Genomic DNA, 55,975 nt, shown 5'->3' on the forward strand with positions numbered 1-55,975 from the left:
CTTGCGGCTACGACACGGGCGGACAGGGCCAGTGCCGGAGCGGTGCAGCGGGGCACCAGCAGCAGACAGTAGATTTCTCAGTCGGCGCGCAGGATTTCGTGCGAGCCGATGGTGCGGTGTGGCGCCTCCTTCGAAATGACATCCGGGCGCGAGCGCAGGGATTCTTCAACACGCTCTGAGCTGAGGGAGCGCACCACGCGTAACAAGAAGCCACACAACCGCCTGCGCGCAACCGAAGGATCTCGTCCGACTTCGCGAAGGACTGTCCTCCGGGCGCGGCAGCCAGCCCCCGGTTCTGCCGGCGAGATCCTTCGGTCAGCGCCAAAGTCCATCGTACCTGCAGGTTGCGGAGCGGCGCCTCCCTCAAACCGATTCCACACAACCGCCTGCGCGCGACCGAAGGATCTGCTCTCCGGCGAGGTGGGGCCGGCTCCATGCCGTGGAACCAGCCCCTCGGTTTGTGCCAGCGAGGTCCTTCGGTCGGCGCCAAGGTACAAGTGTACAAGCGAGTTACAGGGCAGCGCCTCCCTCAGGAAGTCATCGCAGGGCGAGGTTTAGCAACACCCTCTCAGGAAGTCAATCGCAGGGCGAGGCTTGGCAACACCCTCTCAGGCGCGCACGTGACCAGGCCGGACACACCACCTGATGCGCGATCCCGAGAACCCTCCGCCCACGTCCATCGTCAGGGGGCGGCATGGGGCCAGACGCTGTCCTTTTCCGGAATGGGCATGAGGATGAGGCCAGTCTTTTCGCGGGATTCGGGATCGGCCGGGCGCGGTGATCGGAGCACCTGGACCCGCGCCGCCCTGCCTGCTACGCTCCCGCGGCGCAGGGGGGGAAGAAAATGGTTGCTTCAAAGGAGCGCGGGCATTATCCTCTGCTCGGCACCAAATCCAGGGTGCTGACCCCCGCCTGCCGCACCTCTCCCGTACGGCTCATCCGGCACACTCGTGCCCCACCTCGGCGCCCGCCCGGGCCCCGGTCCCCATCCGTGCCGACGACCGTACCTCCCCGGCAGGCGAACCCGCCTCCATTCAGCCGGGAGTACCCATCATGCGTCAGCCACAAAGAACCTTTCCGCGGATCTCCCTTGTTCTGCTGGCCGCCGCGCTGGCGGCGTGCGACCAGCAACGGCCCGGGCTTCCCACCGAGGCCCGCGCCGAGGTGGGCCAGGCGGCGCTGGCACCCCTGGTCGCGGCGGGGGCCGACTCGCTGCCCGGCCGCTACGTGGTCGTGCTGCACGGCGCCCAGGTGAGCACCGCCAGCGCGGTGGCGCGCGAGGTGGTGGCGGCGCACGGCGGCAAGGTGCATCAGACCTACGGCACCGCGCTGCACGGCTTTGCGGCCACGCTCACCCCCGCGGGCGTGGACGCCCTGCGGCGCGACCCGCGCGTGGCGTACGTGGCGCAGGACGGGCGGGTCCACACCACCGCCACGCAGACCGGCGCCACCTGGGGGCTGGACCGCGTCGACCAGCGCGGGCTTCCCCTCAACACCACGTACGTCTACAACCGCACGGGGAGCGGCGTGCGCGTGTACGTGCTGGACACCGGCATCCGCACCGCGCACGCCGAGTTCGGAGGCCGCGCCAGCGTGGGCACCGACTTCATCAACGACGGGCTGAACGGACAGGACTGCCGCGGGCACGGCACCCACGTGGCCGGCACCATCGCGGGAGCCACGTACGGCGTGGCCAAGGGCGCGCAGGTGATCTCGGTGCGGGTGCTGGACTGCACGGGCAGCGGCACGTGGTCCGGCGTCATCGCCGGCGTGGACTGGGTCACGGCCAACGCGCAGAAGCCGGCGGTGGCCAACATGTCGCTGGCGGGCGGCTACTACGCGCCCATGAACCAGGCGGTGCAGGCGTCCATCAGCTCGGGCGTGGTGTACGCCCTGGCGGCCAGCAACGACAGCGGCAACGCCTGCAACTACTCGCCGGCCAGCACGCCCAACGCCATCACGGTGGGCTCCACCACCAGCGGCGACGCGCGCTCCTACTTCTCCAACTGGGGAACCTGCGTGGACCTGTTCGCGCCGGGATCGGACATCACCAGCGCCTGGCACACCAGCAACACGGCCACCAACATCATCAGCGGCACCTCGATGGCCTCGCCGCACGTGGCGGGCGTGGCCGCGCTGTACCTGGAGGGCAGCCCCACGGCCACCCCCGCGACGGTGGCGGCGCAGATCGTCGCCACCAGCACGTTCGGGAAGGTGACCGACCCGGGCACCGGCTCACCCAACCGGCTGCTGTTCTCGCCGCTCACCCTTCCGGCGCCGGGCGCCACCATCGGGCTGAACCCCACGGCGCTCTCGTTCACCTTCGTGCGCCCCATCGCCGGCACGGCGGCGACGGAGGCGGCGAACGCGCCCGCGCAGTCGTTCCTGTCCGCGGGCGAGGGGCCGCCCAAGCCGGCGGCACAGCTGGCGGAGGGTGAGGAAGTGGGCGGCAGCAGCGTGCTTTCCAGCCGCGTGACCCTGTCGAACACGGGCACCACGCCGCTCAACTGGACGGCCGCGGGGAGCCTTCCCTGGCTGACGATGGACCCCGCCAACGGCCGGCTCACCGAGGGCTACACGGCCCTGCTGGGCGCCACGGTGAACTCCGCGTCGCTGGCGGCGGGCACCCACACGGGCACGCTGACGGTCTCGGACCCGCAGGCCACCAACGGCTCGGCGCAGGTGGCCGTGACCGTGAACGTGGTCACGCCCACCCTCCTGGCCGTGGGCACGCCGCGCACCGGGCTGTCGGGCATCAGCGCCAGCCAGCGGTTCTACGCGGTGCAGGTGCCCGCGGGGGCCACCAGCCTGACCGTGGCCACCAGCGCCGGCACGGGCGACGTGGACCTGTACGTGCGCTACGGCAGCGTCCCCACCTTTTCGCAGTACGACTGCCGCCCCTACATGGGCGGCAACGTGGAGAGCTGCCAGGTGGCCAACCCGCTGCCCGGCACCTACTACGTGATGCTGCACGGGTGGAGCGCCTACGCGGGCGTCACGCTGTCGGCCACCAGCGGCGGGCCGCCGGCCGCGCCGCTGAACCTGACGGCGGTGCCCGCCTCGGCCACGTCCATCCGGCTGGCATGGACGGACGCCAGCGTGAACGAGACCGGCTTCACCGTGTCGCGGCGCGCGCTCTCCTCCACCGGCGTGTGGAGCGCGTGGGTGGACGTCGGCGCACCGCCCGCCAACAGCGTGGTGTACAACAACATCTCGGGGCTCACGGCGGGGACGGTCTACCAGTACCGGCTGCGGGGATGCAACGCCGCCGGCTGCTCCGCCTGGGTGCAGACGGGCGACGTGAGCATTCCCACCGCGCCCCCTTCGGCGCCGTTCAACCTGGTCGCCGCCGTGGCCTCGGGGACGAGCGCCGCCGTCTCCTGGACGGACGGGAGCAGCGACGAGACGCTCTTCAGCCTGGCGCGCGCACAGCGCAACGCGGACGGCACCTGGCCCGCCTACACCCCCCTGACGTCGCTGGCGGCGAACGCCACCAGCTTCAACAACGCGGGGCTGGTGGCCGGCGGGGCCTACCGCTACCAGCTGCGGGCCTGCAGCCCGGCGGGGTGCTCCGCGTGGGCCACCAGCAACATCGTCACCCTGCCCACGGTCCCGGCGGCTCCGCCGGCGGTCACGGGGACGGTGCTGTCGGGAAGCAGCATCCGGGTGCAGTGGACCGACGGGAGCGCCAACGAGGCCTCGTTCGTCGTCTCGCGCGCGCCGGTGAGCAGCGCGGGCGTGGTGGGGGCGTTCGCCGACATCGCCACGCTGGCGCCCAACCAGGTGCTGTTCAACAACACCGGGCTGGCCGTGGGCGCGTACCGCTACCGCATCCGCGCCTGCAACGCGGCGGGCTGCTCGGTGGGCACCGTCAGCGCCACGCTGACCATTCCGCCGGTGCCGGCGGCGCCCGGAAGCCTGGCGGCCACCCCGCTCAGCGCCAGCCAGATCCGGCTGACGTGGACGGACCCGGGCGCGGTGGAGACGTCGTTCCAGGTGTACCGCGCGCTGCGCAACCCGGACGGCACCTGGCCCGCGTACGCCAGCATCGCCACGGCGGCGGCGAACACGGTGCTGTACACGAACACGGGGCTGCTGGCGGGCCGGGCGTACCGCTACCAGGTGCGCGCGTGCAACGTCTCCGGCTGCTCGGCGTTCGCCACCAGCGCCATCGTCAGCACGCCGGCCAGCTGACGCGGAAGGTCTCCGGCCCGGGAGCGCATCCCCGGGCCGGGCACCGTCCCCTCCACCTTCATGGCCGTTCGCATCATACCGCCGGACTCGATGCGCGGAGGCGCGGAGAAGCGTTCTCCGCGCCTTTGCGTTCCTTCGCAACGCCAGCTCCAGCAAAAGAATGTCTCACCCGGAGGGAGCAGAGGCCGCAGAGGGATGCGTTTCTCCGCGGCCTCTGCCTCCTCTGCGTGAGACAAGTCTCTCCGTGGACTCGGGATGGGCCCGCGGAGCGGGGCGCGCGCGAGGGGTGGATGGGCGCTCCTTGCGTGCGCGGCGGAACAAACCGTAGCTTCGGGCGGCTATAAGCGCCGGTCCTGGACGAGCAGCCCGCGTCCGGGACCGAAGCGTTCTTCCCGGCGGGGCCCGTGCGCCCCGCCGTGCCCGTTTTCAATCGGCAGGCACTGCCTCACTACCTGGCCCTCATGATGCGATTTTCGCGGACCGTCCTGCTGCTTGCGGTTGCCCTGGCGGCCGGCGCCCGCGCCACGGCGGCGCAGACCATTCCCTCGCCCTACGACTACGTGGAGCAGAGCCAGTCGGCGGGGCTCTTCGCGGGATACCTGATCACCGACCCCGACGTGGGGATCACCGACAGCACCTCGGCGGCCATGGCCCCGCGCTCCGCCCCCGTGTTCGGGGTGCGCTACCAGATCCGCGCGGCGGGCCCCCTTTCCGTCGTGGGAAGCGTGGGGATAAGCCCCACCACGCGCCGCCTGTACGACGCCGGCTTCAACGCCGACAGCACGCAGGTGCTGGCCGTGGACCTGGAAACCGAGGTTCCCGCGACGGTGGTGATGGCCGACCTGGCCCTGCTCTTTCACGTGACGGGGCCGCGCACCTGGAACGGCCTGGCGCCGTTCGTCTCGGCGTCGGGCGGGCTGGCGGGCGACCTGCGCGGCACGTTCGCGGAGGAGGAGGGGATCGACGACGCCGCGCTGTTCCGGTACGGCCCCGCCCTTGCGGTGGGGGCGTCGCTCGGGACCGACTGGTTTCCCAGGAGCAACGCCTCGCTCCGCGTAGAGGTGCAGGGCCGGCTGTCGCGGGTGGAGACGCCCGGCGGCTTTCTGACCGGCGCCAACGCCGAACGCAGCGAGTGGAACCCGGGGCTGGGGATCAGCGTGGGCGGGGCGATCCACTTCTAAAGCACACCGTCAGGGGGAGGGCCGCATGGCCGGCAGGTACACGGGGGACATCTTCGACTTTTCGGGGATGACGGACGACGAGCTGTACGACCTTGTGGTGCAGCAGCTGGGCGAGCACCCGGAGGTGGACGCGGGGTGGATCGACGTGCGCGTGCAGGACGGGCACGTGACGCTTTCGGGCCGCGTGGGCAGCGACAGCGAGGTCTCCGTCGCCGAGCAGGTGATCACCGAGATCCTGGGGCTGGAGGCGTTCACCAACGAGCTGGTGGTGGACGAGTTGCACCGCGGCGAGATGCCCGAGGCGGCGGACGACGCGGTGATGCAGGACATGGAGGTCGACGCGCAGTACGGTGAGAGCAACGAGAACCAGTCCGACACCGCCGCGCACCTGGTGGAGGACCTGGGCGCCCAGACCTACGGCACGCACAGCGTCACCGAGTCGGTGAACGACGGGGCCAGCTACAACCCGCCCGACAGGCCGATGGGCGAGGGGTACGGGTCGCGGGAGAGCCACTGATCAGGGAATAGGGAACAGGGAATAGCCTGCACGAGGAGCGGGTCCCGGCATCGCGCCGGGACCCGCTCTTATGTTCGGGCCCCTCCCCGGCCCCGCTCCCGGCCCCTCCCCCGTCGTTCCTCGCGGAGAGGAAAGAATTCGATCCCGCTCCGGCAGACGCCCGGTTGCACCCGCCGGCGCCCCCCTCCGGGTCGCATTACGATCATATCCGAGAGACCGCTCGATGCTCTGCAGCGCATCCTCGAGCGGAATCGCGTTGTCAGGGTTTCTTCGATGCTCCTCTGACCGGCGCGACAGTTCCCCGCGCTCCACTTCAGTCGGATGATTCGCGTCAGCTGCCGATTTTCTCGACCGCGATCTGCCTTTGTCTTCTTTGTCCATGATCAATTGTACAAACACAGAGGGGAAATGATCAAGCTCTCCCCTTCCTGTTCTTATCCACTGCGGCAAAAAGACTGATTCTCATGCAGAGAAAGCAGCGGAAGCGAGTCGTTTCTCTGCTTTGTGGATGCGGGATCAGCCTGCTTGTTCACGCACGCAGCAGAGCCAGCGGAAAGGTTTCCGCCGGCTCTGCTTTCGATCTCGAACGAGCTTCACGCCGCGACGGCGAGGCCCTGTTCAACGAGGGGGGCGGCGGACTCCGGCGGGAGCGGCTGGCCGGCGCGCAGGGCGCGGAAGGCGGCGGCGACGGCGGCGTCCAGCGGCGCCAGGCCGCGCTGCGCGCCGCGAAAGTCCACCAGGACGTGGTACTCGCCGGGCGCGGCGTGGTCGTACGGCAGCGGGCGCTTTTCGGCCAGCGCGCGCACCACGGCGAACGGCTCGCGCGTAAAGCGGGCGACGCCCACCAGCGGGTGCGGGCGCAGCGGCGCGTCGGGCCGCGCGCGCGCCGCGGCGTCGGCCACGGACTCGCGGGTGCGCTCGGGAGGCAGCAGCGCCAGCTCGTACGTTTCCATCTCCCAGTCCAGCACCTCGGCCAGCAGCGGCTCGTCCAGCGCGCCTTCACTGATGCGGCGGCGCAGGAACGCGGCAAAGCGGCGCATTTCGCCGGGCACGCCGCGCGGCACCCTGGGATTCTCGGCCCAGAACGCCTCGGCCACCTCGCGCAGGCGGTAGCCCAGCACGTGAAAGGTGCCGGGCAGCTGCGAGACCAGCGGCGACAGGCGGCCGTTGCGGTACAGCATGCAGTTCATCCGCATCCCCCGCTGGTCGGCCGCGCTGGCCAGCCGCCGCAGCTCCAGCGGCGTAAGGTCGTACGCCGCCAGCGCGGCGTGGCCTTCGTCCAGCACGCGCCGGCACAGCGCGGGCCGGGCGGCCATGTCGGCCATGGCGCGCTGGAACTGCGCGAGCGACATCAGCCCTCCGCGGCGGGGCGCCGGGCCCACGCCTGGCGGGCGCGCTCCAGCTCGCGCAGCACGCCGTCGTGGCCGCCCAGCGCCGGCAGGTAGTGGTCCTCGAACTCGAAGGTGATGCCGCACAGGTTGGGCGCGCGCTCCACCACCTCGTCCAGCAGGTCCCACACGGGCCCGGCCACCGGCCCGGCGTGCGAGTCGGTGTACATCCCCGCCATCTCGCTGCCGCCGGCGATGTGCACCTCGACCACGTTGCGCAGGTCCACCGCGGCCAGGAACGCGCGCGCGTCGAAGCCGTGGTTCACCGAGTTCACGTACACGTTGTGGATGTCCAGCAGCAGCCCGCACCCGCCGCGGTCGCACAGCCCGTCCAGGAACTCGGGCTCCGTCATCTCCTGCCCGGGCAGGTCCACGTAGTACACGTTGTTCTCCAGCAGAAACGGCACGGGGACGATCTCGCGCACCCGCCGCACCCGCTCGGCGACCATGTCCAGCACCTCGCGGTCGTAGGGCACGGGGATGGCGAGCCCCGCCTCTTCGCTGTGCGCGTCCATCCCGGGCAGGCGGTTGAACGACAGGTGGTCGCTGTGCCAGGGAAAGCCGTAGCGCGCCTGCCAGCGGGCCACCTGCTCCACGTGCTCCACGTCGAACAGGTCGGCGCTGCCGATGGAAAGCCCCACGGAGTGCCCCACGACGGGCTTGCGGGCGGCCACCCAGTCCAGCACCTCCACCTGCCGGTCGAAATCGCGAAAGCGCGGGCCCACACCCGGTCCGTCGTCCACCCAGAAGCGGTCGGGGACGATGGCCATGTAGTCCAGCGCGTCCACGTGCTCGCGGATGAAGCGCGGCAGCGAGGGCACGTACAGCAGCCCCACACCCAGCCGGGGCAGCGCTTCCAGGTGCGCGCGGGCGGGGGTCGGGGCGGCGAAGGTGGCGGCGTCCATGGCGGGCTCCATCCGAGTGCGGCGGCAGGATCGGAATGCGCGCCGCCGCCCGGCCCAAGGGGGACCGGGCGGCGGCGTTGCGGCTCAGTAGTTCGCGTCGATTGCGTCTTCGAAGCCCGGGTCGACCGGCTGAAAGCCCGACATGCAGGTGGGGCAGTTGGTCGGATCGACGGGCTCCTTGGGCTCGACGGGCTCGAACGGGACGAAGCTGGTGGCCATGGGGTTATCCTCGAAAAGGGGTTGGGGGGGTTGGATTGCACGACGAGGATAGCGGAATCCGCGAAATCAAGCAATACAGGCGCAAAAAGAAATACGTTCAGTACGGATGATCCGCACCCTCCGAACTCGGCAGGTCGGAGAATCTGCTCCTCGATTCCGGATCACCCCGCAAAAGCTGCTTTATAAACGCAATAAATATGGCGCAATGGAATCTATGCGATGCAGCAATGCCGGATGTCCGAGCGTATGCCGGGGGCTCCACCCGGGGAGCGGTGCGCGGCAGTGGAGGCAGGCCGGGACTACGGAGACAAAGCCGCCGCCCCGAATCAGCTTCGACTCGGGGCGGCGGCTTTGCACTCAGTACTTGGGATCGATCGCGTCCTCGTACGGCGGATCTACGGGCTGGAAGCCCGAGCGGCACGTGGGGCAGCTGGTCGGATCGATCGGATCGATCGGATCGTACGGGTCGGTGCTGGCGGCCATGGGATCCTCCGGGGTACGGGTGACGGACCGGCAGGTTGCACGTAGAGGATAGCGGCTCATTCCATTTATCGCAATACGTCGTAAAATGTTCACACCGGGTGCCGTCCGCGCGGCAGTACGAGCGCGGCTCGACTACGATCTGCTCGGGAGGAGGCAAAGCGGGCCTGCGGCAGATCGATACTTCTCCCAGTGTCCCCATAAGATCGAATCTGGCGATGAGGATCGTTCCTGGTGATGGGCATCCGACAACGTGGTGATCGAGCCTCACATCCGCGCCGATTCTCCTCTTGCCGCGCCTCCTCTCCGGGCGTAGATCCCCGCGATTCTCAGAAACCCGATCCGCAGTCCCTCTCAGCGCGCACCATGAGCACACCGCACCTGATCCTGTGGCGATGGGTGGACCGGCCGGGCCACGAGGCCGCCCGCCTGGAATTCGTGGAGGGCGAGTGGCACCTTCGCGGCGCGTCCGTGCTGCTGCACGAAACGCAGCCGGTGCGCCTGGACTACCACATCGTCTGCGACGCGGCGTGGCGCACGCGTAGCGCGCGAGTGAGCGGCTGGATCGGCGAGCGCGAGGTGAAGGCGCAGATTGAGGCGCGCGACGGGCGCTGGCGGCTGAATGGGGCGGAGGTGCCGGGGGTGGAGGGGTGCGTGGACGTGGACCTCAACTTCAGCCCGTCCACGAACCTGCTCCCCATCCGCCGGCTGGACCTGCGGATTGGGGAGGAAGGCGCGGTGGGCGCGGCGTGGCTGCGCTTTCCCGGCTTTCACCTGGAACGGCTGGAGCAGACCTATCGCCGCACGGGCGAGACGTCGTACCGCTACGAGAGCGCGGGCGGCGCTTTCGTCCGCGACATCGAGGTGAATCAGGCCGGGCTCGTCACGCGGTATCCCGACTTCTGGGAAGCGATCGGATGAGCCCGGCGCGCGAGAATCAGCTGCGCTTCATCCTGGTCTTCGTCGCGCTGTACGGCTGCATCCTGTTCCTCATCCGCCCCGATCCCACCCGTGCCCAGACGATCTTCCGCTTCGCTCTCATCGGCACCGGGACCGCGGGCGTGGTGTGGCTGCACGTGCGGAGAAGCGACACTTGAGGGGAAAGCCAGCACGATATACTTTGTAAGACAACGTCATACAAACACAGGAGGGAGTATGGCAACGGTCCTAACGGTGCGGCTGGACGACGAGCTTGAGGAAGAACTGGATCGCGCATGCGAGCGTTCAGGAAAATCGCGCAGCGAGATGGTACGAGACGCACTTCGCCGACAGATCCGCCTCAGTGAGTTTCTCGCCATGCGGCAGGAGATCATGCCGTTTGCCGAGGCTGCGGGATGGTTGACGGACGAGGACGTCTTCCGCGACGTGTCTTGAGGATTCTGACCGATACCAACGTCCTCGTGAGCGCTCTGGCAACACGAGGACTGTCTGCCGATCTCCTGCAGATCATTATCGCAGAGCACGAACTGCTCTGCGCGGAAGTCGTGCTGGTGGAACTGGAGCGGATTCTGACCCGAAAGCTCAAAGTCCCGCAGCCCGCTGTCGACCAGCAGATCTCCGCCCTTCGTCGTTACACCACGATCCCCGCCCCGCACGATCCCCGCCCGTATCTCGTGCGGGAGCCGGACGACAGCTTCGTGCTTGCTTCAGCGCTGCTTGGACAAGCGGACGTCCTTGTGACGGGTGACAAGGACCTGCTATCGATCAAGGATGAAGTGCGAGAGCTGGCCATCATGGATCCGCGCGCGCTGTGGCAGCTGCTGCGAGGGTCTCCGTGATCCAGCGTGACGTCGCGCTCGACGCGAGAAACCTGGGATGCTGGAGCGACGGCCGCGGCGGAGGGATGCGCCGCGGCCGTGTGCGTCAGTGCGCGTCCGGATCCTCGACCAGGTAGATGGGGGTAAGGTCCTGCCTGGTCGTGCCCACGGTGAGCTCGAACACGTAGGTGCCGGCGCGGGGAAAGATCAGCTGGTCGATGGGGATGGCCATCTGCGTGCGTGCCGGGCGGTGGATGGCGTACTGGTCTTCCACCTGCGTCTGCGCATTGATGGTGAGCACCGGCGCGCGGTCCGGGTCCAGCAGGTTCACGCTGAAGTCGATGGCGCCGCGCTCGGTGGCGTCCCACTCGATGGTGGTCACCAGCGTGAGCCGGTCCTGCTGCGCGGGAAAGCCGCGCGCGTACAGCTCGTGAAACACGCCGTGCACGTCCATGCGCCCATCGTTGCGCAGCTGGGCGTCTTCGGCGATGACGGAGTAGAGAACCTTCACGGTATCTTCCGGATCTTGTCGTTGAAAAGTGCGTTAGTGCGGGAGTGCGTTAGTGCGGGAGTGCGGGAGTGCGTTAGTGCGGGAGTGAACTGCGGATCAAGCCACTTCCGCACTCACGCACTACCGCACTAACGCACTTCAGAGCCGTACCCGCACCGCCTCCGCGTGCCCGAACAGGCCTTCGGACTCCGCGAGCCGGATCACGTCCTCCGCGTCGCGGCGCAGGCGGGCGGGCGACAGGCCGATCAGGCTGGTGCGCTTGACGAAGTCGTACACGCCCAGCGGGCTGGCGAACCGCGCCGTGCCGCCCGTGGGGAGCACGTGGTTGGGTCCCGCGAAGTAGTCGCCCATCGGCTCCGGGCTGCTGGCGCCCAGAAAGATGGCGCCGGCGTTGCGGATGCGCCCCGCCAGAAGCAGCGGCTGCTCCACCAGCAGCTCAAGGTGCTCAGGCGCGCGCAGGTCCGCCACCGCCGCCGCGTCCTCCAGCGAATCGACGATCACGATGGCGCCGTTGGCCTCCAGCGCCGCCCGGGCCACGTCGCGCCGCGGGTTGCGCTCCAGCAGGCGGTCGGTCTCGCCCGGGACCCGCGCGGCGAGCTCCGCGGACGTCGTCACCAGCCAGGCGATGGCGTCGGGGTCGTGCTCCGCCTGGCCGATCAGGTCCGCGGCGACGTGCACGGGATCGGCCGATTCGTCCGCGATCACCAGGATCTCGGAAGGGCCGGCCACCATGTCGATGTCCACCGCGCCGAACACCTGGCGCTTGGCCTCGGCCACCCACTTATTGCCGGGGCCCACGATCTTGTCCACGCGGCCGATGCTTTCCGTGCCGTACGCCAGCGCCCCCACCGCCTGCGCCCCGCCGATCCGCAGCACCTCGGTGACCCCCGCCACGTGCGCCGCGGCCAGCACCACCGGCAGCACCTCGCCGCCAGGCGTGGGCGTCACCATGGCGATCTCGTCCACCCCGGCCACGGAGGCGGGGATGGCGTTCATCAGCACGGAGGACGGATACGCCGCCCGCCCGCCGGGAACGTAGATCCCCACGCGCCGCAGCGGCGCCACGCGCTGCCCCAGCACCGTCCCGTCCGGGTCGATGTCCAGAAAGCCGTGCTCCCGCTGCCGCTCGTGAAAGCGGCGGATGTTCTCGGCCGCGCGCCGCAGCGAGTCCAGCAGCGCGGGATCGACGGACGCCGCCGCCTGTGCCAGCGCGTCGGCGCCGATGCGCAGCCCCGCCGCGCTCCCGGCGTCGAAGCGGTCGAAGCGCGCCGTGTACTCCAGCAGCGCCGCGTCGCCGCGCGCCGCCACGCCGCGCAGAATGCCGGCGACCGCGTCGCGCAGCGCCGGGTCGTCGGTGGATGCGGCCGCCGCCATCTCCCGCAGCTCGCGGAACGGCGGCGCCACGCGCAGGGTTCGGATATCGGGCAAAATCCGGAAAGTGCGTGAGTGCGTGAGTGCGTGAGTGCGTGAGTGAACGGCGGATCGAGCCACTTCCGCACTCACGCACTTCCGCACTCACGCACTGCGTTCAAGGGCGCCGGCCAGGTCCGCGATCAGCCGCTGGTGGTCTTCCAGCCGCAGCTTGTGGCTGGCGCGGTTCACGATCAGCCGCGCGCTCGACCTCGAGATCTCGTCCACCACCACCAGCCCGTTCTCCGCCAGCGTGCGGCCGGTCTGCACCAGGTCCACGATCCAGTGCGCCAGCCCCAGCAGCGGCGCCAGCTCCACCGAGCCCGAGATGTGGATGACCTCCACCTGCATTCCCCGGGCGGCGAAGTGCCGGCGCGCGCTCTCGTCGTACTTGGTGGCCACGCGGGGCATGCCGCCGCCGGGCAGGTGCGGATACGACGCGTCCCGCGGCGCCGCCACCGCCAGCGCGCACCCGCCAAAGCCCAGGTCCAGCGGCCGCAGCACGTCCGGCTCGCGCTCGTCCAGCACGTCGCTTCCCGCGACGCCCGCGTCCGCCACGCCGGCCTCCACGTACACCGGCACGTCGCCGCTCTTCACCGGCAGGAACTCGAAGCGGCCGTCCGCCGAGGGCAGGATCAGCCGGCGCGAGTCGCGGGCGGCCGGGTCGATGATGGAGCCGATGCGCTCGAACAGGAGCAGCGCCTCGTCCATCATCCGCCCCTTCGGAAGCGCGATGCGCAGCGGGCGGCTCACGAGGCCTCCCCCACCAGCTCGGCCAGCGCGTCCGTCTCCAGCGCAAAACCGACGGCGGGCCGGTCCAGCCCGTACAGCGCCATCAGCTCGTCGTAGCGCCCGCCGAACGCCACCGCGCGCCCCGCGCCCGCCACGAACACCTCGAACTGGATCCCCGTGTAGTAGCCCAGCCCGCGGATCTCGCCCAGGTCGTACACCACGTGCGCCCGCTCGTCCTCGGCCAGCAGCCCGTCGATGGCGCGCAGCCGCTCGATGGCCGCCTCGGCCTCGGGCCCCGAGGCCAGCGACCGCGCCCGCTTCAGCACCTCGCCCCGGCCGATGAGCTCCGGAAGCTCCACCAGCGCCCGCGCCACCGCGGCCGCCGCGCCATAGCGGCGGGCGGCCTCGGCCAGCGCCGCGCGGTCCTTGCGGTCGATGGCCGTCTGCAGCGCCTCGGCCTCGTCGGGCTGCAGGTTGGCCAGCAGCGGCCGCACGAAGCGGATGTCGCCCAGGTTGATCTGAAAGTCGCCGATCTCCAGCGCGCGCAGCAGGGCGATCACCATCCGCAGCACCTCCACGTCGGCCTCGGCCCCCGCGCTGCCGATGAGCTCGGCGCCCAGCTGAAAGGTCTCGCGCGCGTGCCCGCCGCCCTCGGGCCGCTGGCGGTACACCTTGCCGGCGTACGACAGCCGCAGCGGCGTCTCGGCGTCGCGCAGGCGCGTGCCGGCCATGCGCGCGATGGCGCTGGTGAAGTCGGCCCGCAGCGCCACCAGCCGCCCGTCGCGGTCCACGAAGCGGATGAGCTCGCTGGCCAGCTTGGTCCCCGCGCGGGTGAACACCTCCTCGTACTCGAAGGTGGGCGGAATGACCTCGCTGTATCCGCTCTGCTCCGCAAGGTCGAACCACACGCGCTGCACGCGCCGCCGGCGCCGTACGTCGGCAGCCAGCAGGTCCTGCGATCCGGGCGGCACCTGCGCCAGTCTGTTCGTGGGCATAGCCGGCAAAGATACCAGCCCCCCGCCGGAGCCGGCAATCCCGGTTGGGCAAAGCCTGTACGTGGTGCGAAGGATGGAACACCTGCCCCATTTGGCACGGTAGGTGCTACTGCCGTGGCACAGTTAGGTGAAGTACCGCAGGACTCACCTGGAAAATCGGAGAACGACCGTGGACATTCTGCTCATCATCGGCGTCGTGCTGCTGCTCGTGGCGCTATTGGGTGTGGGCGGTGTGATCGAGGCGCTGGGCAGCATTGCCTGGATCCTGCTCATCATCGCCGTGATCATCATCGCCTGGCGCGTCATCACCGGCCGTCGCCCGGTCTGACCCCTGCGCGAAGCGGGTACGTGAACGGCGGGCCTCTCTCGAGAGGCCCGCCGTTTCGTTACAGGGAATAGGGAATAGGTTACAGGTTACAGGTTACAGGGGACAGGTTACAGCGGGCGGGGTTCGGCGAGCGCTTCGAACAGCGCGCCGACTTCGGCGGGGTCGCGGAGATACGACGCCGCGGCGGATTCGGCGGAGGGCTGCTCGGCGATCAGGATGCCTTCCGCCCTCGGGCTCCAGTCACGCAGGGCGCGGAACGCGTCCTCGTCCGTGCGGTCGTCGCCAAGGTACAGGATGGGCGCGTCTCGCGGCGGCTGCATCTGCTCCAGCAGGAAGGTCACGGCCCTGCCCTTGTCCCATTCCACCCGCGGCCGCACCTCCAGCACCATCTTCCCCTCCGTCACCGCCAGTTCCGTCCTGCCGCCCGCCGCTTCCAGGACGATCTCGCGCACCTCCTCCGCGTGGTCGGGCGCCAGGCGGTAGTGGATGCTGAGCGTGAGCCCCTTGTCCTCCAGGAACGCCCCGTCCACACCCTCCAGCGCCGCCTCGACCGTCGCCGCCACGTCCTGCAGCGCGGGCCGGGCCGCCGCAGCTTCGGGATGAATGCGGTGCAGCCCCGCGCCCTCGATCTCCATCCCGTGGTTGCCGGCGTAGGCGATGCCGGGGATGGCCGCGCGCTCGCGCACGTCCGCCAGCCCGCGCCCGCTCACCACCGCCACCGTGACGCCGTCCATCGCCATCAGCCGCTCCAGCGCGCGGCGGGTGCGGTCCGGCATGGCCGCCATCTCCGGCCGGTCCACGATGGGCGCCAGCGTCCCGTCGAAATCCAGCATCAGGACCAGGCGCCCCGATGCGCGCCATGCATCCGTCCAGACCGGTACCCGTTCGAGTGCGTGCATAACGAAAAGTGCCAAGTGCCTAGTGCCAGTGCCGTGATCAGGGTTCGCTGCGACGGCCGGGGCCTCTCCCCGATCGGCCTTTCGCTCGTTCCTCGCGACGGCGGTCGACCCCTCCCCCAACCCCGGGCCCCAACCCCGGGGAAGGGGTTGTCCGTTATCTCCAGGCCCGTGCACACCCCAGCCCGGATTGGGTTATCCGCCGCCTCCAGGCCGGTGCACACCCCTCCCCCGCAGTTTGGGGGAGGGGTCGCCGCGAGCCGCGAGGAACGAGCGGCGAAGTCGGCGGGGGAGAGAGCCCCCCGCGGGCGCAGCTCTAAGCAATTCCGCGCGTCTCGCTCTCCTCGCGGTCAATCCCGCTATTCCCTGTTCCCTGTTCCCTGTTCCCTATTCCCTATTCCCTGCCCTTCCTGTAACCTGTCCCCTTCCTTCCCTTCACCAAACGCAACCACCCGGCCGCACAGCATGCCCTGGACCGACACCATCACCTTCGACGAGCGCGGCCTGGTGCCGGTCGTGGCGCAGGACGCACGCACGGGCGAGGTGCTCATGCTGGCGTGGGCCAACCGCGAGGCGCTGCAGCGCACGCGGGAAACCGGCCGCGCCCACTACTGGAGCCGGTCGCGGGCGGCGCTGTGGATGAAGGGCGAAACCAGCGGCAACGCGCAGGAGGTGGTGGACGTGCGCGTGGACTGCGACGCCGATGCCGTGCTGTACCGTGTGCGCCAGACCGGCCCCGCGTGCCACACCGGCGAGCGCAGCTGCTTCTACCGCGTCGCCGGGGACGAGCTGGCCGAAGCGCCCGATCCGCGCCACATGGTCACCCGGCTGGGCGAGATCATCGCGCGGCGCGAGCAGGAGCGGCCGGAGGGATCGTACACCACCTACCTGTTCGCCAAGGGCGCGGACAAGATCCTCAAGAAGCTGGGTGAGGAAACCGCGGAAACCATCATCGCCGCCAAGAACGGCGACAACGCCGAACTGCGCTCCGAGTCCGCCGACCTGCTGTTTCACCTGATGGTGCTCTGGCGCGCCCAGGGGCTGGACGCGGACCAGGTGTGGGGCGAGCTGGAACGCCGCTTCGGCGCGGTGCCGCGGCCGGAGCCCGGCCCCACGCGCGCCTCCGACGGCAGCTGACCGGCGGAAAACAAACGTGCCCAGCACCGGTCCTCGGCACTGGGCACTCGATACCTCGATACTGGGACCAGGCACCAGGTACTCCACCTTCGGTCCTGCCTCAGTCCCGCCCCGCCACCGCCAGCGGCACCTCGCGGTCCTGCTGCGGCGTCTGCCGCCGCGCGTCGCGCCGGGCCTCGTCGGCCGTCGTCCGCGGCGCGTCGTCGTCGCGCAGGGCCCGCGCCTCGGCCCGGCTGAACGCGGCGTCCAGGATCATCTCCGCCTCGCCGGGGTCGCACCATCCGCCGGTAAGGGGCTCGTCCCAGTCCACGTGCGACCCCGCCGGGCTGTACGGCTGCATCCAGTACATCCGCGTTCCCGTGCGGTCCCGCGCCTCCGCGATCAGCACCTGGCGGCTTCCCTGGCCGTCCGCGTCCATCTCGGCCTCCATCGCCAGCAGCAGGCAGTCCGGCTTCTTGGTGTGCGCGTAGCGGGCGATGGTCCCCGACAGGATCTCCGGCGGCACACCGCCCATCCCGTCCGGAACCGGGATGGCGACGGTGCGGAACTCGGGCGTCGCGTGCCCCGGCTTTTCGTGGACGCTTCGCAGGCGCGGCGGAATGTCCGCCCCCTCCAGCGCCGCGCGTCCCAGGTCTGTCCTCACCTCGTCAAGGAACCGTGTGGCCATGCCGAGCGTCCGCTCGATCTGCTGAATCCTGCTGCGCGCCACGGTACAACTCCCTGCAGTTGTGCGAACCACTTTGCGGCCGATCGGTAGCGCCTGCCGCGCCCCCGCCGCCGCCGTACCCCCGCCTGGCCCGCTATGCAAAGTGGGCGCCACTCGACAAAGCTTGTGCATCCCCGGGCGAGGGCCTGTTCCCGATTTGTCAGGATTTCTGCCGATTTCAGCAAAGATGAAGATATTTCAGCAGATGCGCGGATGATCTCCATCCACGCGGCGCGAGTGCGCGGGCAGACCGGGAGGACACGAAGCGGCGCCCCGGGAGCGATGAAAGCGGGTCCTTCGCCCGCCACGAGGAGGGAGGAAGCGAGCGTACGGGCGAGATGAAGGAAAAGTCCCGCGCGCCTGATCGAAATCACAGAAAGTGGCGGAACGTCAGTCTTGCGCCGCCTCGCGGATGGCGCGCAGGTGGCGGGGCCACACGGCCGTGGCGTAGTGCAGGAAGTTGGCGCGCTCCTCCGGCAGCTCCGCCAGAAAGGCCCACGCCGGCTGCGAGCCCTTGCGCGTGTTGCAGGCGCGGCAGGCGGTGACCAGGTTGCCCTCGGAGTTGTCGCCGCCCCGCATCCGCGGCTGCACGTGGTCCAGCGAAAGCTGCTCCGCGGGAAACGGAACGCCGCAGTACACGCAGCGGTACCCGTCCCGCTTGAAGATCCGGTCGCGCAGGGGAACGTCGATCGGCTCCGGGCTCATCCCTCCACCACCTCGTACCCCGCGGCGGTCAGGCGGGCCACGATCTCGCCCACGTGCGGACGGCCGCGCGTCTCCAGCGTCAGGTCGATCTCCGCCTCGGTGACCCACAGGTCGGCCATGGCGCGGTTGTGGTCCAGCTTCTGGATGTTGGCGCCCGTCTCCGCCAGCAGCGCCGTAAGGGTCGCCAGCGTTCCCGGCCGGTCGTTGACCCGCACCCGCAGGTGCGCGCGCCGGCCGTCCTGCACCAGCCCGCGCTCGATGATGCGCGACATCAGCGTCACGTCGATGTTGCCGCCGCTCAGCACCATCACCACGTTCTTTCCCGCCAGCCCCGCGATGTGCCCGTTCACCACGGCCGCCACCGTCGTGGCGCACGCCGCCTCCACCACCGTCTTTTCGCGCTCCAGCAGCAGCAGCACCCCGGCGGCGATCTCTTCCTCGCTCACCGTCACCAGCTCGTCCACGTAGCGCTCGATGTGCGGAAAGGTCACTTCGCCGATCTTCCGCACCGCGATCCCCTCGGCGATGGTCTCCGCGGGGGGGATGACGATGGGCCGGCCGGCCTCGCGCGCCCGCAGCGCCGCCGGCAGCACGGCCGATTCCACGCCCACGATGCGCACCTCGGGGCGGATCTCCTTGATGGCCAGCGCGATCCCCGAGATGATGCCGCCGCCGCCCACGCCGCACACCACCACGTCCAGGCCGGGCACCTGCTCCAGCAGCTCCAGCCCGATGGTGCCCTGCCCCGCGATGATCGCCGGGTCGTCGAAGGGGTGGATGAGCGTCTGCCCCTCTTCGGCCTGGATGCGCAGCGCCTCGGCCATGGCCTCGTCGTAGACGGAGCCGTGCAGAACCACGCGCGCGCCGTACCCCCGCGTGGCCATCACCTTGACCAGCGGCGTGCGCTCGGGCATCACGATGGTCGCGGGAATGCCCAGCCGCGCCGCGTGGTAGGCCACCCCCTGCGCGTGGTTCCCCGCGCTGGCCGCGATCACGCCGCGGGGCCGGTCCTGGTCCGAGAGCAGCAGCATGCGGTTCAGCGCGCCGCGCTCCTTGAAGCTGCCGGTGCGCTGCAGGTTCTCGAACTTGAACCAGGCGTGCCCCCCGAACATCTCGCCGAACGTCTCGGACGGCGTGCAGGGGGTGAGCACCACCCGGCCCGCAATGCGGTCGCGTGCGTCGCGGACGTCCTGAAGGGTGACCATGCGGTGGCGATATAGAGCCGGAGTGGACAGAATGGTTGCCATCGTGAACGCAATGTGATAACCTCCCGTCGCGGCGGGGGCAAGCTGGCCTGCCGGACCGCTCCCCAGGGGACGAAGCGAGAGATGCGGCTGCCGTGACGCCGGAGGACTCCACGATCGCCGCGCTGGCCGGTGCACTCGCCGCGCGCACGTTCACGGAGCCGCCGCACGATCCCGGCCTGCCGCGCGCCGCCGTCGCCGTGCTGCTGCGCCCCGGGCCCGAGGGTCTGGAGCTGCTGCTCATCCGCCGCGCCGAGCGCGAGGGCGACCCCTGGTCCGGGCACGTGGCGCTCCCCGGCGGGCGCGAGCAGGCCGAGGACGCCGGCCCCGCCGCCACCGCCGCGCGCGAGACGCACGAAGAGGTGGGGATCGACGTGGCCGCGGGCGGGCGGCTGCTGGGGGCGGTGGAGCCGGTGTGGCCGCAGTCCTCGCGGGCGCCGCGCATCGCCGTTCGCCCGTTCGTCTTTGCCGTGCCGGCGGACGCGGAAGCCGTGCCCAACGAAGAGGTGGACGCGGCTGTCTGGGTACCCGTGCACGAGCTGCTGCACCCGGGCGCCGTCACCGAGTTCCTGTTCGAGATGGAAGGCGTCGAGCCCATGCGCTTTCCGGCCTTCGATGCGCGCGGGTACGTGGTGTGGGGCCTTACGCACCGCATCCTGACCACGTTCCTGGGCATCTACGCGCAGGTCGTGGACGCGGCGGGGGAGTAGACCCGGCGGGGGATCACGGATCCGGCGCTTCGGCGGGCCGCGTTCCGGAGCGAATGAATTCGCCGCTGGAAGAGCGCGAAGTCCGCCTTCGCGGACTGTGGGCTGAGATCGGGATGGTTCGGCCGGCGCCGGTGCCGCCCCTCCCCGGCCCTCCCCCGCAAACTGCGCGGGGAGGTGACGCGAGAGACAGGCTCTCCGGAGCAGGATCGAATTCTCCCTCTCCGCTAGGAACGAGCGGGGAGGGGCCCCGCGCCGACGCAGTGCAACGCACTTCGAAGCGCTTCGATCTCCGCGGCAACCCCAACCTCCCCCAGCAGTTTTGGGGGAGGTGGCGAGCCTAAGCGAGCCGGAGGGGGCGCCCGCGGCTCGCACCGGGCCTTCCGGAGCGCAACGGAACCGCCCGCACCACTGACGTTCGCCTGACAGAGACATGCCCCGCGAGCCGTTCACGCTGCAGCTGACCACGCGGCAGGCCCAGGCGCTCCGCGCCCTGGCCACGCTCGAAGACCTGCCGCCCGAAGTGTACGCGGCGGAAGTGCTGACCAAGCACCTGTACCACGCCTACACCCCCGACGTGCAGCGCGCCGCCGACGCTCGCGACGGACAGCAGCAAACCTGACAAGAGCCGGAACCGATCAATGGACGACCACTCCTTCAGCTTCCTCAGGAACCTGCTCGACGCCCCCGCCCCATCGGGGTTCGAGACCGCCGCCGCCCGCGTGTGGCGCGCCGAGGCCGAGACCTTCGCGAACGACGTGGACGTGGACGTCGCCGGCAACTCGTACGCGAGCATCGGCACGGCAGACGGGCCGCGCATCATGCTGGCCGGCCACGTCGACGAGATCGGGGTGATGGTCACGCACGTGGACGACGAGGGGATGCTGTACATCGACGGCATCGGCGGGTGGGACCCGCAGGTGCTGGTGGGCCAGCGCATCCGCTTCCTTACCCGCAAGGGCGACGTCGTCGGCGTGGTAGGCAAAAAACCCATCCACCTGATCAAGCCCGAGGAAAAGGAAAAGGCCGTCAAGATGACGGACCTGTGGGTGGACATCGGCGCCCGCGACCTGGACGACGCCGCCGGCCGGGGCGTGCGCGTGGGCGACCCCGGCGTGGTGGACGCCGGGCTCATCGAGCTGGGCAACCGGATGATCGCCAGCCGCGCGGTGGACAACCGCATCGGCGCGTACGTGGTGCTCGAGGTGCTCCGCGAGCTGTCAAAGGGCGATATGCCGGCCGCGCAGGTGACGGCCGTCGCCACCACGCAGGAAGAGATCGGCTACAGCGGCGGCGGCGCCCGCCCCTCCGCCTTCCGCGTCGATCCCAGGCTGGCCGTGGTGGTGGACCTGACGTTCGCCACCGACGCGCCGGGGGTGGAAAAGAAGCAGCTGGGCGACCACAAGCTGGGCAGCGGGCCGGTGCTTTCGCGCGGCTCGTCCATCCACCCCATGATGTTCGAGCGGATGGCCGAGACGGCGGAGCGCGAGGGCATACCCTACACCATCCAGGGCAGCCCCCGCCTCACCTCCACCGACGCCGACGCCATCTACCTGCAGCGCCTGGGCGTGGCCACGTCGGTGATCTCGGTGCCCAACCGCTACATGCACAGCCCCAACGAAGTGGTGTCGCTGGATGACGTCGACGCCACCGTAAAGCTGATCGCCGCCTTCTGCCGCGCCATCCGCGCCGAGGACGACTTCATCCCCCGCTGAGGGTGAGCGGGTGAACGGGTGAGCGGGTGATGAAGGGGCCCGCCTCCAGACTGGAGGCGGGCCCCTTTTGTGCACAAAAACACACGCCCCGCGCCTGTCATTCCGAGGCCCAAGCCACCCGTTGCCATCCCTCGCACAACAGGTCGCAGGGCTGAGGAATCTACTCTCGGCCTCCTGGAAGGCGGCCGCGGCAACCCGCGCCACAGCCGCGGCTACACCGGTGCTGGACGATGCCCGGCCGGGGGGACGCCGCAAGTCCTGCGTGGTCCAGGAGGCCCCCAGCACACCGACGGTAGATTCCTCAGTCGGCGCCACAGGCCTGCGCGATGGCAGGCACCGTCCGGCGCCTCCTTCGGAATGACAGATCAGCTCAGTTCTTGCCGAGACAAGGCTGTCATTCCGAGGCCCGGCCACCCGTCGCCGTCCCTTCGCGCAACAGGTCGCAGGGCCGAGGAATCTACTCTCGGCCTCCTGGAGGGCGGACGCGGCAGCCCGCGCCACAGCCGCGGCTACACCGGTGCCGGACGATGCCCGGCCGGGGGACGCCGCAAGTCCTGGGTGGTCCAGCAGGCCACCAGCACACCGACGGTAGATTCCTCAGTCGGCGCCACAGGACTGCGCGATGGCAGGCACCGTCCGGCGCCTCCTTCGGAATGACAGACGCGGACGCGGAAGCATTGTTTGCCGCGCCTCCGATGTGCGCGCAGCGCCCATGGGGTTGAAGCCCCGCCGGGCGAGCTCCGCGAGCCCAGGGCGGGGCTTGTGGCAGTTCCAGCCGCGGGCTTTAGCCCGTGGCGATCGGGGCCCGTTGCCGGCTTGGCCTCATCCCTCTACAATCCCTGCACGCGAATCGGCGCGCCGCACACCATGCCCGGGAGGTCCGTTGTACACGGTGGATGAGACCGTCATGCGCGCGCCGGTGGAGGCGTGCTTCAACGCGGGGGCGGACGTGGAGCGGTGGCCCGAGCGGCTGCCGCACTACCGCTGGGTACGGTTCCAGCGCAGGGACGGCTTCGGCACGGGGCTGGTGGAGATGGCGGCGCGGCGCAGCTTCGGGCCGCTGCAGTATCCCGTCTGGTGGGTTTCGGAGATGCACCTGGATCCCGCGCGCCCCGCCGTCCTCTATCGTCACGTGGACGGCATCACCACCGGCATGGACGTGGAGTGGACCTTCGAGGACGCGGGCGGCGGAAACACCCGCGTCCGCATCGTCCACGACTGGAAGGGGGGGCCGGCGTGGCCGCTTCCCGGCATCGGCCGGCGGGCGATCGCCGACGCGGTGATCGGCCCCGTGTTCATTCACCACGTGGCCAGCCGCACGCTGGCCGGCATCAAGCGGTACGTGGAGCGCCGATGACGCGCACCTCGGCCGCGGTCCGGTGTACAGGGCGGCGGATGACCCCAAGGGTGGGCGCGGGAGCGGTGGAATCCCCTCCCGCGCCCCTGTTTTTCTGGATGACCATGAGCGGTTCTCGATGACGGATATCAGCCACCCCGCCGGCCTGCGCCGCGTCGCCATCACCGGCATCGGGTGCGTGACGCCCATCGGCACGGGCGTGGAGGGGCTGTGGGACGGGCTCCGCCGCCGCCAGTCCGCCGTGCGGAAGATCGACCGCTTCGATCCGTCGCCCTTTCGCTCGCAGATCGCCGCGCAGGTGGACGGCTTCGAGCCCACCGACTACATGGACCGCAACCGCGCGCGCCGCACCGAGCGGTACGCGCAGTTCTCCATCGCCTCCGCGCGGCTGGCGCTGGACGACGCCAGGCTGGACCCCGCGTCGCTCGATTCGGATCGCGCCGGGGTGCTGATCGGCAGCGCGCTGGGCGGCGTGGCGTACGGCGAGGGGCAGTTCACCAACTACGTGCACAAGGGCGTCCGCGGCGTGGACCCCATGCTGGCGCTGGCGGTGTTCAACGGCGCGGCCAGCTGCAACGTGGCCATCGAGTTCGGCCTTACCGGCATCAACTCCACCAACGGGATGAGCTGCGCGTCCGGCGCCATCGCGGTGGGCGACGCGTGGCGCGCCATTCGCCTGGGCGAGGTGGACGTGGTGCTGGCGGGCGGCGTGGAGACGCCGCTGGCGCCGCTGTGCTACGGCGCGTTCTCCATCATCCGCGCCATGTCCACCCGCAACGACGACCCCGCGCACGCGTCGCGCCCGTTCGACGCGCACCGCGACGGGTTCGTGATGGGCGAGGGCGCGGCCATCCTGGTGATGGAGGAGATGGAGGCCGCCCGGGCCCGCGGCGCGCGCATCTACGCCGAGGTGCTGGGGTACGGCACCAGCAACGACGCGCACCACATGACGGCGCCGCGCCCCGACGGCGCGCAGGCGGGCCGCGCCATCCGCGACGCGCTGCGCACCGGCGGCCTGCGGCCCGAGGACGTGGAGGTGATCAACGCCCACGCCTCGTCCACGCCGCTCAACGACAGCACCGAGAGCCAGACGCTGCGCCGCGTGTTCGGCGAGCACGCGGACGCGCTCAAGGTCAGCGGCACCAAGGGGTACCACGCGCACTGCCTGGGCGCCACGGGCGCCATCGAGGCGGCCATCAGCGCGCTCACCATCCAGCGCGGCTGGGTTCCGCCCACGCTGAACCTGGAAACCGCCGGCGACGAGTGCGACCTGGACTACGTGACCGGCGAGGGGCTGGACATGCCCGTGCGGCGCATCGTGAGCAACAGCTTCGGCTTCGGCGGGATCAACGCGTCGCTGGCGTTTGGCGCGGTGGAGTGAGGGGGAACGGCAGGGAATAGGGAACAGGGAATAGGGAATAGCCTGCAACTGCGTGCGCGGTTGCAGGCTGTTTCGCGTATGGACAGGTCGCGGACCGTCCGGCGGCTACGGCACGTACGGCAGCACGAACGGCGTGGTGCGCCACGGCGTGTACGTCACGGCGCCGGCGACGCCGTCACCTGCCGGAGCCGTGGGTCCGCCGGCATCGCCCCACCAGACGTTCGTGGCGTCGACCGCGGTGGACGGGTCCAAGTTGCGCACGCCCACGCCCAGATTGTCCACCAGGTTGCAGTTGTGCACCGGAACGGCCACGTCCAGCACAATGCCGTCCGTCACGCTCTCGCGCACCTCGCACGACCGCACCTGTACCGTGGCGGAGCGGATGGCCACCCCCTCGCGCGAGGACGCGCGGACAAGAGTGCTCTCCAGGATGGCGTTGGCGCCCAGCTCCACCGCGGGGCCGTTTGACGAAAGCGTGGTGTCCACGCGGCTGTGCGTAAGCCGCGAGCCTGTGGCAAGCAGCGACACCGCGCGCCCGTTCTGCCGAAACACGACGGTGTCCACGACGGCGGGATGCGTTGCGCTGGCCACCAGGGCAGTCTGCGAATACGCAACGTGCTCCACGCGCGCGTTGGTGATCCAGCTGGCCCACGTAGGCGTGCCGTTCAGGGTAAGGCCGTCCCACCCAAAGGCCCGGTCGGACGCGGTGAGCACCACTGGATTGGCCGAGGTCCCACGGATCTCGACGCGCCCGCCGGAATGCGTGCTGATCCCCACGCCCGGGTCCAGCACCATCAGCGATCCCGGGTCGGCCCGCAGCGTCCCGCTCGCGCCCACGTCGATGGACCCGGCTACGCGCCAGGGCATCCCGGCGCGCGCGTGCAGCAGTCCGTTCAGGGGGCCGCCCATCATCAGCACCGTGTCGCGTGCGTTCCCCTTGAGGCTGTCCTGGTCACTGAGGGAACCGTAGAGCCTGCGCAGGACGGCAGGGCTAGTCTCGATGCCGTAGCTGCCTGAACCGATGACGCGGACAGGTGCGACGTACCCAAAGCTGGTGGCCTGCAGGGCGCGGATGCCCACGCCACCGCTGCCCTCGATGCGACCGGCACCCACGCCAACCCTCACCGTCCCGTCGATCTGCATCCCGATCCCGGCCGCGTGCAGGATGACGGACCGGTCGAAGCCAGCGCTATCGCCCAGCGTAACGGCGGCGATGCCGCGGTTGGTGGTGGTGTCCACGCGCGAGAGCCTGAACCGCGAGCGCCCCTCCAACCGAACGCCACCCCCGCTCTGCCGCACGATGGTGCTGTCGATCGTCAGCGGGTGGATGTATGCGGCCACAGCGGTGGAATACAGGCTGGCGTACTCCACCCGCGCATGGGCCAGGTAGCTGCTGGCGGGCGGCAGTCCCTGCAGGCTCACTCCATACCAGCCGAGCGCCGGGTCCCGGGCGGTGAGCACGATGGGACTGGACGCCGAGCCCTGCGCCACCAGCCGTCCCCCATACGACCGCAGCCCCGTCTGCGGGTCAAAGCAGACGATCACCCCCGGCTGCACGGTGAGCAGTCCGCCGGGGTTCAGGGTAATCATGCCGGTCACCCGGTGCGGGTTTCCGCTGGCGGCCCAGGTTACCGCCGTCGAGATGCTCCCTGCCGTGTGGGTCGTCCCGCCGGTGCCCGCGCACAGCGGGTTCAGCAGCGCAGACGGACGGTCCGGCGGCCGAGCTGCGTCGCGCGGATGCAGCGGCGCATCACGTCCGCATCCGGCCATAACAATTCCCACGCCGACAAGCAGAATACGGGTCCAGCGCTTTGAAGATACCTCCTGTTTCCTCACCATCTGTACCTTTCCTGCCGAGGTGACGAGCGACCCACCATCCGCTCTCGTCCTTATTCATACATTATGTGTCTCTATTATGCAAATAACCTTTTCCCGGGCACAGGGAGGACAGCCTCCAGGCATCCAGCGGCATCGCCCCCTCCCCGCCGGGTCGCAGAGAGGGGGCGGATGCTGGCGCATGCGGCTTCGGCGGGATCAACGCGTCGCTGGCGTTCGGCGCGGTGGAATTGAGGGGATAGGTTACAGGGGACAGGGGACAGGTTACAGCCTGCAACTGCGCGCGCGGTTGCAGGCTGTTTCGCGTCTGGGGCGGGCACCGTCGGGCCGGGCATCGTCCACGGTCGGCATCGTTTGGGGCCGGGATTGTCTGGGGCGGGTGAACCCGCGGCTGGAACTGCGGGAAGCCCCGCAAGCTGCGCGGGGCTGCGTTGCCGCCACTCCACGTTGTCACCGCGAGAAGCTGTCATTCCGAAGGAGCGCCACGCCGTGCCGTCCGGCTTCACGGGACTGTCGCGCGACTGAGGAATCTACCATCGCTCCTCGTAGCCATTCGACGCGCCAGGATCGTGCGGACGCATCAACCTTCCCCCGGCTGTTTCGGGGGAAGGTGGGCGAGTGGTGCTCGCCCGGACGGGGGCGCCGCGGGTTGCACGGCAGCCGGCCCCTCGCTCGCTCGCCACCGCGATAACCTGTCATTCCGAAGGAGCGCCACGCCGTGCCGTCCGGCCTCACGGGAGTGTCGCGCGACTGAGGAATCTACCGTCTGCTGCTCGTAGCCATTCGACGCGCCGGATCGTGCGGACGCATCAACCTTCCCCCGGCAGTTTCGGGGGAAGGTGGGCGAGTGGTGCTCGCCCGGATGGGGGCACCGCGGGTTGCGTGGCGCTCGGCCCCTTGCTTGCGCCTGCGTCCGCGCGCGCGCCAGATTGCGCCGCAACACCGAACTCGGAGAGCACAGCAATGATCACGCGTTGGTTCCCGGCGCTGGCCGCCGCGGCGCTGCTGGCGGCGTGCGGCGGACAGCCGGTTACGTCGCCGTCGCCCATGCAGGCGCCTGCCCGCATCGAGCGGCCCATCCCCTACCCCGCCACGCCGCCCGCCGAGTACCAGCGCGCCGTCACGGGGGGCACGCGCACGGCCACCGGCGCGCCGGGCACGCGCTACTGGCAGAACCGCGCCGACTACACCATCCGTGCGCGCGTCATCCCGGACGGGAAGCGTCTGGAGGGAAGCGAGACCATCACCTACACCAACAACTCGCCCAACCCGCTGCCGCAGCTGCACGTGGACCTTACGCTCAACCACCACGCCCCCGGCGTGGTGCGCAACGAGGAGGCCGAGATCACCGGCGGCGTGAACGTAACGCGGGTGGCGGTGGACGGGCAGGCGGCCACGGAAGACGCCTCGTCCGGCACGCGCTACGTGATCAACGGCACGCGAATGATCGTGGTTCCCGCCGCGCCGGTGCAGCCGGGCGCCACCGTGCGCATCGCGGTGGACTGGGGCTTCAAGGTGCCGCAGGCCGGCGCGGGCGGGCGGATGGGGTGGAGCGAGGACGACCTGTTCTTCTTTGCCTACTGGTACCCCGCCATGGCCACCTACGACGACGTGGTGGGATGGCACCCGGACCCCTTCCGCGGCACGGCCGAGTTCTACTCCGACTTCGGCAGCTACGACGTGACCGTCGAGGCGCCCGCGCAGTGGATCGTCTTTGGCACGGGTGAGCTGCGGAACCCGGAGGAGGCGCTGGCGCCCGCCGTGCTGCAGCGCTACCGCCAGGGCGTGGCCAGCGACCAGGTGGTGCACGTGCTCACGCAGGCCGATTTTGGCCGCGCCACCACGGCGGGGCGCAACGGGATGGTGACGTGGCGCTTTCAGGCCGACAGCGTGCGCGACCACGCGTTCAGCGTCACCCGCGCCAGCAACTGGGACGCGCGCCGCACCTCCGTGGGCGACCGCAACGGCGACGGGCAGGCGGACTACACCGCCATCCACTCGTTCTGGCGCCCCAGCGCGCCCCGCTGGCGCAACGTGGCCGACTACGAGGCGCACTCCATCACCTTCCTGTCGCAGTACACCGGCATTCCCTACCCCTGGCCGCACATGACGGCCGTGGAGGGCGAGGGCATCATCAGCGGCGGGATGGAGTACCCGATGATGACGCTCATCAGCGGCTACACGCAGTCGTCCGACGAGTCGCTGTACGGCGTTACGGCGCACGAGCTTGCGCACATGTGGGTGCCCATGATCGTGAACGTGGACGAGCGGCGGTACTCCTGGTTCGACGAAGGGATGACGACGTTCCACGAGGCGCAGGCCATGAAGGACACCTTTCCCGGCCACACCGTGGAGATGTCGGACCGCGCCGCGTACCTGAACCTGGCGCGCGCCGGCGGCGAGGGCGAGATCATGCGCCGCAGCGACTTCCACTACACCGGCGGCGCGTACGGCATCGCCTCCTATCCCAAGCCGTCCACCAACTTCGTCACGCTGCGCGGCCTGCTGGGCCAGGCCACCTTCGACCGCGCCTGGCGCACCTTTCAGCAGCGCTGGGCGTGGAAGCACCCGTACCCGTGGGACTTCTTCAACACCGTCGAAGAGGTGGCGGGCGAAGACCTGGACTGGTTCTGGCGCACCTGGTTCTACGAGACGTGGACGCTGGACCAGGCCGTCGGCGGCGTGACCGAGGGCCCCGGCGGCGCCACCATCGTCATCCAGGACCGCGGCCTGGCGCCCATGCCCGCGCGCGTGACCGTGACGCGCGAGAACGGCGAGACGCAGATGGTGGAGGTGCCGGTGGAGACGTGGCTCGAGGGCCTGCGCACCGCCACGCTCACCCTGCCCCGCGCCGCGTCCCCCGTGATCCGCGTGGAGATCGACGCGCGGAACGAGTTTCCGGACATCGACCGCGAGAACAACGTCTGGACGCGGCCGTGAGGGTGAAGGGGTGAAGGGGTGAAGGGGTGAAGGGGTGAAGGGGTGAAGGGGTGATGATGAAACGCGGCCCGCTCCGGAAATTCCGGAGCGGGCCGCGGTGCGTGGGTGAGCCGGCGTCGGCGGAGGAGGATCGCGTGTGCCGGGCCTGTCCCGGGCGGGTGAACCCGCGGCTGCAACAGCGGGAAGCCCCGCAAACTGCGCGGGGCTGCGTCACCTCAGGCACCGTGCCGCTCCGGAGAGATCGCGCCGTAGGCTTTCGTGACGTTCATAACCCTCTCCCGGATGCGCTATTCATTAGTCACAAGTAAACGTAGTGTATACCCCAGAGGAGGAGCCTGTACACCTGGGGCGAGCTGACATGATCGAAGCATGGGTGGAGAGTGAACTGGGGGGAGTGGATCTAGGCGACAAGCGGCGCAACCGGCGGGTGATGCAGACGGTGCAGACGTTCTGGAACCGGCCGAATGCCTCAATCCCGGAGGCGAGCGGGTCTACGGGGGAAATGCAGGCGATCTACGACCTGTTCTCGGCGCCGACCACGTCTGCAGAAGCGATCCGGGCGGCACACGCCGCTGCGACGGTGAGGCGGGTCGCGGACTGCGAAGAGGTCTGGATCCTCCAGGATACGTCGGAGCTGAGCTTCAACACGCTGCAGGCGACGGAGGGGCTGGGGCCGCTGAGCGGCGAGCACAGCCGGGGCTTGATGATGCACAGCGCGCTGGTGGTCGATCACGCAAGTGTGCCGCAGGGGCTGCTGCATCAGGAAGTGTGGTCGCGGGCCGCAGAGGAAAGGGGCAAGAGGCACAACCGGCGCAAGCGGCCGATCGAGGAGAAGGAGAGTCAGAAATGGCTGACGACGGTGCGCGTCTGCCAGGAGCGGCTGCCGGACTCGATCAAGGCGTGGATCATCGGCGACAGCGAGTCGGACTTTACGAGTTGCTGGCTACGCCGCGCAGGCCCGGGGTCGAGTTGCTGATCCGGGCGACGCACAACCGGCGCGTTCTGGGCCCCGAAGGGGCGGCGTACCTGTGGGACGCGGCCAATGCAGCGCCGGTGGCGGGCACGATCGAGGTGGAGCTGAAGCGTACGCCGAAGCGTCAGGCGCGGACAGCGAAAATGGAAGTGCGGCTGTGCCCCGAACTGCAGATCCTGCGGCCCAGGCACAAGCAGAAGAACACGGCCGTGGAAGCCGTTTGCGTGAGTGTGGTCCTGGTGCGCGAACTCGGGGAGTTGCCGCCGGAGGCGGAGCGGGTCGAATGGCTGCTGGTGTCGACGAAGCCGCTGGCGAACTTCGCGGCCGCCCTGTCCGCTGTGGAGGCGTACGTCGCGCGATGGAAGGTCGAGCGGTACCACTACACGCTCAAGAGCGGCTGCCAGGTAGAAAAGCTGCAGCTGGAGCACGCCGACCGGATCGAGCGGGCAGTGGCGCTGTACTCGATCGTGGCGTGGCGGCTGCTGTTCATCACCTACCTGTCGCGGATGAGCCCGGACCTGCCGTGTACAGTGGCGCTGGACCAAGACGAGTGGAAGGTGCTGCACCGCATGGCGCATCCGGGAAAGCGGCTTCCGTCGGAGCCCATGAACCTGCGAGACGCAGTACGCCAGATCGCCCTGCTCGGAGGCTTTCTGGGCCGTCGTAGCGACGGTGATCCCGGGGTAAAAGTGCTCTGGCGAGGACTGCGCCGACTAACAGACTTCGTCCTCGCCTATCGCACTCTCGCTATCCCCGAGATATGACTAATGGATAGCCCGGATGCGGGAGAGGGTGCGAGCCTGAGCGAGCGGGTGAAGGCCCCGCCGACGCAGCGTTCACCCGTTCACCCGTTCACCCGATCGCCGCAGCGCCACCACCAGCGACCGCAGCCACGGCTCGCGCATCTCCTGCCGCTCCACCAGCTCCGCCACGAACCGCTCGCGCTCCGCGCGCGTCCGCGCCTTTTCGTGGAGCTTGTACGCCACCCGCAGCGCCTCCAATCGCTCCGGCGCGTGGTCGGGACGGGCCAAGTCCTCCGTCCCCCAGCGGTTGTACGTGTTCGAGGGCATCGTCTTGTCCTGGTGGTTCCCAAGCCAGCTCCAGAACCAGTACTCCACCGACACGCCGCGCAGCGCGCCGCGGGGATAGTCGCCCGCCCAGTCCACCTGCTGGAACCAGCGCCAGGTGTTGGGGCTGTTCCTGGTGCGCTTGGTGATGCCCACCCACCGCAGCCGGCGCCGCACCGCGTTCACGTCCACGCCCTCGTCGCGCGCCCAGCGGCACAGGAACGCCGACATCTCCCCAAAGGTGCCGCCGCTGGAGACCAGGTCCACGAAGGCGATGGGCCGCGGCGCCGAGGCAATCTCCGCCGGGTGCAGCCCCAACGCCTCGTGCTGCTGGCGCAGCGCCCGCAGCGCCGGCGCGGGGACCCAGTCCAGCATCCCTCCCATTGACACGCTCAGCAGGGCGCAGCGGTCCGCCCACGGCGTATCCGCCAGTGTGCCCGTCAGGTAGTCGAACAGGTTCTCTGGCGAGCGGCCCACGAACACCAGCCGCGCGTCGCCCGCGCGCGCCAGCACCCGCGCCGATGCCCCGCGCACCTCGGGAAGCAGGTGCCTGAAGCCAAGCGGCCGCCACAGGCGCTTCGGGCTTGGCGCGTCCAGCAGCCGGCCCAGTTGCTCGCGCCGCCGCACGTCCCAGCGAAACGGCACCACCCCCGGCTGCTTCATCGGCGGATGCGCGTCAGCCGCGGGCCAGGCGCGCCACGCCGTCCACCAGCCGCTCCACGTCGTCCTCCGTGGTGTACGGCGCGATGCCGGCGCGGATCAGCCCGCCGCAGTCCGAAAGCCCCAGCACGTCGCACACGGTGGTCGCGTAGAAGTCACCGTTCCACACGAAGACTCCTTCCGCCCCCAGCCGCCGCGCCGCCTCGTCGGGCCCCACGCCCTCGATGGTGAACCCCGCCGTGGGCGTGCGCTCCCCGTCCTCCGGCGGGCCGTAGACGCGCACGCCGGGGATGGACGTCAGCCCCGCGTACAGCCGCGCGAACAGCCGCGACTCGTGCCGGTGCATGGCCGCGTAGCCGCGCCGCAGCGACTCGCGCAGCGTGTTCGCCGGGTCGCCGGCCAGACCGGCGATCCAGTCCACCGCCGCGCCCGTCCCCACGATCCCCTCGTGGTTCAGCGTTCCCGTCTCCCAGCGCTCCGGCGCCGCGTCGCTGGCGGGCGGCACCTTGTACGGCGTCAGCCGCTCCAGGTGCTCCGCGCGCCCCCACAGGATCCCCACGTGCGGCCCGAAGAACTTGTAGGCGCTGCAGGCCAGGAAGTCGCACCCCCACGCCTGCACGTCCGGCAGCCGGTGCGGCGTGTAGTGCACCGCGTCCACGAAGGTCAGCGCCCCGGCCGCGCGCGCCCGCGCCGCCACCCGCGCCACGTCGTTCACCGTGCCGATGGCGTTGGACGCCGCGCCCACCGCCACCAGCCGCGTCCGCGGGGAAAGCAGCCCGTCGAGCGCGTCCAGGTCCAGGCTGAACGTCTCGGCGCTGAACGGCACCACGTGCACCGTGATCCCGCGGTCCTCCGCCATCCGCCGCCACGGCGCCACGTTGGCCTGGTGGTCCAGCTGGCTCACGATCACCTCGTCGCCCGGCCCCCACTCGCGCCCCAGCGAGCGCGACAGGTGAAAGGTGAGCGTGGTCATGTTGGCTCCGAACGCCACCTCGCGCGGCGAGGGCGCGTTCAGCAGCGCCGCCACCCGCTCGCGCGCGCCGGTGATGGCCGCGTCCGTTTCTTCGCTGGTGGCAAAGAAGCCGTGCGTGTTGGCGTTGTGCATCAGCAGGTAGTCGCGCACGGCGTCGGCCACCGCGCGCGGCACCTGGCTGCCGCCCGGCCCGTCGAAAAAGGCGATGGGCCTGCCGCCCACCCGCCGCTCGAACACGGGAAAGTCGGCGCGGACGCGGGTCGAGAACGGATCAGTCATGCGAATTCTGCGGATGCTGCAGCGAACGAATGCGGGCCGATGCCCGTGAGCGCAGCGAATCTAGGCGGGATCGTGAAAACGAAACAGCCCCGGCGGGTGCCGGGGCTGTCGATTCACCCTCACAAGCACATGGAATTGGAAGTACCTCCATCAGCCGCCGCTCGGTGCTTCATCCAACCGGAACGCACCGTCGGGAAAACGAGCCGTGATCTCCAGTTCTCCGCCCATCGCTTCGACATACCGGCGCACGGAGCTCAGGTAGACGTCAGGACGCCGCTCGAGCTTCGAAACCGACGCCTGCGTGGTGCCCATGGCGGCCGCAAGCTCGTCCTGGGTCACGTTACGCGCCTGCCTTAGACGGTACAGCGGCGTTTCAAGGAGCAGTTCGCGCGCGCCGGCCTCTACTTCGGCGATGCGCTCGGGGCTCCAGTCCGCCATCAGCTCACGGAACTTTCTGGCCATACTCACGTCTCTCCACGGATCTCCCGCAGGTGCTGGTCGTAAAGGTCATCCGTGATCGGAATGAAGGACGCATACCAGCGTTTGTCGCCCGTCTTGTCCCCGCCGATCAGCAAGATCGCGATGCGCCTGGGGTCAAATGCATACAGGATGCGGTACGGCCTTCCCTCGTGCTGGATCCGCAACTCGCGCATGTGCCGGTGGCGCGACCCATAGATCGCGGAACTATGCGGATCACCCAACGCGGGGCCATGATCCTCAAGCAGAAGAACCGTTTTTGTGATCTTGTTCTGCTCCCCGACGTTCAGGCCGTTCCACCATTCGTTGAACTCATCCGTGAACTCCACCTCGTATGCCATACGATAACACCTCACCGACATTCCTTCAAGGGAATGCTGTCCGATACGTCAAGTAAACAGAGAGAACATTTAACAACGCGGGCGAGGGATGCGCAATCCGTTCTCTTTTGCCGTCACGAGTGCGCACGACGAACGGACGCGGACGACAGCCTCGTCCGCGTCTGGGATCTCATTTACCGTGTGCCCAGGGAATTCTCGTTTCGGCAAAAAAAGCGGAGGGTGGAGACGCAAGCCCGTCTCCACCCTCCGCTCAGTCGTGTGACCGACCGTCAGCCGTCCAGTGCTACGCAGTCCGCGCGGGGCTCAGGAAAGCGCCCAGAACCCTTCCAGGGCGTGCCCGTCGGGGCTCTCGCGCAGCTTCTCGAAGGCGCGGTTGCGGATCTGGCGGATGCGCTCGCGCGTGACTCCCAGCATGCTGCCGATCTCCTCGAGCGTGCGCTCCTCGCCCTCGTCCAGACCGTAGTACAGGTACAGGATCTTGCGTTCGCGCTCGGTGAGGTACTTTTCGAACATCTTCTCGAGGAACTCGCGGCGTGCCTGGGCCTCGACCTCTTCCTCGATCTGGTCGGATTCGCTGCCGGCGAAGCGCTCGCCAAAGCTGGCCGAGTCACGGTCGCCGCGGTCCAGCGGCGCGTCCAGCGAAAGCTCGCTGGCGGCCACCCGGCGCAGGGCGCGGATGGTGTCCACCGGCTCGCCCATGTCGTCGGCGATCTCTTCGTCGGTGGGCGAGCGCCCCATCTGCTGGGTGAGCGCCGTCTCCACCCGCGACAGGCGGACCAGGTTGGAGTTCTGGTTCAGCGGAATGCGCACAGAGCGGGTCTGCTCGGCCAGTGCCTGAAGCACCGTCTGGCGAATCCACCACACCGCGTACGAGATGAACTTGACGCCCTTGTCGGGATCGAACTTCTTGACCGCCTTGAGCAGCCCCTCGTTCCCGATGCACACCAGCTCCGCCAAGCCAAGGCCGCGGCCCTGGTACTTCTTCACGTAGGAGATCACGAAACGCAGGTTCGCCGTCACCAGGCGCTCGGCGGACTGCTTGTCTCCGGCGCGCGCCCGGTGGGCCAGGGCGCGCTCCTCGGCGGGATCGTCGATCAGCGGATACTTTTCAACATCCTGCAGGTACTGATCGAACGAGTCCAGGGCCCGTGAGCTCAAAAACATGTTAGCTCGTCCTTTTGGTAAAATGACGAGAGCAGCGAGCCTCGGTGGTGTGCGAGGCCTGCTGCCCTCAGTTCACGCGGAGCGGCTTGTCTCCCGGATGTCCGTCATAACCGGTGAATCTAGACCCGGAGGCGTCCAAAGTCAAATCCTTTTCTCCGGACACACAGATGGCCCGGTAGCCGCGGCTTGATAGCCCCGGATGCCCATAAGGTTCCGCTACACCGCCCAAATGCGGTTTTTTTGCCCGCCGCAAATCCTGCGCCCAGAATCACGCCGATCCGCCCGCGAATGGACGGACGCGACGCCCTAAACCGCCCCCGCGCATCGACTTCGATGCATCAAGAACCGGACGGTGGAGGAGAGACTTCGGTGGATGGGGGCTGGGGCAGAACTGCGCCCGACGGGGTGCCCCTCCCCCGGCCCCTCCCCGTTCGTTCCTCACGGAGAGGGGAGAATTCGATCGCGCTTCGGATGGCTCCGGGAGAGGGGCCCGCGCCCGGCCGGCGCAGGCCGATGCCTGCCCCAACGCGGATTCCCCCGGCGTATCCCTCGTTCCTCGCGGAAGGGGGGAATTCGATCGCGCTGCGACAGGAAAAGGGTGCGAGCCGCGGGCGCCCCCTCCGGGCTCGCACCACTCGCCCACCTCCCCCAAAACTGCTGGGGGAGGTTGGGTGGGGATGGATCGAAGCTCGACGAAATGGATCGGGCTACGTCCGAGGCCGCCCCCCTCTCCCCATCAAGGAGAGGAGAATTCGATCCCGCTCCGGACAGCCTGTCGAGCGCGTCACCCTCCCCCGCGCAATTTGCGGGGAGGGCCGGGGTGGGAGGCGCCCGCGGACGCAGCTCAACGCAATTCGAAGCGCCTCATTCCGGCGGCAACCCCAACCTCCCCCAGCAGTTTTGGGGGAGGTGCGAGCCTGAGCGAGCGGAGGGGGCGCCGCGGACGCAGTTCGATCTCCGTCGTCGAACCAGCCTTACGACCGCACCTCCCCACCGCGCGCCACCCGGCGCTTCTCCATCGCGCGCCACAGGTAGTACGCGGGAATGCCGGCCAGGATGATGCCGAATCCGAACAGCGTTTCGCCCGCGTTGTTGATGGCGGAGTTCAGCAGCATCCCCACGGCCGCGATCAGAAAAACGATGGGAACGACGGGAAAGCCCACGGTGCGGTAGGGGCGCTCCACGTGGGCGTGCGTGCGGCGCAGCTTGAACACCGCCAGCACCGCCAGCGCGTAGAACGGCCAGATGCCCAGCACGAAGCTGTCGGCCAACTGCTGAAAGCTGCGGCCCAGCACGTACGCGATCCCCAGCGACGCCGCCAGGCCGATGGCCGCGTACGGCGTCTTCCACCGCGGGTGCACCAGCGCGATGGGGCTGAAGAAGTTGCCGTCCGCGGCCATGGCGTACAGGATGCGCGGCCCCGTCATGGTGCTGCCGTTCAGCGCGCCGAAGGTGCTGATCATCACCATCGCCGCCACCACCGACGCGCCCGCCGCCCCGAACACCTTCTGCGCCACGTCGGAGGCCACCAGGGTGCTGGCGGCCATCTCCTGCATCGTCATCACCCACAGGTACGCCGCCACGATGGTCAGGTAGATGGCGGCCACCGCCAGCACGCCGCCGATGATGGCGCGTGGCATGGTGCGGCCCGGGTCCTTGACCTCGCCCGCCATGAAGGTGAGGTCCGCCCAGCCGTCGTACGCCCACATCACCGACACCAGCGCCAGCCCAAAGCCGATCCACGACGCGGGCGCCATTCCGTTGGGGTTGGCCAGCGCGCCGCCACCGCCGTCGCCCAGCAGGAACGCGGCGAACGCCAGGCCCACGATGCACGCCACCTTGGCCGCGGTGCTCAGGTTCTGCACCACCGCGCCCCACTTTACGGAGCGGATGTTGGCCAGCCCCAGCAGCAGGATGGCGCCGGCGGCCACCCACTTCACCCACTGCGGCCCGTAGCCGAACAGCCGCCCCGCGTACTCGGCGAAGATCATGGCGATGGCCCCCAGCGCCGAGGGGCGGATCACCAGCAGCTCCGTCCATCCGAAGAGGAACGCCGGCAGCGGCCCGTATGCCTCGCGCAGAAAGACGTAGATGCCGCCCGAGCGTGGGAACATGGCCGCCAATTCGGCGATGGTCAGCGCGCCCATCAGCGCCACCAGCGCGCCCACAACCCAGATCAGCGAGAAGGCGCCCAGCGTCTCCACGCGATCGGCCACGGTGCTGGGGACGCGGAAGATGCCGCTGCCGATGGTACTGCCCACCAGCACCGCCGCCGCGCTCCAGATGCCCAGGCGGCGGGGAAGGCGGTCCACGTGCGGGCCGGGGTCGTTGTCGGGGAGCACGGACGCGCCGCGCGCTTCGCCGGGTACGCTCATCGGGGGATGGATGGGACGGGTGGGGTGTGAGCCCTGCCGAGCGGCTTGGGATGCTTGATGGATACGGTCCGCAACATACGCGCGTTCCGCCCCGCGTCACAATAACGGGATGGCGCGGGTGCCGTGGTCGCCATGAGAACGGGCACGGTCGCCAGGATCGAGGATCGAGGATCGAGGATCGAGGATCGAGGATCGCCACAGGCTGAAGCCCGCGGCTGGAACGGCCACAAGCCCCGTCTTTGCTCGTTCCTCACAAAACGGGGCTTCAACCGCTCGCGTGGGCCGGGGCCGAGGCGGGCGGACACGCCTCCGTACACGCGGAGCCTGCCAAGCGCGCCGGGCCCCGCCGCCACGAGCAGGTGAAGCCCCGCCGGGCGAGCTCCGCGAGCCCAGGGCGGGGCTTATGGCCGTCCTAGCCGCGGGCTTCAGCCCGTGGCGTGCCCGTGGCGTGCCCGTGGCGTGCCCGTGGCGTGCCCGTGGCGTGCCCGTGGCGTGCCCGTGGCGTGTCCACGGCGTGCCCGTGGCGTGCCCGTGGCGTGTCCACGGCGTGCCCGTCCGATGCGGCACCGCGGAACCACACTGGCGCATCTCTGTACGGGATGGCAATTTCGCCACGGCTTTCCGCGCGCGGCGGGTCCGCCCGCGCGGCATCATCACCAGAACGGCATCCTTTCATCCATGCCCATGCGAACCCCCGTACGGCACGCGGCCGTCGCGCTGGCCGCCCTGCTGGCGGCCGCCCCGGCGCCCGCGCAGCAGCAGACGCCGCCGTCGCAGCTCAGCATCGAGCGCATCTTTGCCTCGGCGGACTTCCGGCTCCAGGGGCTGCCCGCCATCCAGTGGATGCGCGACGGCCAGCGCTACACCTTCGTGGGCGACAACGGCGACCTGATGGTGGAAGACGCCGCCAGCGGTCGCCGCGAGGTCATGGTCGCCGCGTCGGCGCTGGTGCCTCAGGGCGGCGGCCAGCCCATCGACATCGAGGAGTACGAGTGGTCGGGGGATGAGCGTAAGCTGCTCATCTTTACCAACAGCCAGCGCGTGTGGCGCACCAACACCCGCGGCAAGTACTACGTGTGGGACCTGGACCGCCGCACCCTTTCGCCCATCACCGCGCAGGACGGCTGGCAGATGTTCGCCAAGCTGTCGCCGGATGGAACCAGGGTGGGCTTCGTGCGCGACAACGACCTGTACGTGGCCGACCTGGCCACCGGGCGCGAGACGCGGCTCACGAACGATGGCGGCGAGCAGATCATCAACGGCACCTTCGACTGGGTGTACGAGGAAGAGCTGGGGCTGCAGGACGGCTGGCGGTGGAGCCCCGACGGGCAGCGGATCGCCTTCTGGCGCATCGACCAGTCGGCCGTCCGCACCTTCTACATGATCCAGGAAACCGACAGCCTGTACTCGCAGCCCGTGGCCCTGCGCTACCCCAAGGCGGGCTCGCCCAACCCCACGGCCAAGATTGGCGTGGTGAGCGTGGGCGGCGGGCAGACCACGTGGATGGACACCGGCGGCGACCCCGAGGTGCTGCTGGCGCGGATGGAGTGGGCCGACTCGCCCACGGAGGTGGTGATCCAGCGCACCAACCGCATCCAGAACCGCATCGACGTGCTGCTGGCGGACGCGTCCACCGGCCGCAGCCGCGTGCTGTTCACCGAGTCGGACGCGGCCTGGGTGGACGTGGGCGACGACTTTCACTGGCTGAACGACGGCCGGCAGTTCCTGTGGTCCAGCGAGCGCGACGGGTGGAACCACCTGTACGTGTACAACCGCGACGGCTCGGTGGCCCGCCAGCTTACCCGCGGCGAGTGGGAGGTCACGCGGGTGATGGCGGTGGACGAGCGCGGCGGCTGGGTGTACTTCGGCGCCACCGAAGAGGGCCCGGCCGAGCGCCACGTGTACCGCGTGCGGCTGAACGGCCGCGGCGGCATCGAGCAGCTGAGCCGCGAGGCAGGCACGCACAGCGCCGCCGTGAGCCCGGCCGGCACCTACTACCTGGACGCGTACAGCACCATCACCACCCCCGCCGTCACCCGGCTGCACCGCGCGGACGGCACGGCGGTGCGCACGCTGGTGGAGAACGCCCCCGCCCGGCAGGCGCTGGCCGCGCTGTCCGTCTCGGCGCCGGAGTTCTTCACCATCCGCACGCAGGACGGCACCGACCTGAACGCGTGGATGATCAAGCCGGCGGACTTCGATCCGTCGCGCAGGTACCCGGTGCTCATGTACGTGTACGGCGGCCCCGGCTCGCAGACGGTGCTGAACGCGTGGGGCGGCAGCCGCTACCTGTGGCACCAGTCGCTGGCCCAGCGCGGCTACATCGTGGTGAGCGTGGACAACCGCGGCACCGGCGCCCGCGGCAGCCGCTTCGAGAAGTCCGTGTACATGAAGCTGGGCCAATACGAGGCGGCCGACCAGATCGAGGCGGCCGGCTGGCTGGCGCGGCAGCCGTACGTGGACGCGGGGCGCATCGGCATCTGGGGGTGGAGCTACGGCGGATACACCACCGCCATGGCGATGACGCGCCCCGGCGCGCCGTTCAAGGCGGGGATCGCGGTGGCGCCGGTGGCCGACTGGGGGCTGTACGACAGCTTCTACACCGAGCGCTTCATGCGCACGCCGCAGGAAAACCCCGAGGGGTACCGCCTGGGCGCGCCGGTGAACGCCGCCGCCAACCTGCGCGGCCGGATGCTCATCGTACACGGCACCGGCGACGACAACGTGCACTTTCAGAACAGCGTGCGCCTGGCCAACGCGCTGCAGGCCGCGAACAAGCAGTTCCAGTTCATGGCCTATCCCAACCGCACGCACAGCATCAGCGGCGGCCCCACCAGCGCGCACCTGTTCACCATGCTGACGGACTGGATCGTCCAGAACCTGTGACCCTCCGCTCCGCCTGAGTCCCCGAGCCCCGCGTCGCCCGAGTGCGATGCGGGGCTCCACCGTTCCGGGGCTCCGGGCCTCATTCCGGATTCTCGGCCCGATTGTGCATTCCCCACAGGCCGTCTCATCCTCAGACCAGATCCTGAAAAAGAATACTCGTACAGAGGAACAGAGTCAGACAGAGAAAGCGAGCCAGGAGATCATCCTGGTTCCTCTGTCTGACTCTGTTCCTCTGTACGCATGAAGGTGTTGTTTTCCCGGATCCTGCGTCACACCAGCGGCGTTTCTGAAATGGATGGCCGAGATCAACCCTGATGACCTGGTCTTCGTTGACGAGAGCGGAATCGCTACCGACATGGTACGGCTCTACGCCCGGGCCGGAGGTGGGAAGCGGGCACACGGCACCGTTCCGAACCGTCACTATCGCAAACTGACCCTTCTGGGCGGGCTGAGCACCACAGGGCTGGTTGCGATGATGACGATCGAGGCTGCAACAAACCAGGACGTCTTCCTCGCCTTTGTGCGCGAGGTGCTCGTGCCCGAACTCAGGCCAGGACAGATCGTGGTGCTCGACAACCTGAGTCCGCATAAGGCTCCTGCGGTGCTGAAGGCGATTGAGGATGCCGGGTGCAAGATGAAATTTCTGCCGCCGTACAGTCCCGACTTCAGCCCGATCGAACCCTGCTGGAGCAAGCTGAAGACGCTGCTGCGCGGCATCGGGGCTCGGACAATCGATGCCTTACAAGGCGCACTTGTGAGCACCATGGACCGGATCAGCGTGACCGACGCCCGCAACTGGTTCACCCACTGCGGCTACGCCGTGGCTGCAAACCGCTCCAGCCGCGGGTTTCCAACCCGTGGTGGGGCCACGTGTGGATCCCGCCCGGCGACGCACCGGCCCCGTTCACCCGTTCACCCGTTCACCCGCCCGCCCGACACACAAAACCCTCCTCCGGCATCCCGGAAGAGGGTTTCGCTCACTGTAACCTGTCCCCTGTACCCTGTCCCCTATCCCCTCACCGCCGCCCCGCCGTCACCAGCTGCCCGCCGCGCACCACGCCCAGCATGACCTCCTTGCCCACCACATCGCCGTTGCGGTCGAAGCGGATGGTGCCGGAGACGCCCTCGAACGGCGCCGAGCCGCCGTCGGCGCCCACCTGCGCCACGTAGTCGCGCAGCGCCTCGCGGTCCGTCCCCACCTCCTCGATGGCGCGGCGCAGCAGGTTGATGATGTCGTACGTCATGGCGCCGCGGTGGTCCGGAAGCACGTTGTAGCGCTCGCGGTAGCGGGCCACGAACTGCCGCGCCAGGTCCGTGGGCCGGTCCGGAAGAAAGGCCGAGCTCACGAACACCCCCTCCGCCGGCGCGCCCGCGTCCTTGAGCCCCGTCAGCCCGTCCGAGCCCAGGATGGGCCCCGTGTACCCCAGCCGCCGCGCCGCCTGCACGATCTTGAGCCCCGTGTCGGCCTGCCCGCCGATCACCAGCGCGTCCGCGCCGCGGCGGATGGCGCGGTTCAGGTACGGGTCAAGCTCGTTGCCCCGCTCCACCACCGCCGGCAGGTACGGGTCCGCCGAGACCACCGCACCGCCGCCCGCACGGAAGGCGCTCTCGAAGGTGTTCATCACCCCCTGGCCGTAGTCGTCGTTGGCGTACAGCACCGCCGCCCGCCGCCGCCCCAGCTCCATCGCCCCCCGCGCCAGCACCGGCGAGAACTCCAGGTCGGTGGGCGTCACCCGAAAGCTCCACCGCCCCGCCTGCGTAAAGCCCGGCGCCGACGACGCGGGGGAGATGTGCATCACCGGCTCGCCCGCCCCCGCCTCGTCGTTGTACACCGTGGCCGCCTTGATGCTGGCCGCCGAGTTCACGTGCCCCACCACCGCCACCACCCGCGCGTCGTTGCGCAGCGAGTCGGCCACCGTGAGCGCCACCTGGGGGTCGGCGCGGTCGTCCAGCATCACCAGCTGCACCTGCCGCCCGCCGATCCCGCCGCCCTTGTTGATCTCGTCGACGGCCATCTGCGCGGCCATGCGCATGGAGGCGCCGTTGGGGGCGTTCAGCGGCCCCGCCACCCCCAGGTGGATCACTTCGTCGGAGCCCCGGCAGGCGCCGGTGAGCAGAATCGACAAAGTAAACATGGCGCGTGTGACCTTTGGGGACATACAATACCACAGAGGTTGAAGGAGGCCGCTGGGCCCTGGTGGGCGATGGACGCGCGAAAAAAGAGACAACCCCTTTTCCCGCAGCGTTTTGGAGCCGTTCCGGGCCACCCGCGCAGGCACGGGCGCCGCACGTACCGCTTGACGAAGTAGACAAAGCAGACTAACTTCCGACTGCGTCCGCTCTGTCCACTTTCATGTGGGGTTCCACAGAGTAGACTATCGGGTCCCCGGGGGCCTCGCAAGGCTGGCGCACGCCTGCGCTCCCGGTGCCCGCGGAGACGACGAAGGTGAACCGGAGGGCGGGCCGCGGCGGCCTTTCCCCTCCCTTTGCGGGTGGCGCGTCCGGGACCGGCGCCGCCCTCGCTGGAGCCACGGCCATGCAAGTACGCACAGCACGAAGCAGTACCTCCCGAGCGCGTGGACGGCGCCGTAACGCTTCCCGGCGCTGGTGCATTCCCCCCGCCATCCTGCGCGAGCCGGACGAGACGCTGGAGGCGTCGCAGATCCTGGAGGAGCACAAGGGCGACGTGGGGCTGCTGCTGTGGAACTCCCTGCGCGACGTGACCCTGTGGTCCTCGGTCGAGCCGGACCGGCGCGAGGGGCTGTTCACCACCGAGGGCGCCAACAAGCGCCTGGGACAGCTGCAGGGCGCGGGCGTGGACCCCACGCTGGAGGTGTCGCTCACCACCCTGGCCGCCGTCGTGGGCAGCCCCGGCACCGCCAGCCCCGAGATCGTGACGCTGGTGTGCATGGAGATCTCGCGCTGGGCGCAGGGGAACGGCGCCTTCGGCACCGCGCTGGCCTTTGCGCAGGCCGCGGCGCTGGCCTCGCCCGAGGAGGCGGCGCCCGCGTACACCGTGGGCAGCCTGGCGCTGCGCTGGGGCCGCCACGCCCGCGCCGAGACGTGGCTGCGCCGCTCCATCGGGCTGGCGCGGCGGGGCAAGGACTGGCAGAGCTACGCGCAGGCGTACGTGGACATGGGCGTGCTGTACGCCCGGCGCGACATGCACGGCACCGCGCGGCGCTACTACACGCAGGCCATGCGCGCCGGGCGCCGGCACGGGCTGCTGGCGGTGCGCGGGGCGGCGCTGCACGGCCTTTTCCTGCTCGCCATGGAGGCGGGAGAGCTGGACGACGGCGAGCGCTACGCACGGGCCGCCATGCGCGCGTACGGCCGCGGGCACCCGCGCCTGGCCGAGCTGCTGCACGACGTGGCCTACCTGTGGGTCACGCGCGAAAGCTTCGGCCGCGCCATCCCCATGCTGCAGAAGCTGCTGGTGGCCCGCACCGGCCCCGGCGAGCGCGCGCTCACCCTGGCCATCCTGGCCCGCGCCGCGGCCGGCACCGGCGAGCGCCGGCTGTACGAGGAGGCGTGGAGCAACGCCTGGGGCCTCATCAACCGCCCCGGCGCCCGCGAGGACCACACGCGCACCCTGCTGGAGCTGGGGCGCGCCGCCGCCCGCCTCAAGGACTGGATCCGGATGGAGCAGGCCACCCGCCTGCACGCCACCCAGCCGCCCCGCCACGCCGACCGCAAGGCGAGCGAGCAGCTGGCGGAGCTGGCCGCCTTTGCCCGCGGGCACGGGAGCGCGGCGGCCTGACGAAGGCATGGCGCAGCGGATGGGGCGGACGCCGCGGGTGCACGGCGTTTTTTTAGGCGGGGCGGTGTAAGATCCGTACGAAGTCACCCGCCCCGCCGGCCGGGCCTCGGGCGATGAATGCGGAGACGCGGAGCACGGGAAGAATCCTCTCCCCGCCTCCGCGTCTACGTATCGTTCATCCGCGACTGCAGAGCAGATCGCCGGATGAACACCGGTCATTCTGAGGGAGGCGCCGCGGAGATCCATCTTTGCGCCCGACGCCTTGGCGCCGACCGAAGAATCTCCTTCGGGAACGGGGGCCCCTCGCGCCGCATCCAGCCGTAGCCGACAGGATCGTGCGCCCATCCGGCAGATTCTTCGGTCGGCGCCAAGGCGATGGTGCAGCCCGAAAGGACCCGGCGCGCGCCTCCCTCAGAATGACACCGTCCGCCAGGATTCCTACCGGAGTTCTCCTGCCTGATTCGATATTCGCCCCGCGGGCGGCGGATCACTCCTCTTCCAGGCGGCAGTCCCGGCGCAGGCGGCGCTCCGTCATCCGCCACTGCGTTCCCTCCTTGCGAAACTCCAGCGTCCACACGCGGTTGCAGTGGTCGCTGGGCAGGCGCCGCCGGTCGGTGCTGGCGCTGCGCACGTGGGCCGTAAGCTCGTCCCCCGACTGCCGCACCAGGTTCAGGTTCACCCAGATGCCGAACTTGCGCACCCAGCAGCCGCCGAACCCCGACTCGGAGTCGCACAGCAGCACCTGCTCCTGCACCGCCTGCGTGGGCTCGCCCAGCACGCGCGACATGCTGTCTTCGCTCACGCTGTCGCCGGTCACCTTGTGCGCCGCGATGCGAAACGAGTTCAGGTTCACGTACAGCGGCCCGTCCGCCACGCCGCCCGGCTGGTTCTGCCGCGCGTCCTGCTCCGCGAAGCGCAGGATTTGCCGGGCGACGTCGAAGAACTCGGCCTGGGTGGGCTCGGGACCGCCGCAGGCCGCCAGCAGCAGCAGTCCGGCGGCGAGTAGGATGCGCTTCATGGGGTTCGGCTGGGATGGAGTGCGTGCGTCCGGTGCAGATTACACCGCGTTCCGCCCGCGCGCCATGCCGCCCGCCCTCCCGCCCGGGCGCCCGAGCGCATAGGTTGGGGCGCTCCGAACGCTCGCGACCCGCACGGGAGACCCCGATGGCGCTGTGGAGGCTTACCCCCAGGAGCGACAGGCTCTGGTGGTGTGTAGAAGGCAAGGACCCGTGGCAGCCGCCCTACGACCGCGCATTCGGCTTCGTCGTTCGCGCCGCCGACGCCGAGGAGGCGCGCTGGGCGGCCCACCAGGCCGCGGGCGACGAGAACGGCACGCTGGACGGCGTGTCGCCCTGGCTGGACGCCAACTACTCCAACTGCGAAGAACTGCACGGCGAAGGCTCGGCCGAGGTCATCCTCGTCAACTTTCGCCACGCGCCCAAATAACGGCTAGCCGAATTCCGTTGTCGGCTCCACCACCTGCACGTTGCAGAAGCGGCGGATCTTCTCGAAATCGCCCCGGTTGTAGGTGACCACCTGCGCGTTTATCCGCTTGGCTGACCGGGCGATGAGAACGTCACGCAGCAGGCGGTGCTGCTCCTCTTTTGGAATAGCCGGCGTGCGCCCCCGGCGGTGCGATCGAAGACCGCGATGAAGGGCGTTCAGTACCTTCCCCGCCTCGTACCAGTCTTCGCCGTCGGGCGTGAGTAGCACGCCCTCGTCTTCCGCGGCAGCTCGCAGGGATCCCAGCCTGCGAAGGTCAGCTGCATCCTGTGCGCCGGCCGTGAGCTCCTGCAGTACGACGGCCGACACGAAGCCCGGGACCTCGGACATCTTGTGCCGGATGATGACATTCGTCTCGAACACGACCCGCCTCGACGTCAATCCGCAGCCTCCCGCTCAGACCCCACGGGCCGGTTCACCGCTCTCGCGAGTTCCACGAACTCAGGGTTGTGCTTGACTGACCACTCGAACCGGCCAGTGGCAGACATGACCAGGATCTCGCTGAAGCGCTTCGCCGAGCGCGCCAGCGCGTGATCGATTGCGGCAGGAAGTCGAGCGTGGCTGCCGAGCAGCGCCCCCTGATCATCTCGTAGTTCCCAGACACCCGCACACTTGCTGATCCGGAGCCGTGGCGCATCGGCATCCAGCTCCTCGGGATCGTAGTACAGGTCGATTGGACGTTCGCGCCCGGCGACGAGCCGCTTCGAGCGTACGATCAGGCGCAATCCCGTGTCGAACCGGAGGTTCTTCCAGTCCCACCAGCGGCCTTCGCGTGGCTTGGGATCCTGGTTGACGATTCGCGCGAGTTCCAGCCAATCCGGGTTGTGCTGGACCGACCATTCGAACTCTCCGCTCGCGGCCATGACCAGGATCTCGCTGAAGCACGCCTCCGAGCGCTCCAAAGCCGTTTCGATCGCCTCTGGGAGCCGAACGTGGCTGCTGAGCATCGCGCCCTGATCATCCCGCAGTTCCCAGACCCCTCGCGCTTGCTGATGCGCAGGCGCGGTGCGTCGGGATCCAGGTCCGCAGGATCGTAGAACAGCTCAACAGGGGGTTCACGCGTCGCCATGGTCGCCTCGTGCGAAGAAAGATCCGCTCGGCACCAAAGCTAATCACGTCGGACCGTACAGTCCAGACACAAATACGAGCGCTCTGGACGAGCCAGCGGTGAGCACGTGGGAATCGTGGCAGATACAGGAAGACGGGCCGGCATCGCTGCCGGCCCGCTCCTTTTGCACGCGTCCGAACCACTCGGTCGGATCACTACGATGCGGTTTGCCGGAGAACTGGTGTTCCGGCTGGCGTGTGCTCGCTGCACCTGCCGTACACGACCACACACTTTGAGCCAATCCACTTACATGGGAGTTATCTTCGGTTTATGTTCGTAGGCGAGGAAGCCAACCTGGCCGACAACCTGGAGGAAAACATGCCAACGTACGACGGGACAGTACTGGACTCGGGTGGCGCCGTTTTCAACGTACGCAGCGCCACGTACGGCGCGGTCGGCAACGGCGTCGCCGACGACACCGCCGCCATCCAGGCCGCGGTGAACGCCGCGGCGGCGGTGCGCGGCACCGTGCTCATTCCGCCCGGCACCTACATGGTGACGGCGATCCAGCTGGCGGCCGGAATCACCCTCAGCGGCTACGGCGCCACGCTCAAGCGCCCGGCCAGCCAGCCCAACTGGACGCGGACGCTGTACATGGCGGGAACGGGCAGCGGAAGCTGGAGCGGGACCAGCGACTCCCCCCTGCTCACCATCGAGGGGCTGACGCTGGACGGCAACTCCGCCAGCCAGGGCTCGTACCGCGCCTATCAGCTCGAGCAGTCGCACCTGATCTTTCTGACGGCAAACACCTCCAGCGCAGCGACCAGCCCTGGACGGCTGCGCGTGAACCTGCGCGACCTGGTGCTGCGCAACTCCGTGGCGGATGGCATCTCGCTGTACGTGAACGTGGACGCGCAGGTCTCCAACTGCCGTGCGGATGACTGCTTTCGCGGGGGGCTGACGGTGACTGGGGGGTACTCGCGGGTGCAGGTGCAGAACTTCGCGACCACAGGCGCCGTGGACGTGACGGGAATCGACGTGGAGATCGATGGGGCCGGGTACGGCGGTTCGCTGGCCGTGGACGCGGTGTTCGATGGAATGGTGCTGGACGGGGACTTCGACGTCGCGGTCGGCAGCGGCTCCACGGTCACCGCGACCAACGTGGTCTCGGGACCCGGGTTCTACCTGTACGCGCAGGGCTCGACGGTGCGCATCGCCGACTCGCGCTTCCAGGTGGGGAGCTACTCCAGCGAAGGCAACCGCATCGTCTACCCGCACGACGTCACCTTTCAGAACGTCGTGTTCGAACTGGCCGGCGTCGGCGAGGTGGGCGCGGTGGATGGCGCCTCGGCGCACATCTACTGGAACGTGGCGAACAGCACCGTGGGCGGGCAGCGCTGCCGGTTCCTGGACTGCGACTTCCGCGTGGCGTCGGGGGTGTCGTCCAGCCTGACGCTCGTGGGCATCTACGCCGAGGCAGACCTGCTCGAGTACGACAACCGCCTGATCGTGCAGGGCGGCAGCATCAGCAGTGCGTACGACGTGGGGCTGGTGATGGCGCAGGGTGGCCGGTGGATCGTCAAGGAGATGGAAGTCGAGGCGGCAACCGGCTTCGACTGGACTGGGGTGACCACGCAGTGGGGCGCCTACACGGCCGACCTGCGCATCGAACGGGTGGTGTTCGGCGGAAGCACCAGGTACATGCATGTCGGCGGCTCCGACGCGGCCAACATCCTGGACCATCGCGACGTGGTGCTGGAGGCCGCGCAAAACGTGCTCGGCGCCACGTACGGCTTGGCGGCGACGTACCGCGGCGGGCGCATCATCCGCGTGACCGCCGACCCGACGGCCACCAACACGCCGGGGCTGGTGGGCGACCGCGCCCGGCGGGCCACGCCGGCGGCCGGAGCGGCGTACGAGTGGATCTGCACGGCGGCGAGCACCACCGCGGCCACGTGGAAGGTGGCGAGCACCCTCTCCGCCTGATCCGGATCCGCAACGACAACCCTCACACAGAGGCGCTGATACCGGGTCCGGAACAAACAAGAGTGAGGGGTACAGAGGGACAGAGAACGGCCAGAAGAACAGAGGACAACCGATCGTCCTCTGTTCCTCTGGCTTTTGTCTGTCCCTCTGTACCCCTCGCTTTTCACGTCTCCACGCCTCTGCGTGAAACCAGGGCACCAGGGCATCTGCGGATTCGGTATCCGCTGGGCCTGGGGATCGAAAAAGGGGGCGGCGCGGCGCCGTCCCCCCTCTTTCATCTCCCGAACCGCTGGATCAGACCCAGGTCTGCTGGATCTTGCCGACGGCGCGGATGCGCTGCTCGGCGATGCGGTCGGCGGCCAGGTAGGTGGGCACGCCCTCGTTCTCCGACAGCTCGAAGATGCGCAGCAGGGTGCTGTAGATGTCGCCCGCCTTGCGCATGGCCCGCTCCGACGTCCAGGCGTTCAGCTCGCCGTAGACGTTGATCAGCCCGCCGGCGTTGATCACGTAGTCGGGGGCGTACAGGATGCCGCGGCGGTGCAGCTCGTCACCATGGCGCGCCTCGGCCAGCACGTTGTTGGCGGCGCCGGCCACGATGCTCACCTTGAGCGCCGGGATGGTGTCGTCGTTCACCGTGGCGCCCAGCGCGCTGGGCGCGTAGATGTCGGCCTCGACGCCGTAGATCTCGTCCGGCCCCACCGCCGCCGCGCCAAAGTCGTGCACCACCCGCTGCACGCGCTCGTGGTCGATGTCGGTCACCACCAGCCGGGCGCCCTCGGAGGCCAGGTTCTGGCACAGGTAGTAGCCCACGTGGCCCACGCCCTGGACGGTGACCGTCTTGCCGCTCAGGTTGTCGGAGCCGTACTTCGCCATCGCGGCCGCCTTGATGCCGCGGTAGGTGCCGTACGCCGTCACCGGCGACGGGTCGCCCGAGGCCTGGGCGCGGCCGGCCACCGACTCCGTCTCCATGGCCACGAACTCCATGTCGTCCACCGAGGTGCCCACGTCCTCGGCGGTGATGTAGCGGCCCTTGAGCGTTTCCACGAAGCGGCCGTGCGCGCGGAAGATCTCCTCGCGGTTGTTGCGGCGGGGGTCGCCCACGATGACGGACTTGCCGCCGCCCAGGTTGAGCCCCGCCACCGCCGCCTTGTACGTCATGCCCCGCGACAGGCGCAGGGCGTCGACGAACGCCTCCTGGTCGTTGTTGTAGTTCCAGTACCGCGTCCCCCCCAGCGCCGGCCCCAGCACGGTGTTGTGGATGGCGATGATCCCCTTGTAGCCGCACGACGGCTCGTGGCAGACGACGACCTGCTCGTGGTCGTGCTCAGCGATCAGAGAAAACAGTTCCATGCCCGTTCGGTCGTAAGTGTTGCGTGCGGGTGCGCGGACCGGCGGCCCGCGAAAGCCTGGTGTGGCCCTTTGCCTCCGGCGGGCCTACCGGTACAGCTCGCGCGCGATCACCGTGCGCTGGATCTCGCTGGTGCCCTCGTAGATCTCGGTCACCTTGGCGTCGCGGAACAGCCGCTCCACCGGGTACTCCTTCACGTATCCGTATCCCCCGAACACCTGCACGGCCTCGGTGGTCACGTACATGGCCGCCTCGCTGGCGAACAGCTTGGCCATGGACGACAGCATCGACACCGGCTCGCCCGCGTCCTTGGCGGCCGCCGCGCGGTGCAGCAGCGCGCGCGCCGCCTCGATGCGCGTGGCCATGTTGGCCAGCTTGAACTGCATCCCCTGGAACGCGCGGATCGGCTGGCCGAACTGCCGGCGCTCGCCGGCGTACCCCAGCGCGTGCTCCAGCGCCGACTGCGCGATGCCGATGGCCAGCGCGGCGATCCCCATCCGCCCGTTGTCCAGCCCCTGCAGCGCGTAGATGAACCCCTGCGACGGGTCGCCCAGCAGCTGGTCGTCGGGGATGAACATCTCGTGGAAGGCGATGCCCACCGTCTCCGACGCGCGCTGGCCCATCTTGTCCTCCTTCTTCCCCACCGAGTACCCCTCGGTGTTCGTGGGGACGATGAAGGCGCCGATGCCCTTGGCGCCGCGCCGGGCGTCGGGGGTGTCGGTGCGCGCCATGGCCACCACCACGTCGCCAAAGCCGCCGTTGGTGACCCAGGCCTTGGCGCCGTTCAGCACCCAGCCCCCATCGGTCTTGCGGGCGTTGGCGGCCATCCCGGCGGCGTCGGAGCCGGCGTCGGGCTCGGAGAGCGAAAAGGCGCCCAGCATCTCGCCGCGCGCCATGGGCGGCAGCCAGCGCTCCTTTTGCGCGTCGGTGCCGTGGGCCAGGATCATCTGCGTGGGGAGCGAGTTGTGCACGCTCATCGCCACGGCCACGCTGGCGTCGCCGCGGGCAATCTCCTCGAGCGCGACCACGTAGGCGGCCGTGTCCAGCGCCAGCCCGTCGTACTGCTCGGGGAGCAGCATTCCCAGAAAGCCCAGCTCGCCCAGCCCGGCGATCACCTCGCGGGGAAAGTGGGCGTCGCGGTCCCACTCCTCGGCGTGGGGCCGCAGCTCGTTCTCGGCGAACTCGCGGGCCAGGTCGCGGATCTGCTGCTGTTCTTCGGTCATCAACAAAGTGCGTGAGTGCGAAAGTGCGTGAGTGCGGAAGTGCCGCGCCCGGCCGCGTTCATCATCCAGTCCCGATCAGCCGCACCGGTCTTCGGGGCGGGCGTACGACTTCAGCAGGCCGCACTGCTCGCAGCGCAGGGTGATGACGTCGTAGCGCGCGCGGTCCCTGATGTTCAGGCCGGCCTTCATCCCCAGGACCTTCGCCATCTCCGGCTCACCCTCGATCCACGCGGCCTGCGTGGGGAGGGAGTAGTCGGCCCGGTCCATGGTGTAGCCCGGCTGCATGGTCCCGCCGCACTCGCCACACGTCGTCTGCATGGTCCCGCTCAAATTTCAGGTTCAGGCGTCCCGACGGAGATCGAGCAGTCCGCAATCCAGAAGCGAATAAATTCGCCGCTGGAAAATCGCGAAGTCCGCCTTCGCGGATTCCCGTCCGACGGTCCCGTCGCGCTCCGGCCAGCCCCGTCGTTGCCGACGCGAGGTCCGTCGGTCGCGCGAAGGTGCTGCATCGTCTGGATTCCGCGCGGCGCTCCCTCAGGAAGTCACCCTGATCCTGGGGATGAGCAGCCCCGTGCAGTTTGCGCGGCTTCCCGCTGTTGTTGCGGCGAGTTCACTCGCTCTCGCCAGTGCGGCCCAGAGAGGCGTGGGTCCTGCTCGCCGACCGCCCGGGCGAATGAATTCGCGGCTGGGACAACGCGATGTCCGCCTTCGCGGACGAGTGTTTCGCGAGGGACTCAGCAGGTGCAGCCCCGCGCAGTTTGGGGGGCTTCCCGCTTTTCCAGCCGCGGGTTCACCCGCCCGGGACAAATCCCGGCGACGACGCCCCGCATCTGCCGCTCGCGCAACGACGCCCTCGCACCCGCTCACCCGGCCTGCGGCAACGCGCGAATGCAGGAGATGATCCACTCCCGCACTCACGCACTCCCGCACTCACGCACTCCCGCACTCCCGCACTCACGCACTTCCGCACTCACGCACCGCGGTAGTCGTAGAACCCCTCGCCCGTCTTGCGTCCCAGCTTGCCCGCGGCGACGTACTTCCGCAGCAGGGGGCAGGGGCGGTACTTGTCGTCGCCCAGGCCGTCGTGCAGCACCTGCATGATGGCCAGGCAGGTGTCCAGGCCAATCAGGTCCGCCAGCGCCAGCGGGCCCATGGGGTGGTTCATCCCCAGCTTCATCACCGTGTCGATGGCCTCGCGGTCCGCCACGCCCTCCATCAGGCAGAACACGGCCTCGTTGATCATCGGCATCAGGATGCGGTTGCTGACGAAGCCGGGATAGTCCTGCGCCTCGGCCACCGTCTTTCCCAGCCGCTCCGACGTCTCGACGACGAGGCGCGTGGTCTCGTCCGACGTCGCCAGCCCGCGGATGATCTCCACCAGCTTCATCACGGGGACGGGATTCATGAAGTGCATCCCGATCACCCGGTCCGCGCGGCTCGTACGCCCGGCGATCTCGGTGATGGAGATGGACGACGTGTTGGTGGCCAGGATGGCGTGCGCCGGCGCGTGCCGGTCCATCTCCTCGAAGATGCGGAACTTGAGGTCCCGGTTCTCCGTGGCCGCCTCGACCACCAGGTCCGCGTCGGCCACGGCGGAAACGTCCGTGGCGGTGCGGATGCGGCCCAGGGCGGCGTCGCGGTCGGCCTCGGCCAGCGTGCCCTTCTTGATCTGCCGGTCCATGTTGCCGCCGATGGTCTTCAGCGCGCCGTCCAGGGCCTCCTGCCGCACGTCCACCATCGTCACGTCGTAGCCGGTCTGGGCGAACACGTGCACGATGCCGTTGCCCATGGTCCCCGCCCCCACCACCGCGACCCGCTTGATCTCCGGCATTTCGTTCAGTCTCTGGTCAAAATGTCAGCGCACCTGTCCGACGGAAGGAGCAAGTGCCCGGGTTCAAGTGCCGAGTGCCTAGTGCCTAGGTTCAAGTGCCTAGTGCCTGGTATCAAACACTAGGTACTCGATACTCGATACTTTCCTCACCCCAGCGCCATCCACAGGGCAAAGTAGGCGGCGATCAGCAGCGCCCCGGTCACCACGCACCACACCGCCGCGTTGTGCGTGTACGCCGGCGACTCCGAGCGGTCCTGTCCGGCCCTCGCCAGCGCCTGCCCCACCCCGCCCGCGTCGATCACGTCGCGCATTCCCACCGACCGGCGCCCGCTGATGAGCCCCGCCAGGCCAAAGAGCACCATCATCACCCCGGCGGTGAACACCGTCAGCAGCCAGATGCGCGCGCGGTCCTCCGCCGGGCTCCAGGCGATGATCAGCGGCGTCAGCGCCGTAAAGGCGATGCAGGCGCCCGCGGCGCTCCCCCAGAACCGCAGCGCCGGGCTCACGAGCGCGCCTCCGCGCCCGCGACGTCGTCCACCAGCGGCCGCAGCGCGCGCATCCGCGGCGACTCGCCGATCAGGCGGGTGCGCCACATCCACACCGTCCCCAGCACGATGGTCAGGCTGGCCGCGATCCCCGCCTCGGGGCCAAAGCTGCCGCCCGTCACCCAGTCCGGGCCCGTCTCGCGCGCCGTGTACAGCGGCATGTCGCGCACCAGGCCGCTGACGGGAAAGTCCAGCAGCGAGGCCATGGTCCAGTTCCACCCCAGGTGCACCGCCGTGGCAAACCACAGCGACCGCGTGCGCAGGTACGCCACCGCCAGCATCACCCCGGCCAGAAAGATGTTGGCCAGCGCGCCCGGCGTGACGTTGGGGTTTCCCGCGTGCAGGTACGCGAACAGCGCCGACGAGGCCAGCATGGCGGGCCACACGCCCACCCCCTGGACCAGCGCCTGGAACGCGTAGCCGCGGAACACCGCCTCTTCCGCGGCCGCCGCCACCGCAAAGAACACGAACGAAGTTGCCAGGGCGGCGACATATTCGGGCACGGTGCCGTCGTCGGCAACCCACCGCGCCATACTCGCCACCGCGAGCAAGGCAACGGCGGCACCCAGCATGGCGCCGCCGATCCCCAGTCCCGCCACCGAGTCCTTGATGGCGGCCGGGTCCAGCGCGAACCCCAGCGCGCCCGGACGCCGCCGGTCCACCAGGGCCAGCATCCCCCATCCCGCCAGGACCGCCGAGCCCAGCATCACGGGAAAGCCGGCCAGTTCCGCCACCCTGCCGCCGATGGCGGCCGCGATGGACGCCAGCATCACCCCCACGCCGGCGGAAAGCAGCAGGTAGCCCAGGATGCGCCACCCCGCCCGCAGCCCGTACGGGCCGTAGAGGACGGTGTGGATCCCCGACCGCGCCGCCGCCGCCTCCGTCACGTGCTCAGCCAAACAGTTCGCGCGACCGCGGCCCCGTGCGCCAGACGATGGCGAGCACGATGGCCACCTTCACCAGGTCCATCAGCACGAAGGGCCGCAGTCCCAGCGCCACCGCCGCGTTCACGTCGCCCACCACGGCCAGCCAGGCCAGCCCGCCGGCGTAGATCGTCGCCAGCCCCAGCAGCAGCCCGCCCAGCGCCCGGGCCAGCCCGCCGTGCGCAAGGGAGCCGGCCAGGAACGCCGCCAGCGGATACGCCATCAGGTAGCCGCCCGTGGGCCCCAGCAGGTACGCCGCGCCGCCGCCCGCCACGAACACCGGCAGCCCGGCGATGCCCGCCGCCAGGTACGCCGCCTGGCTGGCCGCGCCCAGCCGCGCGCCCAGCACGGCGCCCGCCAGCAGCACGAAGAGCGGCTGGAAGGTGAACGGGACCGGGGTGCCGGGGATCATCACCGCCACCCTGGCCCCGAACGCCGTCGCCGCCGCAAAGGCCACGACGCCGATCACCCGCCGCGCGGTGCGGGACGGAACGAGGCCGGCCGTCCACGAGGCCGGGAACCGGTTGCGAAGCGTAGTCATGCGTTCCGTACGTTCGATGGTTGATCGGCGGATCTCCCTCCGCCGGACTCCGATGTGATCCCGCCCGGTACCGTGGCGCCGCCTGATGCGAATCCGTTGCTCCTGACACACGCCGAGCCCGCCTCCAGGAGCGAATGAATTCGCCGCTGGACATTCGCAAAGTCCGCCTTCGCGGACTCCCGTCCGACACTTCGTCGCGCTCCGACGAGCCCCACCGTCGCGCGGACGTTGTCGATGCCTCTCACTCTCCACCCGCGCCGGCCTCCACCGACCCGAGCCGGTGAAGCCCCGCCGGGCGAGCTTTGCGAGCCCTGGGCGGGGCTTATGGCCCTTCCAGCCCCGGGTTTCTACCCGGGGTGGTTTCAACCCCGGGTTGTCATCGGCCGCGGATGGATCAGACCCGCTCCACCGACAGCGCCACCGCGTCGCCGCCGCCCAGGCAGAGCGTGGCCAGCCCCGTCGCCGCGTCGCGGTCCTGCATGGCGTGCAGCAGCGTGGTCAGCACCCGTGCGCCCGACGCGCCGATGGGGTGGCCCAGCGCCACCGCCCCGCCGTTCACGTTCACGCGGTCCCAGTCCCAGCCCAGCCCCGCGCCGTCCGCCAGCGCCTGCACCGCGAACGCCTCGTTGGCCTCGATCAGGTCGTAGTCGCTGATCTGGCTCCCCTGCTTCTTCATCAGCTTCTTCACCGCCTCGATCGGGGCAAAGAACAGCTCCTTGGGCTCCACCGCGCCGGTGGAGTACGCCGCGATGCGGGCCATGATCGTCAGCCCGTGCGCGCGCGCGTACTCCTCGCTCACCACCACCACGGCCGAGGCGCCGTCGTTCATGG

53 protein-coding genes (1 of these 53 cut by a window edge) are annotated in these 55,975 nt (G+C 69.6%); 22 read left to right on the forward strand and 31 right to left on the reverse strand.

Going from position 1 to position 55,975, the window contains the following annotated elements; translation table 11 throughout:
- Positions 1 to 1,053: 1,053 nt before the first annotated feature.
- The 3 genes from VGC13_RS21890 to VGC13_RS21900 all read left to right on the forward strand — a co-directional run bounded on the left by VGC13_RS21890 (position 1,054) and on the right by VGC13_RS21900 (position 5,892).
- On the forward strand, positions 1,054 to 4,194 hold the full coding sequence (locus VGC13_RS21890) for a S8 family serine peptidase (RefSeq protein WP_331127424.1): 3,141 nt from the start codon (positions 1,054 to 1,056) through the stop codon (positions 4,192 to 4,194).
- A 464-nt stretch (positions 4,195 to 4,658) separates the two neighbouring features.
- Positions 4,659 to 5,375: a hypothetical protein gene (locus VGC13_RS21895; RefSeq protein ID WP_331127425.1), complete on the forward strand. Its 717-nt coding sequence runs from the start codon at positions 4,659 to 4,661 to the stop codon at positions 5,373 to 5,375.
- A 25-nt stretch (positions 5,376 to 5,400) separates the two neighbouring features.
- The gene (locus tag VGC13_RS21900) at positions 5,401 to 5,892 is read left to right on the forward strand and encodes a BON domain-containing protein (RefSeq protein ID WP_331127426.1); all 492 of its coding nucleotides are present in this window, start codon (positions 5,401 to 5,403) and stop codon (positions 5,890 to 5,892) included.
- Between the two features lie 593 nt (positions 5,893 to 6,485).
- Here VGC13_RS21900 and VGC13_RS21905 read toward each other — a convergent pair.
- The 4 genes from VGC13_RS21905 to VGC13_RS21920 form a co-directional block, all read right to left on the reverse strand.
- Positions 6,486 to 7,244: a hypothetical protein gene (locus VGC13_RS21905; protein WP_331127427.1), complete on the reverse strand. Its 759-nt coding sequence runs from the start codon at positions 7,242 to 7,244 to the stop codon at positions 6,486 to 6,488.
- Positions 7,244 to 8,185 carry a DUF692 domain-containing protein gene (locus VGC13_RS21910; RefSeq protein WP_331127428.1) on the reverse strand — a complete coding sequence of 314 codons (942 nt, stop codon included), beginning with the start codon at positions 8,183 to 8,185 and terminating at the stop codon, positions 7,244 to 7,246. The genes VGC13_RS21905 and VGC13_RS21910 overlap by 1 nt, the downstream gene beginning before the upstream one ends.
- Positions 8,186 to 8,269: 84 nt before the next feature.
- Positions 8,270 to 8,404 (reverse strand): hypothetical protein, encoded by a 135-nt coding sequence (locus VGC13_RS21915; protein WP_331127429.1) that lies wholly within the window; start codon positions 8,402 to 8,404, stop codon positions 8,270 to 8,272.
- Between the two features lie 357 nt (positions 8,405 to 8,761).
- Positions 8,762 to 8,887 (reverse strand): hypothetical protein, encoded by a 126-nt coding sequence (locus tag VGC13_RS21920; protein WP_331127430.1) that lies wholly within the window; start codon positions 8,885 to 8,887, stop codon positions 8,762 to 8,764.
- Positions 8,888 to 9,250: 363 nt separating this feature from the next.
- Here VGC13_RS21920 and VGC13_RS21925 point away from each other — a divergent pair, with 363 nt between their 5' ends.
- From VGC13_RS21925 to VGC13_RS21940, 4 genes are read left to right on the forward strand one after another with little or no spacing between them, the layout of a single operon-like run.
- Complete coding sequence (locus VGC13_RS21925; protein ID WP_331127431.1) at positions 9,251 to 9,805, forward strand: putative glycolipid-binding domain-containing protein; 555 nt, start codon at positions 9,251 to 9,253, stop codon at positions 9,803 to 9,805.
- A complete protein-coding gene (locus tag VGC13_RS21930) occupies positions 9,802 to 9,981 on the forward strand; it encodes a hypothetical protein (RefSeq protein ID WP_331127432.1) in 180 nt (59 codons plus the stop codon). The genes VGC13_RS21925 and VGC13_RS21930 overlap by 4 nt, the downstream gene beginning before the upstream one ends.
- Before the next feature lie 58 nt (positions 9,982 to 10,039).
- Complete coding sequence (locus tag VGC13_RS21935) at positions 10,040 to 10,258, forward strand: YlcI/YnfO family protein (RefSeq protein ID WP_331127433.1); 219 nt, start codon at positions 10,040 to 10,042, stop codon at positions 10,256 to 10,258.
- A complete protein-coding gene (locus VGC13_RS21940; protein ID WP_331127434.1) occupies positions 10,255 to 10,662 on the forward strand; it encodes a putative toxin-antitoxin system toxin component, PIN family in 408 nt (135 codons plus the stop codon). The genes VGC13_RS21935 and VGC13_RS21940 overlap by 4 nt, the downstream gene beginning before the upstream one ends.
- 85 nt (positions 10,663 to 10,747) lie before the next feature.
- Here VGC13_RS21940 and VGC13_RS21945 read toward each other — a convergent pair whose 3' ends face one another.
- From VGC13_RS21945 to hisZ, 4 genes are all read right to left on the reverse strand, one after another.
- The gene (locus tag VGC13_RS21945) at positions 10,748 to 11,152 is read right to left on the reverse strand and encodes a DUF6941 family protein (protein ID WP_331127435.1); all 405 of its coding nucleotides are present in this window, start codon (positions 11,150 to 11,152) and stop codon (positions 10,748 to 10,750) included.
- Positions 11,153 to 11,290: 138 nt separating this feature from the next.
- Positions 11,291 to 12,526, reverse strand: coding sequence for a histidinol dehydrogenase (hisD, locus tag VGC13_RS21950; protein WP_414683010.1), 1,236 nt, complete (start codon positions 12,524 to 12,526; stop codon positions 11,291 to 11,293).
- A 141-nt stretch (positions 12,527 to 12,667) separates the two neighbouring features.
- Positions 12,668 to 13,315, reverse strand: coding sequence for an ATP phosphoribosyltransferase (gene hisG / locus VGC13_RS21955; protein WP_331127437.1), 648 nt, complete (start codon positions 13,313 to 13,315; stop codon positions 12,668 to 12,670).
- Positions 13,312 to 14,289, reverse strand: coding sequence for an ATP phosphoribosyltransferase regulatory subunit (gene hisZ / locus VGC13_RS21960; protein WP_331127438.1), 978 nt, complete (start codon positions 14,287 to 14,289; stop codon positions 13,312 to 13,314). Before hisZ ends, hisG begins: the two co-directional genes overlap by 4 nt.
- Before the next feature lie 169 nt (positions 14,290 to 14,458).
- Between hisZ and VGC13_RS21965 the strand changes: the two genes are divergently transcribed.
- Complete coding sequence (locus tag VGC13_RS21965; RefSeq protein ID WP_331127439.1) at positions 14,459 to 14,617, forward strand: hypothetical protein; 159 nt, start codon at positions 14,459 to 14,461, stop codon at positions 14,615 to 14,617.
- 107 nt (positions 14,618 to 14,724) lie between these two features.
- On the opposite strand, the gene otsB is transcribed toward VGC13_RS21965, so the two are convergent.
- Positions 14,725 to 15,516: a trehalose-phosphatase gene (gene otsB, locus VGC13_RS21970; protein WP_331127440.1), complete on the reverse strand. Its 792-nt coding sequence runs from the start codon at positions 15,514 to 15,516 to the stop codon at positions 14,725 to 14,727.
- A gap of 462 nt (positions 15,517 to 15,978) precedes the next feature.
- On the opposite strand from otsB, the gene hisIE reads away from it, so the two are divergent.
- A complete protein-coding gene (gene hisIE, locus VGC13_RS21975; RefSeq protein ID WP_331127441.1) occupies positions 15,979 to 16,650 on the forward strand; it encodes a bifunctional phosphoribosyl-AMP cyclohydrolase/phosphoribosyl-ATP diphosphatase HisIE in 672 nt (223 codons plus the stop codon).
- A gap of 100 nt (positions 16,651 to 16,750) precedes the next feature.
- Here the strand turns inward: hisIE and VGC13_RS21980 are convergent, their stop codons facing one another.
- From VGC13_RS21980 to VGC13_RS21990, 3 genes are all read right to left on the reverse strand, one after another.
- On the reverse strand, positions 16,751 to 17,359 hold the full coding sequence (locus VGC13_RS21980; RefSeq protein WP_331127442.1) for a hypothetical protein: 609 nt from the start codon (positions 17,357 to 17,359) through the stop codon (positions 16,751 to 16,753).
- Between the two features lie 387 nt (positions 17,360 to 17,746).
- Positions 17,747 to 18,061 carry an HNH endonuclease gene (locus tag VGC13_RS21985; protein WP_331127443.1) on the reverse strand — a complete coding sequence of 105 codons (315 nt, stop codon included), beginning with the start codon at positions 18,059 to 18,061 and terminating at the stop codon, positions 17,747 to 17,749.
- Positions 18,058 to 19,266, reverse strand: a complete 1,209-nt coding sequence (locus tag VGC13_RS21990) for a threonine ammonia-lyase (protein WP_331127444.1) — start codon at positions 19,264 to 19,266, stop codon at positions 18,058 to 18,060. Before VGC13_RS21990 ends, VGC13_RS21985 begins: the two co-directional genes overlap by 4 nt.
- Before the next feature lie 134 nt (positions 19,267 to 19,400).
- On the opposite strand from VGC13_RS21990, the gene VGC13_RS21995 reads away from it, so the two are divergent.
- The 5 genes from VGC13_RS21995 to fabF all read left to right on the forward strand — a co-directional run bounded on the left by VGC13_RS21995 (position 19,401) and on the right by fabF (position 24,465).
- Positions 19,401 to 20,015: a CoA pyrophosphatase gene (locus VGC13_RS21995; RefSeq protein ID WP_331127445.1), complete on the forward strand. Its 615-nt coding sequence runs from the start codon at positions 19,401 to 19,403 to the stop codon at positions 20,013 to 20,015.
- A 430-nt stretch (positions 20,016 to 20,445) separates the two neighbouring features.
- Positions 20,446 to 20,634 (forward strand): hypothetical protein, encoded by a 189-nt coding sequence (locus tag VGC13_RS22000; protein ID WP_331127446.1) that lies wholly within the window; start codon positions 20,446 to 20,448, stop codon positions 20,632 to 20,634.
- A 19-nt stretch (positions 20,635 to 20,653) separates the two neighbouring features.
- A complete protein-coding gene (locus tag VGC13_RS22005) occupies positions 20,654 to 21,727 on the forward strand; it encodes a M42 family metallopeptidase (protein ID WP_331127447.1) in 1,074 nt (357 codons plus the stop codon).
- Positions 21,728 to 22,619: 892 nt separating this feature from the next.
- Positions 22,620 to 23,084 (forward strand): type II toxin-antitoxin system RatA family toxin, encoded by a 465-nt coding sequence (locus VGC13_RS22010; protein WP_331127537.1) that lies wholly within the window; start codon positions 22,620 to 22,622, stop codon positions 23,082 to 23,084.
- 118 nt (positions 23,085 to 23,202) lie between these two features.
- Positions 23,203 to 24,465 (forward strand): beta-ketoacyl-ACP synthase II, encoded by a 1,263-nt coding sequence (fabF, locus tag VGC13_RS22015; RefSeq protein ID WP_331127448.1) that lies wholly within the window; start codon positions 23,203 to 23,205, stop codon positions 24,463 to 24,465.
- Positions 24,466 to 24,570: 105 nt separating this feature from the next.
- Here fabF and VGC13_RS22020 read toward each other — a convergent pair whose 3' ends face one another.
- Positions 24,571 to 26,055: a hypothetical protein gene (locus VGC13_RS22020; protein WP_331127449.1), complete on the reverse strand. Its 1,485-nt coding sequence runs from the start codon at positions 26,053 to 26,055 to the stop codon at positions 24,571 to 24,573.
- 1,209 nt (positions 26,056 to 27,264) lie between these two features.
- Between VGC13_RS22020 and VGC13_RS22025 the strand changes: the two genes are divergently transcribed.
- The 3 genes from VGC13_RS22025 (at position 27,265) to VGC13_RS22035 (ending at position 30,978) form a co-directional block, all read left to right on the forward strand.
- A complete protein-coding gene (locus tag VGC13_RS22025; protein ID WP_331127450.1) occupies positions 27,265 to 29,241 on the forward strand; it encodes a M1 family metallopeptidase in 1,977 nt (658 codons plus the stop codon).
- A gap of 358 nt (positions 29,242 to 29,599) precedes the next feature.
- Positions 29,600 to 30,217 (forward strand): IS4/Tn5 family transposase DNA-binding protein, encoded by a 618-nt coding sequence (locus tag VGC13_RS22030; protein ID WP_331127451.1) that lies wholly within the window; start codon positions 29,600 to 29,602, stop codon positions 30,215 to 30,217.
- Positions 30,178 to 30,978 (forward strand): IS4 family transposase, encoded by an 801-nt coding sequence (locus VGC13_RS22035; protein WP_331127452.1) that lies wholly within the window; start codon positions 30,178 to 30,180, stop codon positions 30,976 to 30,978. The genes VGC13_RS22030 and VGC13_RS22035 overlap by 40 nt, the downstream gene beginning before the upstream one ends.
- 72 nt (positions 30,979 to 31,050) lie before the next feature.
- Here VGC13_RS22035 and VGC13_RS22040 read toward each other — a convergent pair whose 3' ends face one another.
- The 6 genes from VGC13_RS22040 to VGC13_RS22065 form a co-directional block, all read right to left on the reverse strand.
- Positions 31,051 to 31,944 carry a hypothetical protein gene (locus tag VGC13_RS22040; RefSeq protein WP_331127453.1) on the reverse strand — a complete coding sequence of 298 codons (894 nt, stop codon included), beginning with the start codon at positions 31,942 to 31,944 and terminating at the stop codon, positions 31,051 to 31,053.
- Between the two features lie 13 nt (positions 31,945 to 31,957).
- Positions 31,958 to 33,193 (reverse strand): cysteine desulfurase-like protein, encoded by a 1,236-nt coding sequence (locus VGC13_RS22045; RefSeq protein ID WP_331127454.1) that lies wholly within the window; start codon positions 33,191 to 33,193, stop codon positions 31,958 to 31,960.
- A gap of 150 nt (positions 33,194 to 33,343) precedes the next feature.
- Positions 33,344 to 33,655 (reverse strand): helix-turn-helix domain-containing protein, encoded by a 312-nt coding sequence (locus VGC13_RS22050; RefSeq protein ID WP_331127455.1) that lies wholly within the window; start codon positions 33,653 to 33,655, stop codon positions 33,344 to 33,346.
- A gap of 2 nt (positions 33,656 to 33,657) precedes the next feature.
- A complete protein-coding gene (locus VGC13_RS22055; RefSeq protein ID WP_331127456.1) occupies positions 33,658 to 34,011 on the reverse strand; it encodes a type II toxin-antitoxin system RelE/ParE family toxin in 354 nt (117 codons plus the stop codon).
- Between the two features lie 303 nt (positions 34,012 to 34,314).
- Positions 34,315 to 35,175 (reverse strand): RNA polymerase sigma factor RpoD/SigA, encoded by an 861-nt coding sequence (locus VGC13_RS22060; RefSeq protein ID WP_331127457.1) that lies wholly within the window; start codon positions 35,173 to 35,175, stop codon positions 34,315 to 34,317.
- A gap of 974 nt (positions 35,176 to 36,149) precedes the next feature.
- Entirely contained in the window at positions 36,150 to 37,550 is a 1,401-nt protein-coding gene (locus VGC13_RS22065) for an APC family permease (protein ID WP_331127458.1), read from the reverse strand.
- A gap of 684 nt (positions 37,551 to 38,234) precedes the next feature.
- On the opposite strand from VGC13_RS22065, the gene VGC13_RS22070 reads away from it, so the two are divergent.
- The gene (locus VGC13_RS22070; protein ID WP_331127459.1) at positions 38,235 to 40,436 is read left to right on the forward strand and encodes a S9 family peptidase; all 2,202 of its coding nucleotides are present in this window, start codon (positions 38,235 to 38,237) and stop codon (positions 40,434 to 40,436) included.
- Positions 40,437 to 40,731: 295 nt separating this feature from the next.
- A complete protein-coding gene (locus VGC13_RS22075; RefSeq protein WP_331127460.1) occupies positions 40,732 to 41,505 on the forward strand; it encodes an IS630 family transposase in 774 nt (257 codons plus the stop codon).
- Here the strand turns inward: VGC13_RS22075 and VGC13_RS22080 are convergent.
- The gene (locus VGC13_RS22080; RefSeq protein WP_331127461.1) at positions 41,453 to 42,571 is read right to left on the reverse strand and encodes an ABC transporter substrate-binding protein; all 1,119 of its coding nucleotides are present in this window, start codon (positions 42,569 to 42,571) and stop codon (positions 41,453 to 41,455) included. The genes VGC13_RS22075 and VGC13_RS22080 overlap by 53 nt on opposite strands.
- A 401-nt stretch (positions 42,572 to 42,972) precedes the next feature.
- On the opposite strand from VGC13_RS22080, the gene VGC13_RS22085 reads away from it, so the two are divergent.
- On the forward strand, positions 42,973 to 44,196 hold the full coding sequence (locus VGC13_RS22085) for a tetratricopeptide repeat protein (protein WP_331127462.1): 1,224 nt from the start codon (positions 42,973 to 42,975) through the stop codon (positions 44,194 to 44,196).
- Between the two features lie 487 nt (positions 44,197 to 44,683).
- Here VGC13_RS22085 and VGC13_RS22090 read toward each other — a convergent pair whose 3' ends face one another.
- Entirely contained in the window at positions 44,684 to 45,214 is a 531-nt protein-coding gene (locus VGC13_RS22090; RefSeq protein ID WP_331127463.1) for a hypothetical protein, read from the reverse strand.
- 146 nt (positions 45,215 to 45,360) lie between these two features.
- Between VGC13_RS22090 and VGC13_RS22095 the strand changes: the two genes are divergently transcribed.
- Entirely contained in the window at positions 45,361 to 45,642 is a 282-nt protein-coding gene (locus tag VGC13_RS22095) for a hypothetical protein (RefSeq protein WP_331127464.1), read from the forward strand.
- Positions 45,643 to 45,645: 3 nt separating this feature from the next.
- Here VGC13_RS22095 and VGC13_RS22100 read toward each other — a convergent pair whose 3' ends face one another.
- On the reverse strand, positions 45,646 to 46,062 hold the full coding sequence (locus VGC13_RS22100; protein WP_331127465.1) for a type II toxin-antitoxin system VapC family toxin: 417 nt from the start codon (positions 46,060 to 46,062) through the stop codon (positions 45,646 to 45,648).
- A gap of 14 nt (positions 46,063 to 46,076) precedes the next feature.
- Positions 46,077 to 46,646, reverse strand: a complete 570-nt coding sequence (locus VGC13_RS22105; RefSeq protein WP_331127466.1) for a hypothetical protein — start codon at positions 46,644 to 46,646, stop codon at positions 46,077 to 46,079.
- Between the two features lie 479 nt (positions 46,647 to 47,125).
- Between VGC13_RS22105 and VGC13_RS22110 the strand changes: the two genes are divergently transcribed.
- Positions 47,126 to 48,733 carry a glycosyl hydrolase family 28-related protein gene (locus VGC13_RS22110; protein WP_331127467.1) on the forward strand — a complete coding sequence of 536 codons (1,608 nt, stop codon included), beginning with the start codon at positions 47,126 to 47,128 and terminating at the stop codon, positions 48,731 to 48,733.
- Positions 48,734 to 49,027: 294 nt separating this feature from the next.
- On the opposite strand, the gene VGC13_RS22115 is transcribed toward VGC13_RS22110, so the two are convergent.
- From VGC13_RS22115 to VGC13_RS22150, 8 genes are all read right to left on the reverse strand, one after another.
- The gene (locus tag VGC13_RS22115) at positions 49,028 to 50,083 is read right to left on the reverse strand and encodes a Glu/Leu/Phe/Val dehydrogenase (protein WP_331127468.1); all 1,056 of its coding nucleotides are present in this window, start codon (positions 50,081 to 50,083) and stop codon (positions 49,028 to 49,030) included.
- 84 nt (positions 50,084 to 50,167) lie between these two features.
- Positions 50,168 to 51,304 (reverse strand): acyl-CoA dehydrogenase family protein, encoded by a 1,137-nt coding sequence (locus VGC13_RS22120; protein ID WP_331127469.1) that lies wholly within the window; start codon positions 51,302 to 51,304, stop codon positions 50,168 to 50,170.
- Positions 51,305 to 51,379: 75 nt separating this feature from the next.
- On the reverse strand, positions 51,380 to 51,622 hold the full coding sequence (locus tag VGC13_RS22125) for a hypothetical protein (protein ID WP_331127470.1): 243 nt from the start codon (positions 51,620 to 51,622) through the stop codon (positions 51,380 to 51,382).
- Between the two features lie 652 nt (positions 51,623 to 52,274).
- A complete protein-coding gene (locus tag VGC13_RS22130; RefSeq protein ID WP_331127471.1) occupies positions 52,275 to 53,135 on the reverse strand; it encodes a 3-hydroxybutyryl-CoA dehydrogenase in 861 nt (286 codons plus the stop codon).
- Between the two features lie 146 nt (positions 53,136 to 53,281).
- A complete protein-coding gene (locus VGC13_RS22135) occupies positions 53,282 to 53,641 on the reverse strand; it encodes a hypothetical protein (protein ID WP_331127472.1) in 360 nt (119 codons plus the stop codon).
- Positions 53,638 to 54,579 carry a CPBP family intramembrane glutamic endopeptidase gene (locus tag VGC13_RS22140; RefSeq protein ID WP_331127473.1) on the reverse strand — a complete coding sequence of 314 codons (942 nt, stop codon included), beginning with the start codon at positions 54,577 to 54,579 and terminating at the stop codon, positions 53,638 to 53,640. Before VGC13_RS22140 ends, VGC13_RS22135 begins: the two co-directional genes overlap by 4 nt.
- Positions 54,572 to 55,144 (reverse strand): biotin transporter BioY, encoded by a 573-nt coding sequence (locus VGC13_RS22145; RefSeq protein ID WP_331127474.1) that lies wholly within the window; start codon positions 55,142 to 55,144, stop codon positions 54,572 to 54,574. The genes VGC13_RS22140 and VGC13_RS22145 overlap by 8 nt, the downstream gene beginning before the upstream one ends.
- Before the next feature lie 394 nt (positions 55,145 to 55,538).
- Positions 55,539 to 55,975, reverse strand: partial view of an acetyl-CoA C-acetyltransferase gene (locus VGC13_RS22150; RefSeq protein ID WP_331127475.1) — the 3' end only. It continues 787 nt past the right edge of the window; 437 of the gene's 1,224 nt are visible here — the last part of the coding sequence; its start codon lies beyond the right edge, outside the window; its stop codon occupies positions 55,539 to 55,541.

The organism is Longimicrobium sp. (genome assembly GCF_036399255.1).
Taxonomy (GTDB): domain Bacteria; phylum Gemmatimonadota; class Gemmatimonadetes; order Longimicrobiales; family Longimicrobiaceae; genus Longimicrobium.

Excerpts from the sequence above, each read along its gene's own strand:
- VGC13_RS21890 (WP_331127424.1), top strand. The coding sequence starts at position 1,054 with ATGCGTCAGCCACAAAGAACCTTTCCGCGGATCTCCCTTGTTCTGCTG.
- VGC13_RS21895 (WP_331127425.1), top strand. The coding sequence starts at position 4,659 with ATGCGATTTTCGCGGACCGTCCTGCTGCTTGCGGTTGCCCTGGCGGCC.
- VGC13_RS21900 (WP_331127426.1), top strand. The coding sequence starts at position 5,401 with ATGGCCGGCAGGTACACGGGGGACATCTTCGACTTTTCGGGGATGACG.
- VGC13_RS21905 (WP_331127427.1), bottom strand. The coding sequence starts at position 7,244 with ATGTCGCTCGCGCAGTTCCAGCGCGCCATGGCCGACATGGCCGCCCGG.
- VGC13_RS21910 (WP_331127428.1), bottom strand. The coding sequence starts at position 8,185 with ATGGACGCCGCCACCTTCGCCGCCCCGACCCCCGCCCGCGCGCACCTG.
- VGC13_RS21915 (WP_331127429.1), bottom strand. The coding sequence starts at position 8,404 with ATGGCCACCAGCTTCGTCCCGTTCGAGCCCGTCGAGCCCAAGGAGCCC.
- VGC13_RS21920 (WP_331127430.1), bottom strand. The coding sequence starts at position 8,887 with ATGGCCGCCAGCACCGACCCGTACGATCCGATCGATCCGATCGATCCG.
- VGC13_RS21925 (WP_331127431.1), top strand. The coding sequence starts at position 9,251 with ATGAGCACACCGCACCTGATCCTGTGGCGATGGGTGGACCGGCCGGGC.
- VGC13_RS21930 (WP_331127432.1), top strand. The coding sequence starts at position 9,802 with ATGAGCCCGGCGCGCGAGAATCAGCTGCGCTTCATCCTGGTCTTCGTC.
- VGC13_RS21935 (WP_331127433.1), top strand. The coding sequence starts at position 10,040 with ATGGCAACGGTCCTAACGGTGCGGCTGGACGACGAGCTTGAGGAAGAA.
- hisD (WP_414683010.1), bottom strand. The coding sequence starts at position 12,526 with ATGGCGGCGGCCGCATCCACCGACGACCCGGCGCTGCGCGACGCGGTC.
- hisZ (WP_331127438.1), bottom strand. The coding sequence starts at position 14,289 with ATGCCCACGAACAGACTGGCGCAGGTGCCGCCCGGATCGCAGGACCTG.
- otsB (WP_331127440.1), bottom strand. The coding sequence starts at position 15,516 with ATGCACGCACTCGAACGGGTACCGGTCTGGACGGATGCATGGCGCGCA.
- hisIE (WP_331127441.1), top strand. The coding sequence starts at position 15,979 with ATGCCCTGGACCGACACCATCACCTTCGACGAGCGCGGCCTGGTGCCG.
- VGC13_RS21985 (WP_331127443.1), bottom strand. The coding sequence starts at position 18,061 with ATGAGCCCGGAGCCGATCGACGTTCCCCTGCGCGACCGGATCTTCAAG.
- VGC13_RS21990 (WP_331127444.1), bottom strand. The coding sequence starts at position 19,266 with ATGGTCACCCTTCAGGACGTCCGCGACGCACGCGACCGCATTGCGGGC.
- VGC13_RS22000 (WP_331127446.1), top strand. The coding sequence starts at position 20,446 with ATGCCCCGCGAGCCGTTCACGCTGCAGCTGACCACGCGGCAGGCCCAG.
- VGC13_RS22005 (WP_331127447.1), top strand. The coding sequence starts at position 20,654 with ATGGACGACCACTCCTTCAGCTTCCTCAGGAACCTGCTCGACGCCCCC.
- fabF (WP_331127448.1), top strand. The coding sequence starts at position 23,203 with ATGACGGATATCAGCCACCCCGCCGGCCTGCGCCGCGTCGCCATCACC.
- VGC13_RS22020 (WP_331127449.1), bottom strand. The coding sequence starts at position 26,055 with ATGATTACCCTGAACCCCGGCGGACTGCTCACCGTGCAGCCGGGGGTG.
- VGC13_RS22025 (WP_331127450.1), top strand. The coding sequence starts at position 27,265 with ATGATCACGCGTTGGTTCCCGGCGCTGGCCGCCGCGGCGCTGCTGGCG.
- VGC13_RS22030 (WP_331127451.1), top strand. The coding sequence starts at position 29,600 with ATGATCGAAGCATGGGTGGAGAGTGAACTGGGGGGAGTGGATCTAGGC.
- VGC13_RS22040 (WP_331127453.1), bottom strand. The coding sequence starts at position 31,944 with ATGAAGCAGCCGGGGGTGGTGCCGTTTCGCTGGGACGTGCGGCGGCGC.
- VGC13_RS22045 (WP_331127454.1), bottom strand. The coding sequence starts at position 33,193 with ATGACTGATCCGTTCTCGACCCGCGTCCGCGCCGACTTTCCCGTGTTC.
- VGC13_RS22050 (WP_331127455.1), bottom strand. The coding sequence starts at position 33,655 with ATGGCCAGAAAGTTCCGTGAGCTGATGGCGGACTGGAGCCCCGAGCGC.
- VGC13_RS22055 (WP_331127456.1), bottom strand. The coding sequence starts at position 34,011 with ATGGCATACGAGGTGGAGTTCACGGATGAGTTCAACGAATGGTGGAAC.
- VGC13_RS22060 (WP_331127457.1), bottom strand. The coding sequence starts at position 35,175 with ATGTTTTTGAGCTCACGGGCCCTGGACTCGTTCGATCAGTACCTGCAG.
- VGC13_RS22065 (WP_331127458.1), bottom strand. The coding sequence starts at position 37,550 with ATGAGCGTACCCGGCGAAGCGCGCGGCGCGTCCGTGCTCCCCGACAAC.
- VGC13_RS22070 (WP_331127459.1), top strand. The coding sequence starts at position 38,235 with ATGCGAACCCCCGTACGGCACGCGGCCGTCGCGCTGGCCGCCCTGCTG.
- VGC13_RS22075 (WP_331127460.1), top strand. The coding sequence starts at position 40,732 with ATGGCCGAGATCAACCCTGATGACCTGGTCTTCGTTGACGAGAGCGGA.
- VGC13_RS22080 (WP_331127461.1), bottom strand. The coding sequence starts at position 42,571 with ATGTTTACTTTGTCGATTCTGCTCACCGGCGCCTGCCGGGGCTCCGAC.
- VGC13_RS22085 (WP_331127462.1), top strand. The coding sequence starts at position 42,973 with ATGCAAGTACGCACAGCACGAAGCAGTACCTCCCGAGCGCGTGGACGG.
- VGC13_RS22090 (WP_331127463.1), bottom strand. The coding sequence starts at position 45,214 with ATGAAGCGCATCCTACTCGCCGCCGGACTGCTGCTGCTGGCGGCCTGC.
- VGC13_RS22095 (WP_331127464.1), top strand. The coding sequence starts at position 45,361 with ATGGCGCTGTGGAGGCTTACCCCCAGGAGCGACAGGCTCTGGTGGTGT.
- VGC13_RS22105 (WP_331127466.1), bottom strand. The coding sequence starts at position 46,646 with ATGCTCAGCAGCCACGTTCGGCTCCCAGAGGCGATCGAAACGGCTTTG.
- VGC13_RS22110 (WP_331127467.1), top strand. The coding sequence starts at position 47,126 with ATGCCAACGTACGACGGGACAGTACTGGACTCGGGTGGCGCCGTTTTC.
- VGC13_RS22115 (WP_331127468.1), bottom strand. The coding sequence starts at position 50,083 with ATGGAACTGTTTTCTCTGATCGCTGAGCACGACCACGAGCAGGTCGTC.
- VGC13_RS22120 (WP_331127469.1), bottom strand. The coding sequence starts at position 51,304 with ATGACCGAAGAACAGCAGCAGATCCGCGACCTGGCCCGCGAGTTCGCC.
- VGC13_RS22125 (WP_331127470.1), bottom strand. The coding sequence starts at position 51,622 with ATGCAGACGACGTGTGGCGAGTGCGGCGGGACCATGCAGCCGGGCTAC.
- VGC13_RS22130 (WP_331127471.1), bottom strand. The coding sequence starts at position 53,135 with ATGCCGGAGATCAAGCGGGTCGCGGTGGTGGGGGCGGGGACCATGGGC.
- VGC13_RS22145 (WP_331127474.1), bottom strand. The coding sequence starts at position 55,144 with ATGACTACGCTTCGCAACCGGTTCCCGGCCTCGTGGACGGCCGGCCTC.